60 protein-coding genes and 1 tRNA gene (2 of these 61 only partly in view) are annotated in these 54,200 nt (G+C 67.6%); 40 read left to right on the top strand and 21 right to left on the bottom strand.

The genetic code is table 11. The features are described 5' to 3' along the window. The 10 genes from ACFWUU_RS05130 to ACFWUU_RS05085 all read left to right on the top strand — a co-directional run. On the top strand, positions 1–430 hold the 3' end of the coding sequence (locus ACFWUU_RS05130) for an OFA family MFS transporter (RefSeq protein WP_380172837.1). The gene continues 908 nt to the left of window position 1, outside the view; only the last 430 of its 1,338 coding nucleotides appear in the window; its start codon lies beyond the left edge, outside the window; the stop codon is at positions 428–430. Between the two features lie 113 nt (positions 431–543). Then, the gene (locus ACFWUU_RS05125) at positions 544–963 is read left to right on the top strand and encodes a hypothetical protein (RefSeq protein WP_380172835.1); all 420 of its coding nucleotides are present in this window, start codon (positions 544–546) and stop codon (positions 961–963) included. A 154-nt stretch (positions 964–1,117) separates the two neighbouring features. Beyond that, positions 1,118–2,827, top strand: a complete 1,710-nt coding sequence (locus ACFWUU_RS05120; RefSeq protein ID WP_380172833.1) for a thiamine pyrophosphate-binding protein — start codon at positions 1,118–1,120, stop codon at positions 2,825–2,827. A gap of 12 nt (positions 2,828–2,839) precedes the next feature. Continuing rightward, entirely contained in the window at positions 2,840–4,066 is a 1,227-nt protein-coding gene (frc, locus tag ACFWUU_RS05115; protein ID WP_137253554.1) for a formyl-CoA transferase, read from the top strand. Positions 4,067–4,081: 15 nt separating this feature from the next. After that, positions 4,082–6,229 carry an acetate--CoA ligase family protein gene (locus ACFWUU_RS05110; RefSeq protein ID WP_380172831.1) on the top strand — a complete coding sequence of 716 codons (2,148 nt, stop codon included), beginning with the start codon at positions 4,082–4,084 and terminating at the stop codon, positions 6,227–6,229. A gap of 169 nt (positions 6,230–6,398) precedes the next feature. Then, the gene (locus tag ACFWUU_RS05105) at positions 6,399–7,805 is read left to right on the top strand and encodes an Nramp family divalent metal transporter (protein ID WP_233714601.1); all 1,407 of its coding nucleotides are present in this window, start codon (positions 6,399–6,401) and stop codon (positions 7,803–7,805) included. Between the two features lies 1 nt (position 7,806). Next, positions 7,807–8,340, top strand: a complete 534-nt coding sequence (locus ACFWUU_RS05100; protein ID WP_380172829.1) for a hypothetical protein — start codon at positions 7,807–7,809, stop codon at positions 8,338–8,340. A 123-nt stretch (positions 8,341–8,463) separates the two neighbouring features. Continuing rightward, complete coding sequence (locus tag ACFWUU_RS05095; protein ID WP_137253558.1) at positions 8,464–8,790, top strand: PadR family transcriptional regulator; 327 nt, start codon at positions 8,464–8,466, stop codon at positions 8,788–8,790. Continuing rightward, positions 8,787–9,143, top strand: coding sequence for a DUF1048 domain-containing protein (locus ACFWUU_RS05090; protein ID WP_380172827.1), 357 nt, complete (start codon positions 8,787–8,789; stop codon positions 9,141–9,143). Before ACFWUU_RS05095 ends, ACFWUU_RS05090 begins: the two co-directional genes overlap by 4 nt. Position 9,144: 1 nt before the next feature. Beyond that, positions 9,145–9,462 carry a DUF1048 domain-containing protein gene (locus tag ACFWUU_RS05085; protein WP_137253560.1) on the top strand — a complete coding sequence of 106 codons (318 nt, stop codon included), beginning with the start codon at positions 9,145–9,147 and terminating at the stop codon, positions 9,460–9,462. Here ACFWUU_RS05085 and ACFWUU_RS05080 read toward each other — a convergent pair. The 4 genes from ACFWUU_RS05080 to ACFWUU_RS05065 form a co-directional block, all read right to left on the bottom strand. Continuing rightward, positions 9,459–10,217: a GntR family transcriptional regulator gene (locus ACFWUU_RS05080; RefSeq protein WP_380172825.1), complete on the bottom strand. Its 759-nt coding sequence runs from the start codon at positions 10,215–10,217 to the stop codon at positions 9,459–9,461. The two genes, ACFWUU_RS05085 and ACFWUU_RS05080, sit on opposite strands and share 4 nt — an antisense overlap. Positions 10,218–10,299: 82 nt before the next feature. After that, a complete protein-coding gene (locus ACFWUU_RS05075) occupies positions 10,300–10,476 on the bottom strand; it encodes a hypothetical protein (protein WP_380172823.1) in 177 nt (58 codons plus the stop codon). Positions 10,477–10,560: 84 nt separating this feature from the next. Next, on the bottom strand, positions 10,561–11,721 hold the full coding sequence (locus ACFWUU_RS05070; RefSeq protein WP_380172822.1) for an NAD-dependent formate dehydrogenase: 1,161 nt from the start codon (positions 11,719–11,721) through the stop codon (positions 10,561–10,563). A gap of 44 nt (positions 11,722–11,765) precedes the next feature. Further along, entirely contained in the window at positions 11,766–12,737 is a 972-nt protein-coding gene (locus ACFWUU_RS05065) for a LysR substrate-binding domain-containing protein (protein WP_380172820.1), read from the bottom strand. 167 nt (positions 12,738–12,904) lie between these two features. On the opposite strand from ACFWUU_RS05065, the gene ACFWUU_RS05060 reads away from it, so the two are divergent. Continuing rightward, complete coding sequence (locus tag ACFWUU_RS05060) at positions 12,905–13,672, top strand: alpha/beta fold hydrolase (RefSeq protein WP_380172819.1); 768 nt, start codon at positions 12,905–12,907, stop codon at positions 13,670–13,672. Here ACFWUU_RS05060 and ACFWUU_RS05055 read toward each other — a convergent pair. Further along, complete coding sequence (locus ACFWUU_RS05055) at positions 13,654–13,809, bottom strand: hypothetical protein (protein WP_170989637.1); 156 nt, start codon at positions 13,807–13,809, stop codon at positions 13,654–13,656. The two genes, ACFWUU_RS05060 and ACFWUU_RS05055, sit on opposite strands and share 19 nt — an antisense overlap. Positions 13,810–14,231: 422 nt before the next feature. After that, entirely contained in the window at positions 14,232–15,365 is a 1,134-nt protein-coding gene (gene dnaN, locus ACFWUU_RS05050) for a DNA polymerase III subunit beta (protein ID WP_380172817.1), read from the bottom strand. 201 nt (positions 15,366–15,566) lie between these two features. On the opposite strand from dnaN, the gene ACFWUU_RS05045 reads away from it, so the two are divergent. Further along, the gene (locus ACFWUU_RS05045; RefSeq protein WP_380172815.1) at positions 15,567–16,451 is read left to right on the top strand and encodes a hypothetical protein; all 885 of its coding nucleotides are present in this window, start codon (positions 15,567–15,569) and stop codon (positions 16,449–16,451) included. On the opposite strand, the gene ACFWUU_RS05040 is transcribed toward ACFWUU_RS05045, so the two are convergent. Then, positions 16,444–17,028: an AAA family ATPase gene (locus ACFWUU_RS05040; protein WP_380172813.1), complete on the bottom strand. Its 585-nt coding sequence runs from the start codon at positions 17,026–17,028 to the stop codon at positions 16,444–16,446. The genes ACFWUU_RS05045 and ACFWUU_RS05040 overlap by 8 nt on opposite strands. 171 nt (positions 17,029–17,199) lie before the next feature. On the opposite strand from ACFWUU_RS05040, the gene ACFWUU_RS05035 reads away from it, so the two are divergent. Then, positions 17,200–17,799 (top strand): muconolactone Delta-isomerase family protein, encoded by a 600-nt coding sequence (locus tag ACFWUU_RS05035; RefSeq protein WP_380172811.1) that lies wholly within the window; start codon positions 17,200–17,202, stop codon positions 17,797–17,799. 13 nt (positions 17,800–17,812) lie between these two features. Here ACFWUU_RS05035 and ACFWUU_RS05030 read toward each other — a convergent pair. After that, a tRNA-Arg gene (locus ACFWUU_RS05030) sits at positions 17,813–17,889 on the bottom strand. A 160-nt stretch (positions 17,890–18,049) separates the two neighbouring features. On the opposite strand from ACFWUU_RS05030, the gene ACFWUU_RS05025 reads away from it, so the two are divergent. The 3 genes from ACFWUU_RS05025 (at position 18,050) to ACFWUU_RS05015 (ending at position 25,356) form a co-directional block, all read left to right on the top strand. Next, complete coding sequence (locus ACFWUU_RS05025; RefSeq protein WP_380172809.1) at positions 18,050–19,657, top strand: PrsW family intramembrane metalloprotease; 1,608 nt, start codon at positions 18,050–18,052, stop codon at positions 19,655–19,657. Between the two features lie 366 nt (positions 19,658–20,023). Further along, positions 20,024–23,680, top strand: a complete 3,657-nt coding sequence (locus tag ACFWUU_RS05020) for an AAA family ATPase (protein WP_380172808.1) — start codon at positions 20,024–20,026, stop codon at positions 23,678–23,680. Next, positions 23,677–25,356, top strand: a complete 1,680-nt coding sequence (locus tag ACFWUU_RS05015) for a GTPase (protein ID WP_380172806.1) — start codon at positions 23,677–23,679, stop codon at positions 25,354–25,356. Before ACFWUU_RS05020 ends, ACFWUU_RS05015 begins: the two co-directional genes overlap by 4 nt. A gap of 77 nt (positions 25,357–25,433) precedes the next feature. Here the strand turns inward: ACFWUU_RS05015 and ACFWUU_RS05010 are convergent, their stop codons facing one another. Then, positions 25,434–26,051: an SRPBCC family protein gene (locus tag ACFWUU_RS05010; RefSeq protein ID WP_380172804.1), complete on the bottom strand. Its 618-nt coding sequence runs from the start codon at positions 26,049–26,051 to the stop codon at positions 25,434–25,436. A gap of 81 nt (positions 26,052–26,132) precedes the next feature. Further along, complete coding sequence (locus tag ACFWUU_RS05005; RefSeq protein WP_380172802.1) at positions 26,133–26,627, bottom strand: single-stranded DNA-binding protein; 495 nt, start codon at positions 26,625–26,627, stop codon at positions 26,133–26,135. 113 nt (positions 26,628–26,740) lie between these two features. Here ACFWUU_RS05005 and ettA point away from each other — a divergent pair, with 113 nt between their 5' ends. The 4 genes from ettA to ACFWUU_RS04985 all read left to right on the top strand — a co-directional run bounded on the left by ettA (position 26,741) and on the right by ACFWUU_RS04985 (position 29,956). Then, entirely contained in the window at positions 26,741–28,423 is a 1,683-nt protein-coding gene (gene ettA / locus ACFWUU_RS05000; protein ID WP_137253573.1) for an energy-dependent translational throttle protein EttA, read from the top strand. A 104-nt stretch (positions 28,424–28,527) separates the two neighbouring features. Further along, positions 28,528–28,866, top strand: coding sequence for a helix-turn-helix transcriptional regulator (locus ACFWUU_RS04995; RefSeq protein ID WP_134096904.1), 339 nt, complete (start codon positions 28,528–28,530; stop codon positions 28,864–28,866). Next, on the top strand, positions 28,863–29,339 hold the full coding sequence (locus ACFWUU_RS04990; protein ID WP_380172800.1) for an SRPBCC domain-containing protein: 477 nt from the start codon (positions 28,863–28,865) through the stop codon (positions 29,337–29,339). Before ACFWUU_RS04995 ends, ACFWUU_RS04990 begins: the two co-directional genes overlap by 4 nt. After that, the gene (locus tag ACFWUU_RS04985) at positions 29,336–29,956 is read left to right on the top strand and encodes a dihydrofolate reductase family protein (RefSeq protein WP_380172798.1); all 621 of its coding nucleotides are present in this window, start codon (positions 29,336–29,338) and stop codon (positions 29,954–29,956) included. Before ACFWUU_RS04990 ends, ACFWUU_RS04985 begins: the two co-directional genes overlap by 4 nt. On the opposite strand, the gene ACFWUU_RS04980 is transcribed toward ACFWUU_RS04985, so the two are convergent. Further along, positions 29,940–30,812 (bottom strand): aminoglycoside phosphotransferase family protein, encoded by an 873-nt coding sequence (locus ACFWUU_RS04980; RefSeq protein ID WP_380172796.1) that lies wholly within the window; start codon positions 30,810–30,812, stop codon positions 29,940–29,942. The genes ACFWUU_RS04985 and ACFWUU_RS04980 overlap by 17 nt on opposite strands. 40 nt (positions 30,813–30,852) lie before the next feature. Beyond that, positions 30,853–31,299, bottom strand: a complete 447-nt coding sequence (locus ACFWUU_RS04975; protein ID WP_202877598.1) for a MarR family winged helix-turn-helix transcriptional regulator — start codon at positions 31,297–31,299, stop codon at positions 30,853–30,855. Positions 31,300–31,382: 83 nt separating this feature from the next. Between ACFWUU_RS04975 and ACFWUU_RS04970 the strand changes: the two genes are divergently transcribed. Beyond that, positions 31,383–32,732 (top strand): FAD-dependent oxidoreductase, encoded by a 1,350-nt coding sequence (locus ACFWUU_RS04970; RefSeq protein ID WP_380172794.1) that lies wholly within the window; start codon positions 31,383–31,385, stop codon positions 32,730–32,732. On the opposite strand, the gene ACFWUU_RS04965 is transcribed toward ACFWUU_RS04970, so the two are convergent. After that, entirely contained in the window at positions 32,729–33,187 is a 459-nt protein-coding gene (locus ACFWUU_RS04965) for a MarR family winged helix-turn-helix transcriptional regulator (protein ID WP_380174270.1), read from the bottom strand. The two genes, ACFWUU_RS04970 and ACFWUU_RS04965, sit on opposite strands and share 4 nt — an antisense overlap. A 143-nt stretch (positions 33,188–33,330) precedes the next feature. Between ACFWUU_RS04965 and ACFWUU_RS04960 the strand changes: the two genes are divergently transcribed. Beyond that, positions 33,331–33,900, top strand: coding sequence for a YceI family protein (locus ACFWUU_RS04960; protein WP_137253577.1), 570 nt, complete (start codon positions 33,331–33,333; stop codon positions 33,898–33,900). Between the two features lie 45 nt (positions 33,901–33,945). On the opposite strand, the gene ACFWUU_RS04955 is transcribed toward ACFWUU_RS04960, so the two are convergent. After that, a complete protein-coding gene (locus tag ACFWUU_RS04955; RefSeq protein ID WP_380172792.1) occupies positions 33,946–34,545 on the bottom strand; it encodes a TetR/AcrR family transcriptional regulator in 600 nt (199 codons plus the stop codon). A 73-nt stretch (positions 34,546–34,618) separates the two neighbouring features. Between ACFWUU_RS04955 and ACFWUU_RS04950 the strand changes: the two genes are divergently transcribed. The 3 genes from ACFWUU_RS04950 to ACFWUU_RS04940 are packed head-to-tail and all read left to right on the top strand — an operon-like array spanning position 34,619 to position 37,752. Further along, the gene (locus tag ACFWUU_RS04950) at positions 34,619–35,764 is read left to right on the top strand and encodes an acyl-CoA dehydrogenase family protein (RefSeq protein WP_137253579.1); all 1,146 of its coding nucleotides are present in this window, start codon (positions 34,619–34,621) and stop codon (positions 35,762–35,764) included. Positions 35,765–35,779: 15 nt separating this feature from the next. Beyond that, positions 35,780–37,000, top strand: a complete 1,221-nt coding sequence (locus ACFWUU_RS04945; RefSeq protein WP_380172790.1) for an acetyl-CoA C-acetyltransferase — start codon at positions 35,780–35,782, stop codon at positions 36,998–37,000. Further along, the gene (locus tag ACFWUU_RS04940) at positions 37,000–37,752 is read left to right on the top strand and encodes an SDR family oxidoreductase (protein WP_137253581.1); all 753 of its coding nucleotides are present in this window, start codon (positions 37,000–37,002) and stop codon (positions 37,750–37,752) included. Before ACFWUU_RS04945 ends, ACFWUU_RS04940 begins: the two co-directional genes overlap by 1 nt. Here the strand turns inward: ACFWUU_RS04940 and ACFWUU_RS04935 are convergent. After that, positions 37,749–38,318, bottom strand: a complete 570-nt coding sequence (locus ACFWUU_RS04935) for a TIGR03086 family metal-binding protein (RefSeq protein WP_380172788.1) — start codon at positions 38,316–38,318, stop codon at positions 37,749–37,751. The two genes, ACFWUU_RS04940 and ACFWUU_RS04935, sit on opposite strands and share 4 nt — an antisense overlap. A gap of 53 nt (positions 38,319–38,371) precedes the next feature. On the opposite strand from ACFWUU_RS04935, the gene ACFWUU_RS04930 reads away from it, so the two are divergent. Continuing rightward, positions 38,372–39,343, top strand: a complete 972-nt coding sequence (locus ACFWUU_RS04930; protein ID WP_380172786.1) for a helix-turn-helix transcriptional regulator — start codon at positions 38,372–38,374, stop codon at positions 39,341–39,343. Here the strand turns inward: ACFWUU_RS04930 and ACFWUU_RS04925 are convergent. Continuing rightward, the gene (locus tag ACFWUU_RS04925; RefSeq protein ID WP_380172784.1) at positions 39,334–39,870 is read right to left on the bottom strand and encodes a hypothetical protein; all 537 of its coding nucleotides are present in this window, start codon (positions 39,868–39,870) and stop codon (positions 39,334–39,336) included. The two genes, ACFWUU_RS04930 and ACFWUU_RS04925, sit on opposite strands and share 10 nt — an antisense overlap. A 248-nt stretch (positions 39,871–40,118) precedes the next feature. Here ACFWUU_RS04925 and ACFWUU_RS04920 point away from each other — a divergent pair, with 248 nt between their 5' ends. The 3 genes from ACFWUU_RS04920 to ACFWUU_RS04910 all read left to right on the top strand — a co-directional run bounded on the left by ACFWUU_RS04920 (position 40,119) and on the right by ACFWUU_RS04910 (position 42,801). Continuing rightward, the gene (locus tag ACFWUU_RS04920; protein WP_380172782.1) at positions 40,119–41,027 is read left to right on the top strand and encodes a GNAT family N-acetyltransferase; all 909 of its coding nucleotides are present in this window, start codon (positions 40,119–40,121) and stop codon (positions 41,025–41,027) included. 3 nt (positions 41,028–41,030) lie between these two features. Beyond that, the gene (locus ACFWUU_RS04915) at positions 41,031–41,825 is read left to right on the top strand and encodes a retropepsin-like aspartic protease (protein ID WP_380172780.1); all 795 of its coding nucleotides are present in this window, start codon (positions 41,031–41,033) and stop codon (positions 41,823–41,825) included. 91 nt (positions 41,826–41,916) lie between these two features. Beyond that, positions 41,917–42,801, top strand: a complete 885-nt coding sequence (locus ACFWUU_RS04910) for a GNAT family N-acetyltransferase (protein ID WP_380172778.1) — start codon at positions 41,917–41,919, stop codon at positions 42,799–42,801. Here ACFWUU_RS04910 and ACFWUU_RS04905 read toward each other — a convergent pair. Together ACFWUU_RS04905 and ACFWUU_RS04900 are read right to left on the bottom strand one after the other, a co-directional pair. Further along, positions 42,798–43,253: a MaoC family dehydratase gene (locus tag ACFWUU_RS04905; RefSeq protein WP_137253587.1), complete on the bottom strand. Its 456-nt coding sequence runs from the start codon at positions 43,251–43,253 to the stop codon at positions 42,798–42,800. The two genes, ACFWUU_RS04910 and ACFWUU_RS04905, sit on opposite strands and share 4 nt — an antisense overlap. 12 nt (positions 43,254–43,265) lie before the next feature. After that, positions 43,266–44,021: an SDR family oxidoreductase gene (locus tag ACFWUU_RS04900; protein ID WP_137253588.1), complete on the bottom strand. Its 756-nt coding sequence runs from the start codon at positions 44,019–44,021 to the stop codon at positions 43,266–43,268. A gap of 89 nt (positions 44,022–44,110) precedes the next feature. On the opposite strand from ACFWUU_RS04900, the gene ACFWUU_RS04895 reads away from it, so the two are divergent. The 4 genes from ACFWUU_RS04895 to ACFWUU_RS04880 are packed head-to-tail and all read left to right on the top strand — an operon-like array spanning position 44,111 to position 45,842. Further along, a complete protein-coding gene (locus tag ACFWUU_RS04895) occupies positions 44,111–44,536 on the top strand; it encodes an acyl-CoA thioesterase (protein ID WP_380172776.1) in 426 nt (141 codons plus the stop codon). Next, complete coding sequence (locus ACFWUU_RS04890; RefSeq protein WP_380172774.1) at positions 44,533–44,952, top strand: acyl-CoA thioesterase; 420 nt, start codon at positions 44,533–44,535, stop codon at positions 44,950–44,952. The genes ACFWUU_RS04895 and ACFWUU_RS04890 overlap by 4 nt, the downstream gene beginning before the upstream one ends. 15 nt (positions 44,953–44,967) lie before the next feature. After that, positions 44,968–45,387, top strand: coding sequence for a globin (locus tag ACFWUU_RS04885; RefSeq protein WP_137253590.1), 420 nt, complete (start codon positions 44,968–44,970; stop codon positions 45,385–45,387). Positions 45,388–45,413: 26 nt separating this feature from the next. After that, the gene (locus tag ACFWUU_RS04880) at positions 45,414–45,842 is read left to right on the top strand and encodes an OsmC family protein (protein ID WP_137253591.1); all 429 of its coding nucleotides are present in this window, start codon (positions 45,414–45,416) and stop codon (positions 45,840–45,842) included. Between the two features lie 50 nt (positions 45,843–45,892). Here the strand turns inward: ACFWUU_RS04880 and ACFWUU_RS04875 are convergent, their stop codons facing one another. Then, positions 45,893–46,882 carry a chitinase gene (locus ACFWUU_RS04875; protein ID WP_380172772.1) on the bottom strand — a complete coding sequence of 330 codons (990 nt, stop codon included), beginning with the start codon at positions 46,880–46,882 and terminating at the stop codon, positions 45,893–45,895. An 89-nt stretch (positions 46,883–46,971) separates the two neighbouring features. Next, complete coding sequence (locus ACFWUU_RS04870; protein WP_137253593.1) at positions 46,972–47,757, bottom strand: mechanosensitive ion channel family protein; 786 nt, start codon at positions 47,755–47,757, stop codon at positions 46,972–46,974. Between the two features lie 44 nt (positions 47,758–47,801). On the opposite strand from ACFWUU_RS04870, the gene ACFWUU_RS04865 reads away from it, so the two are divergent. The 7 genes from ACFWUU_RS04865 (at position 47,802) to ACFWUU_RS04835 (ending at position 53,692) form a co-directional block, all read left to right on the top strand. Beyond that, positions 47,802–48,806, top strand: coding sequence for a hypothetical protein (locus ACFWUU_RS04865; protein WP_380172770.1), 1,005 nt, complete (start codon positions 47,802–47,804; stop codon positions 48,804–48,806). A gap of 54 nt (positions 48,807–48,860) precedes the next feature. After that, entirely contained in the window at positions 48,861–50,978 is a 2,118-nt protein-coding gene (gene malQ, locus ACFWUU_RS04860; protein ID WP_137253595.1) for a 4-alpha-glucanotransferase, read from the top strand. A gap of 116 nt (positions 50,979–51,094) precedes the next feature. Then, positions 51,095–51,694: a lytic polysaccharide monooxygenase gene (locus ACFWUU_RS04855; protein ID WP_380172765.1), complete on the top strand. Its 600-nt coding sequence runs from the start codon at positions 51,095–51,097 to the stop codon at positions 51,692–51,694. A gap of 81 nt (positions 51,695–51,775) precedes the next feature. Continuing rightward, the gene (locus tag ACFWUU_RS04850) at positions 51,776–52,279 is read left to right on the top strand and encodes a hypothetical protein (protein WP_137253597.1); all 504 of its coding nucleotides are present in this window, start codon (positions 51,776–51,778) and stop codon (positions 52,277–52,279) included. A gap of 137 nt (positions 52,280–52,416) precedes the next feature. Continuing rightward, the gene (locus tag ACFWUU_RS04845) at positions 52,417–52,707 is read left to right on the top strand and encodes a hypothetical protein (protein ID WP_137253598.1); all 291 of its coding nucleotides are present in this window, start codon (positions 52,417–52,419) and stop codon (positions 52,705–52,707) included. Further along, the gene (locus ACFWUU_RS04840) at positions 52,694–53,095 is read left to right on the top strand and encodes a DUF5130 family protein (protein ID WP_137253599.1); all 402 of its coding nucleotides are present in this window, start codon (positions 52,694–52,696) and stop codon (positions 53,093–53,095) included. The genes ACFWUU_RS04845 and ACFWUU_RS04840 overlap by 14 nt, the downstream gene beginning before the upstream one ends. Before the next feature lie 3 nt (positions 53,096–53,098). Further along, complete coding sequence (locus ACFWUU_RS04835) at positions 53,099–53,692, top strand: GNAT family N-acetyltransferase (protein ID WP_380172763.1); 594 nt, start codon at positions 53,099–53,101, stop codon at positions 53,690–53,692. On the opposite strand, the gene ACFWUU_RS04830 is transcribed toward ACFWUU_RS04835, so the two are convergent. Continuing rightward, positions 53,665–54,200, bottom strand: the 3' portion of a protein-coding gene (locus ACFWUU_RS04830; protein ID WP_380172761.1) for a hypothetical protein. The gene runs 169 nt beyond the window's last position; 536 of the gene's 705 nt are visible here — the last part of the coding sequence; its start codon lies off the right edge, out of view; it ends in the stop codon at positions 53,665–53,667. The genes ACFWUU_RS04835 and ACFWUU_RS04830 overlap by 28 nt on opposite strands.

Below are 54,200 nucleotides of genomic sequence, written 5' to 3'. Positions count from 1 at the left end.
GTCGGCCGGCCATTTGTCCGATCGATTCGGCCGCCGGCGAGTGCTGGCCGCAGTACTCATGATCGAGGGCTTCGCGCACGTCGGTCTCGTGATCGCCGGCAACGGCTGGGCGTTCGTGGTCTGCGCGATGTTCGCCGGCCTCGGGGGTGGTGCCTTCTACGCGATCATGGCCAACCTCGTCCTCGAGTTCTTCGGCGAGAACAGCCTGCTCCAGAATCAGGCCATCCTGTACTCCGCAAAGGCCGTCGGCGGCCTGGTCGGCATCGGCGCCGCTGCGTCGTTGATCGCGGTGGTCGGCTACCGCCCACTCTTCCTGGGGGCCGGTCTGCTCGGCATCGTCACCGCGCTGAGCGTGCGACTACTCAAACAACCCGGACGCCCAGCCCTGTCTGTCCGCCGTCAACTCGGTACGCCGGTGTCAGGCGAGTGAACGGCTACGCGAAGGTCCAGCGCCCCGATCCGTGCGTGATGGAGCTGGTGTCCCGCCTGGCCCGAGAACCCTGGACCGACCGTCCTGCCTGTGTCCACCCAGTGTTGAGTTCGGTGGCGCGCGCCATACATGACCACAGCAGCTCAGCCGGCCGCCGGGACCTGCTGCCGCTCGCGCCTCAGTTCCTCGACACCGCGCGCCCCGGCTTCGAGCCGTCTGCTCGGCTGGTCGCGCTGTGCGTGTCGACCGCGCTGACCACCGGTGAGATCACGGGAGATGAGCAGCGCCGGCTGGCGGCCGCGCATCAGACCGCGATGCACTTGCTCGGCGCGGAGGAGCATGCGGCCGGCGCGGCCCGCTGGTGGTTGCGTGCCCTGGGCCACCGGAGCGAGGCGTTCTATCGCACCTTCGTCGCGACCGAGCAGGCCGCGGAAGCCGTCGCGGTCGCGGCCAGGACGGCGAACGACGTACGACTCAAGAGCCTGCTCAAGCTGTGCCTCGCGGCACAGCTCAAACCCACCTACTCGAGCTGATTCCTCAACGCCATAAGGGCTTTCTCCCAAAGCCAGGCTCCTCGACGCGAACTCTGGACAACCACCGTCGCGTGCGATAAGACTACGACTACACCATACGGTATGCAATCTACAGACCAAGCCGCACGACGGCCTTCCGAGGAGATGACTGCAGATGGCGCAGACAGTGTCGGAGACCCAGCCCGCCGCCCAAGTGAAGGAGCCGGAGACGATCTCCGGTGGTCACCTCGTCGCGAAGGCCTTGAAGGCCGAGGGGATCGACGTGATCTTCACGCTCTGCGGCGGTCACATCATCGACATCTACGACGGCTGCGTGGACGAGGGCATCGCCGTGGTCGACGTCCGGCACGAGCAGGTCGCCGCGCACGCCGCCGACGGCTACGCGCGAGTGACAGGCAAGCCCGGCTGCGCGGTCGTCACCGCCGGCCCGGGTACGACGGACGCCGTCACCGGTGTCGCGAACGCGTTCCGAGCCGAGAGCCCGATGTTGCTGATCGGCGGCCAGGGCGCGCTGAACCAGCACAAGATGGGGTCCCTGCAGGACCTGCCGCACGTCGACATGATGACGCCGATCACCAAGTTCGCCGCGACCGTGCCGCACACCGCGCGCGTCGCCGACATGGTGTCGATGGCGTTCCGCGAGTCCCTGAACGGCGCACCGGGCCCGTCCTTCCTGGAGATCCCGCGCGACATCCTGGACAACTCGGTCCCGGTCGAGTCCGCGACGGTCCCCGAGGCCGGCCACTATCGCGCGTCCACCAAGAGCATCGGCGACCCGGCGAGCATCGAGGCGCTGGCCGACCTGCTGGTGCGGGCCGAGAAGCCCGTCGTACTGCTCGGCACGCAGGTGTGGACCGCCCGTGGGAGCGATGCGGCGACCGAGTTCGTGCGGACCCTCGACGTACCGGCGTTCATGAACGGCGCCGCCCGCGGCACGCTGCCTCCCGGCGACCCGCACCACTTCCACCTCTCCCGGCGGTACGGGTTCAACAACGCCGACCTGATCCTGATCGTCGGGACGCCGTTCGACTTCCGGATGGGGTACGGGCGACGGTTGCCGAAGAGCGCGACCGTCGTACAGATCGACATGGACTACCGCACCGTCGGCAAGAACCGCGATATCGATCTCGGCCTGGTCGGCGACCCGGGCGCGATCCTTGCCGCGGTCACCCAGGCGGCGTCGGGCCGGCTGCAGAAGACGGATCGCAAGGGCTGGTTCGCGGAGCTGCGTGCCGAGGAGGAAGCGGCGTACCAGAAGCGACTGCCTCGGCAGCTGTCCGACGCGAACCCGATCCACCCGCTGCGGCTCGCGCACGAGATCAACGAGTTCCTCACCGAGGACTCGATCTACATCGGCGACGGCGGCGACATCGTCACGTTCTCCGGTGGCGTCGTCCAGCCCAAGTCACCCGGCCACTGGATGGACCCGGGACCGCTCGGCACGCTCGGCGTCGGCATCCCGTTCGTGCTTGCGGCGAAGTACGCGCGACCGGACAAGGAAGTCGTCGCGCTGTTCGGTGACGGCGCTTTCTCCTTGACCGGTTGGGACTTCGAGACGCTGGTGCGCTTCAACCTTCCGTTCGTCGGTGTCGTCGGCAACAACTCCTCGATGAACCAGATCCGCTACGGCCAGGAGGCGAAGTACGGCCACGACCGCGGCCGGATCGGCAACACCCTCGGCGACGTCAAGTACGACGAGTTCGCCCGGATGCTCGGCGGGTACGGCGAAGAGGTCCGCGACCCGAAGGACATCGGGCCGGCCATGCAGCGCGCCCGCGAATCGGGACTGCCCTCGCTGATCAACGTCTGGGTCGACCCGGACGCGTACGCCCCCGGAACCATGAACCAGACCATGTACAAGTAAGGGGACCCCAGCATGACCAAGGCCCTCGATGGTGTCCGTGTCCTCGACATGACCCATGTCCAGTCCGGACCGTCCTGCACCCAGATCCTTGCCTGGCTCGGCGCCGACGTGATCAAGCTCGAGGCACCGACCGGCGATATCACCCGTCAGCAGCTGCGCGACCTCCCGGACGTCGACAGCCTCTACTTCACGATGCTCAACTGCAACAAGCGCAGCATCACGCTGAACATGAAATCCGACCGGGGCAAGGAGATCTTCATCGACCTGGTGAAGAACGCCGACGTCCTGGTGGAGAACTTCGCTCCCGGCGCGATCGACCGGATGGGCTTCACCTGGGAGCGTCTCCAGGAGCTCAACCCCGGCCTGGTGTTCGCATCGATCAAGGGCTTCGGCCCGGGCCGGTACGAGAACTTCAAGGCCTACGAGGTCGTCGCCCAGGCGATGGGCGGCGCGATGAGTACGACGGGGTTCGAGGACGGACCGCCTACCGCGACCGGCGCGCAGATCGGCGACTCCGGCACCGGGATCCACCTCGTCGCCGGCATCCTCGCTGCACTGTTCCAGCGGACGCACACCGGCAAGGGCCAGCGGGTGACCGTGGCCATGCAGGAAGCCGTGCTGAACCTGACGCGAGTGAAGCTTCGTGATCAGCAGCGGCTGACGCACGGCCCGCTGCGCGAGTACCCGAACGACAACTTCGACAGCGAGGTACCGCGATCCGGGAACGCATCCGGCGGCGGGCAGCCCGGCTGGGCGCTTCGCTGCGCGCCCGGTGGGCCGAACGACTACATCTACGTGATCGTCCAGCCGCCGGGGTGGGCGCCGATCGCCAACCTGATCGGCAAGCCCGAGCTCGCCGAGGACCCGGACTGGGCGACGCCGGCCGCGCGGCTGGACAAGCTCGACAAGATGTTCGCGCTGATCGAGCAGTGGACCGAGCAGCACACGAAGTTCGAAGTGATGGACAAGCTCAACGCGCTGAACGTGCCGTGCGGGCCGATCATGTCCACGGCCGAGCTGATCGCGGACGAGACCCTCGCCGACCTCGGCGCGGTGGTCGAGGTGGAGCACCCGCAGCGCGGCGCGTTCAAGACCGTCGGCTGCCCGATCAAGCTGTCCGACTCGCCGGTCGAGGTGCAGACCTCACCGGGTCTCGGTGAGCACAACTCCGCCATCTACGGCTCGCTCGGTATCGACACCGGTGAGCTCGAGGAACTCAAAGCCGCCGGCGTGATCTGAAATGGAGTGCATGGCATGACCTATGACAAGGCAGCAGTCCGGACCATCCTCGACCAGGCTCTGGCGGACGGCCGCACCTCGCTGAGCGCGCCCGAGGCCAAGCAGGTCGCCGACGCGTACGGCATCCCGACCCCGGGCGAGGGACTGGCCACGACTGCCGAGGGCGCCGCCGGTCTCGCCGCCGAGATCGGGTTCCCCGTCGTACTGAAGATCGTCTCGCCGGACATCCTGCACAAGACCGAGGCCGGCGGCGTGGTGGTCGGCGTGGACAGCGCGGACGCGGCGCGCGATGCGTTCGACAAGATCCTCGCCAATGCGCGGGCCTACAAGGCCGACGCGGCGATCACCGGCGTACAGGTCCAGAAGATGCTGGTGACCGGCGGTGATGTGCAGGAGGTCATCGTCGGTGCGGTCACCGATCCGACGTTCGGCAAGGTGGTCGCGTTCGGGCTCGGCGGCGTACTCGTCGAGGTGCTCAAGGACGTCACCTTCCGGCTTGCGCCGCTGACCGCCGACGAGGCGCGGGCGATGGTCGACGGTATCGATGCGCACGAGATGCTCGAAGGCGTCCGGGGCGCGCGGCCGGTCGACAAGGACGCGGTGGGTGATCTGATCAAGCGGTTGTCGGATCTCGTGACTGACTTCCCGCAGTTCGCCGAGGTCGACCTGAACCCGGTGCTCGCCGGGCCGGACGGCGCCACCGCGGTGGACTTCCGGATCATCGTGGACGCCGAGGCCGGGAAGCCGGTCGAGCGGTTCAGCCAGGAGGAGATCCTGACCGCGATGACGCGGATCATGCGGCCGCGCGCGGTAGCCGTGATCGGGGCGTCCAACGAGGACGGCAAGATCGGCAACTCGGTGATGAAGAACCTGGTCAACGGCGGGTACGCCGGAGACATCTACCCGATCAACCCGCGCGGCGGGGAGGTACTCGGGCGGAAGGCCTTCCCCAGCATCTTGGACGTGCCGGGTGACGTCGATGTCGCGGTCTTCGCCGTACCGGCCAAGTTCGTTGCCGGGGCGCTCGAGCAGTGCGGGCAGAAGGGTGTGGCGGGCGCGATCCTGATCCCGTCCGGGTTCGCCGAGACCGGCGAGCAGGAGCTCCAGGACGAGGTCGTCGCGATCGCCCGTGAACACAATGTCCGCATCCTGGGACCGAACATCTACGGCTACTACTACCTGCCGGAGAGCCTGTGCGCGACATTCTGTACGCCGTACGACGTGTGCGGGTCCGTTGCCCTGTCGTCGCAGTCGGGCGGGATCGGGATGGCGATCCTCGGGTTCAGCCGGTCCAGCCGGATGGGGGTCTCCGCGATCGTTGGGGTAGGCAACAAGGCCGACATCGACGAGGATGACCTCCTGACCTTCTTCGAGAGCGATGACAACACCAACCTGATCGCCATGCATCTTGAGGATTTGAAGGACGGCCGGGCGTTCGCCGAGACGGCGGCCCGGGTGTCCAAGAAGAAGCCGGTCGTCGTGCTGAAGGCCGGCCGGACGTCCATGGGCGCGCGGGCGGCCAGCTCGCACACCGGCGCCCTGGCCGGCGACGACAAGGTGTACGACGACATCCTGCGCCAGAGCGGCGTCGTACGGGCGCCGGGGCTGAACGAGATGCTCCAGTACGCCCGCGGCATCCCGCTGCTGCCGACGCCGAAGGGCGAGAACGTCGTCATCATCACCGGCGCGGGCGGTTCCGGCGTACTGCTGTCGGATGCTTGTGTCGACAACGGGCTCACGTTGATGGACATCCCTGCCGATCTGGATGCGGCGTTCCGGAAGTTCATCCCGCCGTTCGGTGCCGCCGGCAACCCGGTGGACATCACGGGTGGCGAGCCGCCGTCGACGTACCGGAACACGGTCGCGCTCGGGCTGTCCGACGAGCGCATCCACGCGCTGATCCTGGGCTACTGGCACACGATCGTGACACCGCCGATGGTGTTCGCTCGCCTGGTCGCCGAGGTGGTCGAGGAGTTCCGGGCCAAGGGCATCGACAAGCCGGTGGTTGCCTCGCTGTCCGGTGACGTCGAGGTCGAGGAAGCGTCGCAGTACCTGTTCGACCACGGCGTGGTCGCGTACCCGTACACCACCGAGACACCTGTGCAGGTGCTCGGTGCGAAGTATCGCTGGGCCCGGAACGCCGGGCCGCTCGGCCAGAGTTGATCTCTTGATTGGAGGAAGCAGTCTGCGGGGGAGTTGGTAGTCAGCTAGTTGGCGTCGAACTTAGGAGTCCGCCTTGGACGTCACGAGCAAGACCTCAGAAGTGCCCGAAGAGCCGGCCGCCGCGGTCCCTGCGACCGAGAAGGTCTGGAAAGCGGGCAGGCTCGAACCGATGCCGATCCGGAAACTTCCGGACGCACCGCCCTCCATCCACATCCTCGGTCCGACCGTCTTCCTGGTCGCACTGGGAGTGGGGATGGGGGAGTCGTACATGTGGCCCCGGCTCGTCCTGGTGTTCGGGCCGGATATCCGCTGGTTGTTCATGGTCGGTGTCACGCTGCAGGCGTTCGTGCTGCTGGAGATGGCGCGGTACGCGATGGCCACCGGGGAGAGCATCTTCTTCGGTGCGGCACGGATCTTCAAACCGATGATGTGGTTCTTCTACGTCGCCGCGATCCTGATCTATATGTGGCCGGGCCATCTGTCGGCCGGCGCGGCCGCGTTCGAAGAGATCACTGGCATACCTTGGCAGGTCACCGCGTGCGTGGCTCTGGTGTTCGTCGGTGTGCTGTTCAGTCTGTTGTCGGTGATCTACAACTTCCTCGAGAAACTCCTGGGTCTGCTGATCGGCTTACTGGTGGTCGGTACGTCGGTCATCGCGGCGATTGTCGGCAACTGGGACGACCTCTCGCAGACGCTGCAGGGGATGTTCGCGTTCGGGTACTTCCCGGACAAGGCGATGACGTCGGCCTGGTTCCCGATCGTGGTCGGCTCGATCGCGTTCGCGGGGCCGTCCGGGATGCAGCAGATGTGGTACACGCTTCAGCTGCGGGACAGCGGTGCGGGTATGGGTGCGCACATTCCCAAGATCCGTGGTCTGCGGTCCGCGGGCGAGGCGGAGTCGATGCCGTCGCGTGGGTTCATGTTCGACACCGAGGACCCGGCGGAGATGGCGAAGTGGAAGGGGTGGCGCAAGTGGGTGACGTTCGACGCGCTGCTGCTCTTCTGGGGTATCACGATGCTGGTGACGATCTCGTTCACCGTGCTGGCCATGTCGGCGGCCCGGGAGAATCCGAACGTCGCCTCGCTGATCGAAGGCGGTGACCGGGAGGCGGCGCTGAAGGCGATGTCGGACGCGTTCGCGGCGGCTGGGTCGCCGGTGCTGGGGACGTTGTTCTTCGCCTTCATCGCGCTGATCGGGTTGAACGCGACGCTCGGGTTGTTCGACTCGTTCTCACGCGGGCAGGCGGACATGACGTACTACTTCGTACCGGGCGCCAAACGGTTCTCGATGTCGCGGTTGTACGCCGGGTTCCTGTGGGGCGTGATCCTGTTCGGCATCCTGATCCTGCTCTTCGGGCCGGCCGACGGACCGGCGGGGATCCTGGACATCCTCGCGTTCTTGTCCACGTTTGCGATGGGTGCCTATTGCATCGTGTTGCTGCTGACCAACAACATGCTGCTGCCGAAGAAGATCCGGCCCGGGCCGGTGCGGAACGTGATCATCGGGTTCGGAGCAGTGTTCTATCTCGGGATGCTGTTCTACTGCCTGGTCCGCTTCGGCGTGGTCGTGGACTGACATGGCCTCGTATAAGCAGTTGGCCGAGTACTCGGTGCCTGCTGCGTCGGTTGGCGCGGCGGCGGGTTTGATTGCCGGAGGGTTGGCCGGGTTCGCCGGCCAGCCCCTCGGCTGGGCGGTGATGACGGGGCTCGGCCTCGGCGTACCGCTGGTTCTGTTCGGTGCGGGGTACGCCGTACTCGCGGCGCTGGGGAAGGTCCCGGCCGGGGTGTTTGCGCCGGCGGCGGTGTATTGGGCTGTTGCCTTTCCGCTGTCGTTGCTGGTGCATGCGGTGGTGACTTCGTGGGTGATCACCGGTACGCCGGGGTTGCCGCCGGAGGTGGGCAAGTTCCTCGCGTTCCGGGCGCTGGTGAGCATGGGGTTCGCGATCGGGTTCCTCTGGATGCACGAGCAGATCGGACGGCTGTGGTGGCCCCGCATCCTGGACCACAACCAGTACGCACGCCGGACCGTCGAGGCCTACTCCCACCTGGCCGCGGCGCTGGAAGCCCGTAAGGCGGCCACCGGGCGAGGCCGGAAGAAACGGGTCGCCTGAGGTTGCCGACGGATTGCGGCGGGAGGACAGGGGCTGTCCTCCCGCCGCGTTTTCTTGGAGTGGTACTCGGTGATACCGTATAGTGGTACTCCGTGATACGGAGTACCGGGAGGCTGGCTCGCGATGGATGACCTGACGGAGATGTTGAAGGGCACGTTGGAGGGTTGTGTGCTCGAGATCATCGGCCGTGAGGAGACCTATGGGTACGTCATCACGCGTCAGCTGAACGAACTCGGCTTCTCCGATGTCATCGAGGGGACGGTTTACACGATCCTGCTGCGGCTGGAGCGGAACGGGTTGGTGCAGGTGGCGAAGCGGCCGTCGGGGATGGGGCCGCCGCGGAAGTTTTATTCGCTCAACGACGCGGGGCGCGCGGAGCTCGGGAAGTTCTGGGCGAAATGGGAGTACTTGTCATCCCGAATCGACAAACTCAAGGAGGGTGGGAGATGAGTTTCTGGGACACCATCACCGGCAACGATCTCACCAGGGAATACAAAGCGTTCGAAGTCCGGGCCGCAGCATTGCCGGCTGACTATCGCGCCGCCTGGGAGCAGATCAAGGCGTACCTGTCGCCGTACTCGGGCTTCACAGGTCGCAACCTGATGCCGATTCTCGACAGCGCCCTTGGCCTGCTCGAGGAAACGGCGGCTGACGGACAAAGCATCGACGACGTACTGGGTGACGACATCCCCGGCTTCTGTACGGCGCTCGCCGGCGGAGAAGGCGCTCGCACCTATCGCGACCGGTGGCGCGAGCAGCTGAATCGCAACGTCGCAAGGAAACTCGGCCGGTTAGGAGACTGACGTGGGCATCCAGGACATCATCGAAGGCAAGAAGCAATGGCGAGCGCACCTGGCCCGGGTCAAGGCGCTTCCGCCGGACTATCAGATCGTCTACAAGGAGATCCAGAAATATCTGTTCAAGGTCGGCCCCACCGACCTGACCGAGGGAAATCTGCTCTCCGGAATCGTCGACTTCTTCGAGGAAGGCGTCGCAGCAGGCAAGGGTGTCATCGAACTCATCGGCACCGACGTGGCTGCATTCTGCGACGACCTGATCAAAGACTCCCGCACCTACGCCGAAATCTACCAGGAATCCATCACCAAGAAGACCAAGAATTAGTTGGTCGTGCGGCGACGGCGGCGGGGAGTGGTGTCCGGTTCGGGGGTTTCGACGGGCTCGGCGCCGGCCTGGAGGTCGTGGTAGGCCTTGCGGGTGTGTTCGGTGTGCTCGCGCATGATCTGGGCGGCCTTGTCCTCGTCGCCTTCGCTGATGGCTTTGACGAGGCGGTTGTGTTCACGCCATGAGGCCGCACCGCGGACCGGGGCGACCGGCGTGTAGTACCAGCGGACCCGACGGTCGACCTGGGCGGCGAAGTCGACCAGGAAACGGTTGCCGGACATTTCGGTGATGAGGCTGTGGAGCTCACCGTTCGTGCGGACGGTGCCGTCGATGTCGCCGGACTCCTGGTACGCCGTACCGACCTTGCAGAGCTCGCGCAGCCGAGCCACATCCTCCTTCGTGGCGTGACGCGCGGCGAGGCGGGCAGATTCGGACTCGAGTGCAGCGCGTGCCGCCAGCAACTGGTCGACCTCGTCCTCGGCCGGCACATGCACCATCGCGCCGAAACCGGGGCGCAGGTCCACCCAGCCCTCGTTGTTCAGGCGCTGCAGGGCCTCGCGCACCGGCTGCCGGGAGACGCCCAGCAGGCCGGCCAGCTCGACCTCGACCAGGTGCCGGCCGCGCTCGAGGGTGCCGTCGATGATCATCTCGGTCAGGGCCTCGTAGACCGACTCCCGCAACGGCGTCGGCCGCTTGACGTGCCGCACCCCGGCCGGTTCCGCGCCCGCCCCTGGCCCTGCGCTGATCGTCGTCATGAGATCCCTTCCGGAAAACAGCACGGCACTTGGTAGACAGTCTACCAAGTGCCGTGCGTGACATATAGCCGCCGCCCCGGCCTCAGGCGGCCGACTCGTCCGCCTGTCGGTGGTCGTCGTGCGCGGCGGGCACCTCGCCGGTGAGCTTGGCGAGCTCGGCGTCCAGATCGAGCGGGTTGGACAGCTCCTGCTGCAGCTCCGGGGCATCCGGGAACTGCGGGCGAGCCGCCAGAGCGCCGAACCTACGTGTGAAGATCATTTCTACCCCTTCTTGAATTCTGGCTTCTGTATACATTCAACCAGGTGTACTCACCGGTTATGCCCGCGTCTCACGTGATCCGGCTTACATCCGGGTCGAGTACGAATGCGCTCCGGCGCCGGCCAGTTGCCCGCCGTCGACGATCAGGTACTCGTCGCGGATCGGCATACCGGCCAGCCACGATTCCAGGATCTCCCGGGTGCCCGCGGCGTACCGGGTCTGCGCGGACAGCGACGAGCCGGAGATGTGCGGCGTCATCCCGTGGTGCGGCATGGTCCGCCACGGATGGTCGGCCGGCGCGGGCTGCGGGTACCAGACATCGCCGGCGTACCCGGCCAGCTGACCGCTCTCCAGCGCCCGGACGATCGCGTCCCGGTCGGCGATCTTGGCCCGCGCCGTGTTGATCAGGTACGTCCCGCGCTTCATTGTCCCGAGCAACTTGTCGCCGAACAGCCCTTCGGTCTCCGGGTGCAGCGGCGCGTTGATCGTCACCACGTCGCAGTGCGGCACCATGTCGGCCGCGCTCGGGTGGAAGGTCAGCCCCAGTTCCCGCTCGACCGACTCCGGCAGGCGATGCCGGTCGGTGTAGTGCAGCTTCACGTCGAACGGCGCCAGCCGACGCAGTACTGCGGTCCCGATCCGGCCGGCCGCGACCGTGCCGACGTGCATGCCCTCGAGGTCGTACGAGCGCGCCACACAGTCGGCGATGTTCCAGCCGCCATCCCATACGGTTTGGTATGCCGGGAGGTAGTTGCGCACCAGCCCGAGGATCATCATCACCACGTGCTCGGCGACGCTGATGCTGTTCGAATAGGTGACCTCGGCAACGGTCATGCCGTGCTTGATCGCCGCGTCCAGGTCGACGTGGTCGGAGCCGATGCCGGCCGTGATCGCGAGCTTCAGCTTCGGCGCCTTCGCGATCCGCTCAGCGGTCAGGTACGCGGGCCAGAACGGTTGCGAGATCACCACATCGGCGTCGGGCAGCTCACGATCGAGCACCGAGTCCACGCCCTCCTTGTCGGACGTGACGACCAGCGTGTGGCCCTGGCTCTCGAGGAATGCACGCAGCCCGAGCTCACCGGACACACTGCCGAGCAGTGTGCCCGGCGTGAAGTCGATGGCCTTCGGCGAGGGCGCCGTCTGGCCGCCGGGATAGCCGTCGATCGTCGGGATGTCGTTCCGGGCGTACGACGTCGGGTAGCCCGCCGCCGGGTCGTCGTACAGGACACAGACAATCTTCGCCATGATGGGAATCTCCTTGTTCTGAAGGGATTTCCACCATCGCGGTGTCATGGTCCGACGGTCAAAGACTTGCTCGCTATGTCGAGATAGCCGGAATCCATCAAATGCACGTCGAGTAGATCGTCGAGAGCTTTGTGTACGCCGGCCTGCCGCGCCACGTCGAGCAGCGCCCGCGCGAGAACGGGCTCGGGACTGCGCGCCGCGATCACCAGCCCGACCCGCGGCCCGTGCGCCGGACCCTTGAGCGGTACGACGCGCATCCCGTCCGGTACGCCGAACATGTGCAACCAGGCGTGCGAGATCACGGTGGACCAGTGGCTGCCGTGCAGGTGGCTGTACAACCCGGAGACGGTGTCGCTCTCGATCGCCGGCGTCGCGGTCACGCCGTCGTCGGTGAAGTACCCGTTCATGATCCGCCGGTTGCGCATCTCAGGGGAGAGCAGGCAGAGCGGAAGCTCGGCGACCTCCGCCCACGTGGCGACAGGCTGGTCGGCAAGCTTGGTGTGGGTCGGCGTCAGCAACAGGTAGCGCTCTTCGTACAGCGGCGTCTTGCGTACCTGGCCGAGCGTGTCGTCGTCGAGATACGTCATCGCGACATCCAGATCGAATTCCGCGAGCTTCTGCGTGATGTCCCGCGACGAGAGCGATTCAAGTGTCACTCGAGCATTGGTATGCCGCGCGCAGAAAGGTGTCGTGAGCAACGAAACCACGGGCATCGCAGTCGGGATCGCGCCGAGCCGGAGCGTGCCGTTGAGCCCGCCGCGCATCACCGACAACTCGTGTCGGAGCGCGTCCTGCTCGGACAGGATGCGCTGTGCCCAGAGCAGCACCCGCTCGCCCTCGGGCGTCAGGCCCTCGAACCGCCGGCCGCGCCGCACGATCGGTACGTCGAGCTCCTGCTCGAGCTTACGGATCGCGGCCGACAGGGACGGCTGGGAGACGTAACAGGCTTCCGCCGCCCGGGCGAAATGCTTCTCGCGGGCGAGGGCGACGAGGTACTCCAGCTGGCGGAGCAGCATCAGCGAACCCGGAATGGTGTGCAGTCGCCTGTATACATAATCCAACTGTAGTGAGGTGCGCCGTCGCCCGGAAGATCTCGGCGTGTTGTGATGTGGATCACAGAGTGTCTTTCCGGCGCGGATCCGTTCGACGGATGGGCAGAGATCTCTCTGGCAAAGGAGCTGTGATGCAGAAGGTGGTTTCCAAGGACGGCACCGAGCTGGCGTACGACGTGTACGGCAGTGGGCCGGTCCTGGTGCTGGTCGCGGGCGGGTTCACCGAGCGCTCGCGGTACGTCGACGACGCCAAGGCGCTGTCGTCGGCATTCACCGTGGTGAACTACGACCGGCGTGGTCGCGGCGACTCCGGCGACACTCTGCCGTACGCCGTGGAGCGTGAATGGGAGGACCTGGAGGCGATCCGCTCGGCGACGGGTGCGCAGTACGCCTGTGCGTACTCGTCCGGGTCGATGGTGCTGCTGCAGGCCGGGCTGCCGTTCGAGAAGCAGGCGGTGCTGGAGCCGCCGTTCCGGGTCGAAGGCGCCCCGCCGGTGCCGGAGCGGTACGTCGAGCGGCTGCAGGAGTTCGTCGACGCCGGGAACCCTGGTGGGGCGGCTGAGCTGTTCATGGTCGAGGCAGTCGGCCAGCCGAAGGAGGCGGTCGACCAGATCCGGCAGACGCCGATGTGGGCCGGCATGGAGGCGATCGCGCACACCCTCGTGTACGACGGCCTGCAGATGGGCGACAGCGCCGTACCGCATGAGCTGTTGGCGTCGGTCGACGTACCGACGCTGGCGATGTTCAGCAACGCTAGTCCGGACTGGTTGAAGGAGGCGGCACGGCAGGCGGCTGAGACGCTCCCGCATGGATCGCTGGAGGGGCAGGACGGAACGTTCCACACGCTGCCGCCGGAGACCATGGCCCGGGTGCTGACGGGCTACTTCCTGAGCGCGTGAACTGGTCGGCCGGGGGTTGCCCGGTCCAGTAGGCGTTTGAGGCGTGGTGCGAGCGGCCGCTCGACGCCGTAGTGCAATGCGGCCGCAAGGCCGATCATCAGCAGCATCGTGGCGGCGACCAGGAGGACGTGGTTCACCTGGTCGCCGAGGCGCTCGAAGATGATGAAGCCGATATGTGGGCCAGCATGATCGCGAAGATCGCGATGATGATCGCGTTGCGCCGTACCGATGGATCAGGCAGAGGGCCGTGCCGGCGATGAAGCAGTGCGAGAACTGGGTGTTGAGTACCAGATCAGTTGCGTGCGGCAACAGTCCGATCTCGAAGACGAAGGTCGAGCCGAGCCAGGCCCAGAGGAAGATCGTCAGATTCGCCAGGTACTCCGGAAGCGAGACCGGGAATCGCCCTTGGCTGAAGGCAACGGACACAGATCGACGCCGAGATACCCGTAGCGCGCGACGACAGCAACCTGTGGGAAGCGCATCGCCGACGTGCCATCGCGGCAGGTGCTTGCGATCGTCAGTCCACGGCACGATTCGGTCGTGCGACCTGCGGATGACGTCAGGTCGGCAGGCGCATCGGCATCAGGATGTAGGCGGAATCTGGTGTGGGTGCGTCGTCGGGGGAGCGGAGGCCGGTCAGGTTGGCCGGCTTGGTCGTCTGGGTGAAGGCGAAGTGTGCGATCGGCGTACCGAGTGAGGCGAGTCCGTCGAGCAGGTAGCCGGCGTTGAAGCCGGTCACCACCGGCTCGCCGGTCAGCGTGACCTCGACGGACTCCGACGCCTGAGCCTCCTCACCGTTGCCTGCGTCAAGCGTCGCCAGACCGTCCGCGAACGTGAGCCGCACCGGCGCCGACCGCTCTGCCACCAGCGCGACTCGCTTGACCGCCTCGACGAGCGCGGCGGTGTCCACGGTGACTGTGCTGGTGATCGCGTTCTCCGACGGGATCAGGCTGCGCACCCTGGGGAACTCGCCGTCGATCAGCCGGCTGGTCGCATGCCGGCCGCCGCCTTCGAACCCGATCAACCCGTCCCCTGTGCGGGTCGAACCGAGCGCAAGCGTGAGCTCATGATCTGCCATCGCCTTCGCCACGTCGGCGAGCAGCCTCGCCGGGACCAGCGCGTTGGCCTCGACGCCGGCATCGATCGGCTGCCACGGGAACGACCGCAGCGCCAACCGGTATCGGTCGGTGGCGAGCAAGGAGATCGTCGATCCACGGATCTCCAGCCGGATCCCCGTGAACACCGGCAGCGTGTCATCCCGACCAGCTGCGCTCACCACCTGCGAGACGGCCCGCGAGAACACCTCTCCGTCGACCACTCCGCTTGCCTGCGGAATCACCGGCAGCGGCGGATACTCATCGAGCGGCAGCGTGTGCAACATGAACCGGGCCGCGCCGCTACTCACCTGGACCCGAGCCGCCTCACCGCTCAGATCCACGGAGTCCCGCGGCATGCTCTTGCAGATGTCCGAGAGCAGCCGACCGGAGACCAGCACCCGTCCCTCGTCGGCCACCTCCGCCGGCACACTCACCCGTGCCGAACTCTCGTAATCGAACCCGGACAACGTCACCTGCCCGTCGGCCGCCTCCACCACCATCCCGGCCAGGATCGGCACACTCGGCCGGCTGGGCAACCCGCGCGCCACCCATCCAACCGCCTCGGCCAGCACCTCACGCCCGACTCGCACCTTCATGCCGCACTCCTCCCCATCTCGAAGTACGACTCAATCAGCAGCCACCGACAATTCCTGTTCAGGCACGACGTCCGGGTCCATGCTGGTGCCATGGGCGCTGCATTCCGGGTGTCCTCTCTGGGGTGGGGGCTTCTTCTTCTGGTCGTTGGCGGATGTTCGGGCGGGGCCGACCCGGCACCTGCCGGACCGGCCACTGTCTCGGTGAGCCCGACGCGTACGGCGAGTTATTCCGCGCGGACTCAGACCGTCATCGCGATCGAGAACGCGGACGGGCTGACCGCGGCGGGTGGAGCGCTCTGGGTGAAGACCGACGACGGGCGTGTCGTACGGATCGATCCGGCGACCAACCGGACCACCGGGGAGCTCAAGCTCGATACGAACTCCGACCCGAGCGACTACTGCCAGGGCATCGGGACGGACCAGGCGGCCGTCTGGGCGTGCGCAACGACCGACCAGGGGACGGATGTCGTCAAGATCGATCCGGCGAGCAGGCGGATCGTACGGCGGGTTGCCGTGGGGAAGGTGTTCGACCAGCTGGCCTTGCCGTCGACGGCGCGCGGGTTGTGGGTGCTGAGCGGGTCCGACGTGAACCTTGTCGACCAGGTGACCGGGCGAGTGACGAAGTACCCGCTCGGCGTGCGCTGTCTTCAGTTGGCTGCTGCCGGGGAGGTGGTCGTCGCAACCTCGTCGACCGAGAATGCCGTGATCGCGCTCGATGCCGGCAACGGGTCTGTGATCGCGCGTACGACGTTGCCGGCGCCGCGGCTCGCGGCCGTCAGTGGGTCCGACATCTGGGTCGACACCAGCGACGGCCTGGTCCGGCTGTCGCGGGGGTTGAGCGTCAAGGCGAAGTACCCCAGCCTCGGCGCCGGAGTGGGAGGCGATCTGGTCGCCACGCCAGACGCTGTCTGGCTGCGGGCCGGCAACGGCATCATCACCCGGCTGGATCCGTCGACCGGCCAGGCTGTCGAGCAGGTCGCCCCGGACGGCCAGCAGATCACCGCAGGCAGCATGCTGATCGCGTACGACAGCATCTGGACGACGTCCGGCGACGAGGGGACTCTGACCCGGCTGCGGCTCAACTGAAGCAGATGCGTGCCACGTTGTTTGCCTGAGCCCGCGTGAGCACCTCAGCGGACAGAGCCCCGGGTACGACGTACCCCGGGTCCTCAGCGGCCTTTGCGACCAGGTCGGGCCATCTCTGGCAGTGCGTTGCCATGCTGCCTGTCCGTACGACGCGACCGCGGGCCCATTGGCCGGAGCGCGCCACATCGCCGGGGACGTCGAGCAGGATGAGGTGCAAGGGCAGTCCGGCCCGACGCGCCCGCCAGCCGAGCAGTCGGCGTACCCAAGGCCTGGTCGCGCAGTCGTGCACGACCAGCGGGCCCCGACCCGGGCGCATGGCCGTCAGCACACGCACGTAGTAGGCGAGGTGCAGGAGAGGGCGCCACCACGCATATGGCACCCGACCCAGAACGCGCATCCAGCGAGCCCGCAAGCGCTCCGAGTCGAACACGCGTACGCCGCCGTGATCCGCGCCGACCGGGTAGAGCCGCCGGAGCAGAGTGGTCTTCCCGGCGCCGGGGATGCCCGCCAGGATCACGAGGGCGTCCGCGGCGTACCGCAGGTCCCGTAGACCGTTCGTCGTATGAAGGACGCTCACAACTCCTGAAGCCACCACACCGGCCTTTCCGTCACCTGGCAGTACAGATAAGACGAACCAGCCCACACCACCGCTCCGTGAGAACACTGAGAAGTGCTTAGGAAGTCGCTGAGGGAATCTCTGCCGGTGCGATCCTGTTGTCCGCAGCAGGCCGAGCGTCGGGAGGACGAGATGCAGTTCCTGGTCACGATGACCACGCAGGTTCCGGAGGGCGTGACGGAGGCGGAGGTCGACGAGGTGCGTGGCCGAGAGGCGGCTCACTCGCGTGAGCTCGCCGCAGCGGGCCAGCTGCTTCGGCTGTGGCGGCCGCCGCTGGAACCTGGCGAGTGGCGCACCTTTGGTCTGTTCGAGGCTGAGGACGCCGAGCAGTTGGAGGAGGTGCTGGCTTCGATGCCCCTCCGCATCTGGCGCCATGACGACGTCATGCCGCTCACCGCGCATCCGAATGACCCCAAGACGCCGACTCCGTTGCGCGCCGATGCAACGGAGTACTTCACCATCTTCAAATTGACGATCCCGGAAGGTACTCCGTCCGAGCTGGCCGACGAGAAGGTTGCCGGCGAGGCCCGGCGCACCCGTGAACTCGCCGCCGAGGGCAAGCTCGTCCGTCTCTGGAGGCGCGGTGACGGCCCCGCTCTGGGACTGTGGCAAGCCGGTAGCGACGAGGAGTTGGCGACGCTCCTCGAGTCGCTTCCGCTGTCGGACTGGCTCGAGACCGAGGTCGTCCCGCTGACCGTCCACCCGAGTGATCCGGCGCACGCAGCAGCCTGATCTGCGGCGGAAATGGCGCGCCCGGCAGGATTCGAACCTGCGACCCACAGATTAGAAGTCTGTCGCTCTATCCAGCTGAGCTACGGGCGCGTGGCAGGGAAGAGTCTCTCAGATCGGCGGGTGATCCCGCCTCTGGGTTCCTGATCGGCGCGGTTCGAGCGGGGACGAAGTACAGGGTTGTCGTTCCATCCCGGTAACGCTGAGTGGGTGGTCCTGCCGGTTGATCGGCACCCCAACTAGGCTTCGGGGCATGAGTCACCCCTCACCAGGCCCGGCAGGCACGCCGCAACCCGCGGCGGGGTCGGCGTACTCGCCCGGCGGACCGTACCCGCAGCCGAACATGCTCGGCAGCCATCCGGTCCCCGGCCAGCGCCGCAACCAGGGCGTCCTGATCGGCATCGTGATCGCGGTGGTGTTCGCGATCGCGGGTCTGGTGATCTTCGGCATCGTGGCCAAGTCGACCGGTGCGGGCGGCTTCACCTGGGGTCTGATCTTCGCGTTCGTCCCGGTCATCCCGGTCATCGCGCTCTATCTCTGGCTGGACCGGTACGAGCCGGAGCCGACGAGGTACATCGTCTTCGCGCTCTGCTGGGGCGCCTTCATCGCCACGCTGGCCGCCATCTTCATCAACACCGAGGTGTCGCACCGGCTGGCCGAGACCGGCGTCGGCGGCGACCGGTCCGCGGTCTTCGTCGCCCCGCCGGTGGAGGAGTTCGCCAAGGGCTCCGTGATCCTGCTGCTGGCGCTGGTACGCCGCAAGGAGTTCGACGGCATCATCGACGGCCTCGTGTACGCCGGGATGGTGGGCGTCGGCTTCGCCTTCACCGAGAACATCCTGTACTACGGCCGCGTGTTCAACACGCTGTCCGAGGAGGCCGGCAGCGATGCCGGTCTGCGCGGTGCGTTCGCACTGTTCATCATCCGCGGCGTGATCTCGCCGTTCGCGCATCCACTCTTCACGTCGTTCACCGCGATCGGGATCGGCGTCGCGATACGCCACCGAAGTACCGTGGTCCGTTTTCTCGCGCCGGTCGTCGGGTACCTGGCTGCGGTACTGGCGCACGCCTCCTGGAACGCATCCGCGAGCTGGGCCGGTGGCGGGGGCTTCATCGTCGCTTACCTGTGTCTGATGGTGCCGCTGTTCATCTGCCTGGTCGTCTTCGCGCTCGTGATGCGATCACGGGAGGGACAGATGATCGCGTCCCGGTTGTACGACTATGTGCGGTTCGGATGGCTGGTTCCACAAGACGTTCCACTGATAGCCACGCTGCGAGGGCGCAAGGCGCTGCGGCAGAACGCGCGGCGGTACGGGCCCCAGGCGGAAGCGGCCGCGAAGGCGTTCCAGCACAACGCGACCGAGCTGGCGTACCTGCGGGACAAGATCGTGCGCCAGGTGATCGGGCCGGATGCACTACAAACGGAGAAGCAGCTGCTGGACGAGCTGCGGGAGCGGAGGCCGAGCGTGCCGTTCCCTCCGATGCCTGCGTTCGCACAGGCGGCTCCGCAGTACGCCGGGGGCGCCTTCCCGCCTGGTGCTCCGGGGATGCCGATGGGGCAGATGGGTCCGGGAGCTCCGATGGGTCCGGGTGGTCCGATGGGGCAGGCTCCGATCGGGCCGGGTGGTCAAATGGGGCCTGGCGGGGCCGGGCAGGTGTCCGGTGGTCCGGGTCCTGGGGTGCCGGGGGGTGGCGCCGGGGAAGGCGCATACCCGCGGCCGCAGGACGGTTATCCGCCCGCTCAGCCGGGGTATCCGTCGGGGCAACCCGGTTACCCAGCCGGTCAGTCCGGTTACCCACCGGGACCCCCCGGTCAGCAAGGACCGCCGGGAGGATACGGTCCGTATCCACCACCGCAGTGACTGCCACCCGTCCACGCCGCCAAACGGGGATGACGATGACTTTGCTTCTGCGCTGTCCGACCGGGCACTCTGTGCTCGTGGGCGGACGACGTGGCTGACACCAGGTCAGCAGCTGGTGAAGGTTCGGAACCGCGGGTTCCGAACCAGGATCAGCCTGCCCAGGAGCTGGCGAACCTCATCGCCCAGTCCACCCCCAAGTCCCGAGGCTTCTGGCGCCGCCGCTTCAGGAAAACGACCGACGAGCCCGCCAAACAGCCTGAGCCGGCCGACGGTTCAGTCACACCTGCCTCCAAGGACCGTGCGACGGAGGACGGTGCGGCCAAGCCTGACCAGCCGTCAGCAGCCCCTGAGTCGACCGAGTCAGCGGTGAGCACCTCCGGGGACCCCAAGCCCGCAGAAACAGCAGACAAGGCGACTGAGCCCCCCGCCAAGGACTCTGAGCAGCCGGCGACAACTGACGCGCCTTCCGAGGACGACTCCGCGTCGACAACCGCGGAGACCGCGTCCACCGCCGACGGGTCGAACGCCAGTGACCCGTCTACCTCGACCGACCCGTCGCACGCCGAGCACCCCGAGGCACAGCCTGGTGACGGCGCCGCGCAGGCAGCTGAGCACGCCGGTGACGGCGCGGGACAGGCATCCGAGGACGGCGCACCAGCTGGCGAAGACAACGCACAGGTTGCCGAAGGCGCCGCACAGGCTGAGGTCACCGCACAGGCCGGTGGGGGCACCGCGCTGGCTGGTGAGCGCGCCGACCAGGACGGTGAGGGCACCGCGCAGGCGCGTGAGCACGCCGCGCGGGCCGGTGAGGACACCGCAGAAGGCGGCGAGGGGCCGGCAGAGGGCGGCGAGGGTGCCTTGCGGGCCGGTGGAGGTGGCGCGGACGGCGTTGATGGCAGCGCGGGGCGGGACGGTGGCGCGGCGGGATCGCGTCCGGAAGGTGCCGACGTACCTGATGTGACTGCGGAGGAGCGGCCGCGGGTGGGTGTCGTGTACGAGCCGGACGAGTCGCCTGACGGCTTTCCGCTCGAGTACGGCAACATCATCATTGGGCTCCCCAAGCAGGCGGAGAACGCCACTCAAGAAGCCGCAGGCACCCAATCTGATGGTGCTGCAGAAGGCCCAGCGGAGCATGCGGACTCTGGAGCGGCGTACGCCGGGTCCGCCGACGAGACCGCAGATGAGTCCGCGAACGACGCGTCCGACGCCACGGGCGAGGCGGACGGCACCGGAGAATTGGGCGACGGGGCCGGCGAGGCGGACGGCGGCGAGGGTGAGCTGGCGAATGCGGCGGCAGACGAGTCTGGCGGTCAGTCGGCAGATGGCGTCCAGTCGGCGGATGACGTCGCGGACGAGGACGCGGAGGAAGCTGCGCCGAGTTCGGCAGATAACACCAACGACGGCGTGCATGCGGCGGAGACCGGCGGCGCCGACGAGGCGACGGGCGACGTCCTGGGCGAGTCCGTGAACGACGGCGCAGATGAGCTGACGGGCGACACCGGACCTGAGCCGGCGGACGAAGGCTCGGACGGGTCGGCGGACGAGGGCTCGGACGGGTCGACTGACGACGCTGTGGGCGAGTCGGTGGACGGCGGCTCGGGCGAGGCTGGTGCTGCGGAGGACGCGGGTGCTGGGGACGGCGCGGCGGACGAGACGGTCGGTGAGGCTGAAGAGTCCGCGGATGATGGTGCTGCTGGTGCGAGCGGGCGGCACTCTGCTGGCGGGGCGGCGGCCGATGTGGTTGACGGGGCGGTTGCTGGTGCGGATGGCACACCTGATGACTTGGGTGATGAAGCTGCAGACCAGGCCGCGGTGGGCGGTACGTCTGATGAGGCGGCTGAGCAGGCAGTCGATGGGGCTGTCGACGCGGCGCCAGATGGTGGCGAGGACGCGGCGGCTAATAGTGGCGGGGGCGCGGCGGCTGATGGTGGCGGGGGCGCGGCGGCTGATGGTGGCGGGGATGCGGCGGCTGACTCTGCCGATGAGTCCTCGGATGATGTTGCGGATGGATCCGCTGGTGACGCTGGGGCGGTAGATGGTGGTGCCGCGGGTGAGTTGGCGGATGGGGCTGACGGTGCGGGGGATGGGGCTGCTGACTCGGCGGGTGAGGGTGATGCCGGCTCGGGTGATGGTGGCGGTGATGAGTCGGCTGGTGCATCTGAGGACCCAGCGGCTGGCGATGGAGTAGCTGGCGGGGATGCCGGTGATGAGTCGGCTGGGGATTCTGATGCTGCGGGTGAGGGGGAAGAGGAGCTGACGGCGGCGCAGTTGGCGGAGCGGTTGGCGGCTGAGCAGGCTGCTATGGCTTTGATTACTGCGTTGATGAAGTTGCGGGGTGTTTTGGCGGGGAGTCGGTTGCCGCTGGAGGTTGTGGGGGCTGACGAGGCTCGGCAGCAGCAGAAGGCGATGTTGGACCAGCTGGATGACTACCTGTTGCCTCGGCTGGTGCAGCTTGAGGCGCCCGTGCTGGCGGTCGTTGGTGGATCGACCGGGGCCGGGAAGTCCACGCTGGTCAACACCGTCATCGGCAAGGTTGTCAGCGAGCCTGGTGTGTTGCGGCCTACTACTCGCTCGCCGGTGCTGATTCATCACCCGGCGGATGCGGACTGGTTCGTGGGTGACCGGGTGCTGCCGGGGATGGCGCGGACGAGTTCGGACGAGCCGGGTGGCATGGAGGATGCGGGGCAGCTGCGGTTGGTTGCCGCTGACACCGTTCCGCGCGGGCTCGCGATCCTGGACGCGCCGGACATCGACTCCGTGGTCGAGGCGAACCGTGACCTGGCGACCCAGCTGCTCGCGGCCGCCGACCTCTGGCTGTTCGTCACGACGGCGGCGCGGTACTCCGACGCTGTCCCGTGGGAGTTCCTGCAGACCGCATCGGATCGCAGTACTGCGGTAGCGGTCGTGCTCGACCGGGCTCCGAGCGAGACGATCGACGACATCACCGGGCACCTCGCGCAGATGCTGCTCGAGCGCGGACTCGGCGATTCGCCGCTGTTCTCCATCCAGGAGACCGTTGTCGATGGCAACGGAATGTTGCCGCAGTCTTCGGTTGCCTCGATCAAGGACTGGCTGGTCGACCTGGCCGCCGACGCCGAGGCGCGCGCAGGCGTGGTTCGCCGTACCCTGCAGGGTGCCGTCAGTGCGATGGTGAAGACGACGCCACCGTTCGCGGAGGCTGTCAAGGCACAGTCGGACACCGCGATCGAGCTGCGGTCGTCGGTCGAGTCGGCGTACGACCAGGGCGTGAAGGACATCGCCAAGGCGAGCCAGGACGGAACGCTGCTGCGAGGCGAGGTCCTCGCCCGCTGGCAGGAGTTCGTCGGCACTGGCGAGCTTCTGAAGGGGCTGCAGTCCAACGCGGGTCGGCTGCGCGATCGTCTGAAGACGTCGCTCGGCAACAAGCCGGCGGAAACGCGCGATGTGAGCGACGCGATCCAGTCCGGGCTGGAGTCGTTGTTGCGCGAGCACGCGACAGCCGCCGCGGAACGTGCCGAGAAGGCCTGGCAGGCAACCGCCCCCGGTCGCCAACTGCTTGCTGCCGGCGACGCTCAGCTCGCCGAGGACGACCCGGAGAGCTCGCTCGGCGCGTTGTCGCCGGAGTTCCCGGATGCTGCGGCGCGCGCGGTCCGGGAGTGGCAGGAGTTCGTGCTCGACGTGATTCGTAAGGAAGGCGGCGCCAAGAAGTCGACGGCACGCATCCTCGAGTACGGCATGAATGGGCTCGGCCTCTCCCTGATGGTGGTGGTTTTCGCCCGCGAAACCGGGATCCCGAAGGGGGCCGAGGCGAGCGCCGGCGCGGGCAGCGCGGTTGTCGGGCAGCGGCTGCTGGAAGCAGTTTTCGGCGACAAGGCAGTTCAGGGCATGGTCGATAAGGCACGCGAGGACCTTGACGGTAAGGTTCATGCACTGATGGATGCCGAATTCGCCCGCTATCTGGCTGTCCTTGACCAGCATCCGGTCGACGCCGAGACGGCCAGGCTACTGACGGAGGCCGCGCGCGCGGTGGAGGACTGCACGTGACGGAAACAGTGGATACGGTCGAGACCCCGGTCCGGGGCGAAACCGATGTCCTGAAGAAGATCGATGCCATCGAGGTGGCCGCGAAGGCCGGCGACGGCCGGCTCGACCCGGTGGTGCTCACCGAGGCGACGCAGATCGTCGACCGGGCCGGACAACGCCTGCGCATGTCCGGCGACCTCACGGTCGTCGCGCTCGCAGGTGCGACCGGCTCCGGCAAGTCGTCGTTGTTCAACGCGCTGACCGGGCTCGACCTGGCCGCGATCGGAACGCGTCGGCCGACGAGCTCGATGCCGCTTGCCTGTGTCTGGGGTGACGAGCCGGCCGGTGAGGTGCTGAGCTGGCTGGGGATCCCGCGCCGGCACCAGGTGCAGCATCGCAGCTCGCTCGAGGAGGCCCACTCCGAGGACCTGGACGGGCTGGTCCTGCTGGACCTTCCCGACCACGACTCGACCGAGGTCGAGCACCGCCTGATCGTCGACCGGCTCGTGGAGCTGGTCGACCTGCTCGTGTGGGTGGTGGATCCGCAGAAGTACGCCGATGCGGCGCTGCACAACCGGTACATCAAACCGTTCGCCTCGCATTCCGGGGTGATGGTGTTTGCGCTGAACCACATCGACAAGCTGACGCCGGAGCAGCGGAAGAGCTGCCTCGACGACCTGGATCGGCTGCTCAAGGCGGACGGTCTCAAGTCGCCGACGGTCGTCGCAACGTCGGCTGTCAGTGGCGACGGACTCGAAGAGGTGCGCGGCCTGCTGGTGAAGCGGGTCAGCAACAAGCGTTCCGCGCGCGAGCGCCTCTCCGCGGATGTCGACCGCGTCGCGGACCGGATGGCAAGCCAGTGCGGGAACGCGAAGACGCCGGAGATCGCCGAGGCCGACGTCACCGAACTCGTCGACGCGTTGTCTGACGCGAGCGGCCTGTCGGTGGTTGCGGACGCAGTGCGTCGCTCGTACCTGCAGCGTGCCCGTGCTGCTACGGGATGGCCGTTGACCAAGTGGCTCGGGCGTTTCCGTCCGGATCCGTTGCGGCGGCTGCATGGCGACCAGGTGTCGCGCGAGCAGGGGAAGGCGTTGCGCAAGTCGGCATCGAGCGAGGTCGCGATCGCGCGCTCTTCGTTGCCTGCGGCAACTCCTGTGCAGCGGGCGCGGATGGATGCCGCCGTCCGCACGATCACGAACAAGGCCGCGGAAGGTCTGTCGCGTCCGTGGGCAGACTCGGTGCGTTCGGCGATCCGTCGGCGCGAGGAGTCGCTGGGCGACGAGCTCGACCAGGCGGTTGCTCGGACGGACCTTGGTGTCACCAACAATCCGGGCTGGTGGAGCTTCGCGCGGATCGTGCAGTGGGTGCTGTTCCTGGTGACGCTCGGCGGTGCCGCGTGGCTGATCGCCTTGCTGGTGGCGCGGATCGCTGATCTGAACGACCCGCCGCTGCCGGAGTGGAACGGCATCCCGTACGCCTGGATCATGCTGGTCGGTGGTGCCGTCCTGGGGCTCGCGCTCTCCTTCGTCTGTCGGGTGTTCGCGACCAACGGAGCGCTGCGGCGGTCCCGTCAGGTGGCGAAGGCGCTGCGGACCGAGCTCGAGAAAGTTGCCGACAGCCACGTAGTTGCGCCGGCCCGCGACGAGCTCACGGCGTACACGACCTGCCGCGACAGCCTCGCCGCCGCCCGCGGCTAGGCGTCTGCCGGACCGATAGTCGAGCTGCCGCCGGGGCACGCGCAAGAGTTTGCGCGCGCCACGGCGGACAGCAGCGGTCAGAGCTCTGCGTCGGGGGCGTACTGGGACATCGAGATCTTGGCCGCGGAGGTCAGGTCTTCCTCCGTCGTCGTGCCGGAGGCGCGGATCGCTTCGATCCAGGCCCGGACCGACTGCTCGTTGTAGCTGATCACCTCGGCGGAGTTGGCCATCTCGGCCGGATCGGTGTCCTCCGGGAGCTCGCCTGTGACGTAGAGCCCGAGGCCGAGCAGACCGCCGTCCCAGCCCGGACCGACCCAGAGCGCGCCCGCGCCGCCGGGCGCCGGAGCTTCGCTCATCGAGTGCTCGAGCTCCAGCTCGGTCGAGGCGTCCGCTCCGGGCAGCAACCGGAGCTCGAGGAGACTGTTGGGACCACCAAAGGTCACCTTGAATCGCTTGGGCGGCTCGCACTCCAGGATCTCGCCGCCGGCGTTGCCCTCCAGCTGGAAGGTGCCACCGACCTCGAGGTTGCCGGAGACGGGCATGAACCAGCGCTTCATCCGGTCGGGGTCCGTGAGGGCGTCCCACACCTCCGCCGGCTCGGCCTGGTACGAGCGGCGCATCAGCACCGTCACGGTCTCGCCGGTGCGGCTGACCTCGCGTTGGACCGCATTGATGTGCTCGAGGATGTCGATCACAGGTGATTCCCTCTCCTGCTCGGCTGCTGGGATGGACCTCAGAATGCCGGGCGGCGCTTATATAAGTCAAGGGTGAGATAATCATGCCGCCTCCGCCGACAAGGGGAGCGGTGTGACCGGGTACTCGTCGGCGGGGTAGGGCGTCGCGGTGGTCTCGGTCGGCGTGGGGTGTGGAGCGAGCGCGGGGCTGTCGAACGCGGCCTCGGCGCGAGGGGCGTTCTTGGTGAAGGTCGCGGTACCTCGGCTGAGGTCGTGGCCGACGGAGAACGCTTCGAGGATCACCTTGCTGACCTGCTCGCCCGTGTCGTTGGTCCACTCGTGCGTGCGAAGCCGGCCGGTGACGATGACGGGCTGGCCGGTGCGGATCGATTCGAATGCGTTCTGCGCCAGGATTCGCCAGCAGTCCACTGTGAACCAGGTCGTCGGTTTGTCGACGAACCGCTGGCTGGTCCGGTCGAACTGGCGTGGGGTCGAGCCGACCCGGAAGGTGGCGTGCGGTTGCTGCCCGACCTCCTTGAAGTCGGGGTCGCTGCCGACCCAGCCCTGAACTGTCACGTATGTGTCGCCGACGCTCATCGCGTTGCCGTCCCTTCGGTGCGGGTTGCCTTGTCGGCAGAGAAGATGCACTGTTCGCGGCTTGGTGAGACGCCCGAATTCGTGCCTGTGGAGAAAGCACATAGGCTCTACGTATGGCGGAATTCATCTACACGCTTCGCAACGTCCGGAAGGCGCACGGTGACAAGGTCGTTCTCGACAACGTCACCTTGAACTTCCTCACCGGCGCGAAGATCGGCGTGGTCGGGCCCAACGGCACCGGTAAGTCCTCGCTGTTCAAGATCATGGCGGGGCTCGACCAGCCCTCCAACGGCGAGGCGCGGCTGGCGGAAGGGGCGACGGTCGGGATCCTGCTGCAGGAGCCGCCGTTGACCGAGGGCAAGACCGTGCTGGAGAACGTGCAGGAAGGGGTCGGCGACACCAAGCAGAAACTCGATCGTTTCAACGAGATCTCTGCCGAGCTGGCCGACCCGGACGCCGACTACGACACGCTGCTGGCCGAGATGGGTGACCTGCAGACCGAGCTCGACCACCGCAACGCCTGGGACATCGACGCCCAGCTGGAGCAGGCGATGGACGCACTGCGTTGCCCGCCGCCGGACGCGATCGTCGACAAGCTCTCCGGTGGCGAGCGTCGCCGGGTCGCGCTCTGCAAGCTCCTGCTGCAGCAGCCCGATCTCCTCCTGCTTGACGAGCCCACCAACCACCTGGACGCCGAGTCCGTGCAGTGGCTGGAGCAGCACCTGCAGAAGTACCCGGGCGCCGTCATGGCGATCACCCACGACCGGTACTTCCTGGACAACGTCGCCGAGTGGATCCTCGAGCTCGACCGCGGCCGGACGTACGGCTACGAGGGCAACTACTCGAAGTACCTGGAGACCAAGAAGGCGCGGCTGGTCGTCGAGGGGCAGAAGGACGCGAAGCGGCAGAAGATCCTGGAGCGCGAGCTCGACTGGGTCCGGTCCAACGCGAAGGGCCGGCAGTCCAAGAGCAAGGCGCGTCTGCAGCGGTACGAGGAGCTGGCGGCCGAGGCCGAGCGCGCCAAGAAGCTGGACATCGACGAGATCAACATCCCGCCGGGTCCGCGCCTGGGCAGCACGGTGCTCGAGGTCAGCAAGCTGGAGAAGGGCTTCGGCGACCGCAAGCTGATCGACGGCCTGAGCTTCAGCCTCCCGCGCGCCGGCATCGTCGGCATCGTCGGTCCGAACGGCGTCGGCAAGTCGACGCTGTTCCGGATGATCGTCGGCGAGGAGCAGCCGGACGCCGGCAGTCTGAAGCTGGGCGAAACGGTCAAGATCTCGTACGTCGACCAGTCGCGCGGCGGTCTGGATCCGAAGAAGACCGTCTGGCAGCAGGTGTCCGACGAGCTCGACTTCATCAAGGTCGCGCACTTCGAGATGCCGAGCCGCGCGTACGTCGCGTCGTTCGGCTTCAAGGGCCCGGACCAGCAGAAGCCCACCGGCGTACTGTCCGGCGGTGAGCGCAACCGGCTGAACCTGGCGCTGACGCTGAAGATGGGCGGCAACCTGCTGCTGCTCGACGAGCCGACCAACGACCTGGACGTCGAGACCCTGCAGTCGCTGGAGGATGCGCTGCTGGAGTTCCCGGGCTGTGCGGTGGTCGTGTCCCACGACCGTTGGTTCCTGGACCGTGTGGCGACCCACATCCTCGCCTGGGAAGGCACCGACGAGGACCCGGCCAAGTGGTTCTGGTTCGAGGGCAACTTCGCGTCGTACGAGGCGAACAAGGTCGAGCGGCTCGGCCCGGAGGCGGCTCGTCCGCACCGCGTCACCCACCGCAAGCTCACCCGCGACTGAGCAAGCTGTCGAAGGACCCCGCTTCCGGATCGGAGGCGGGGTCCTTCGTGCTTCCTGATAGTTAGCCCTTGCGCTAAGTATCGGCAGGAGCAATACTTAGCCTCATGGCACAGTATTCGGCTGACGTGGACGGTGTGTTCGTCGCGCTCGCTGATCCGACCCGGCGCAGTGTGATCCGGCGGCTCGGGCGCGGGCCGACCAGCGTGGGCGAGCTCGCGGCCGACTTCCCGATCACGCTGCCGTCGTTCATGAAGCACGTCCGGACGCTCGAGTCGAACGGGCTGATCCGCACGGTCAAGGTCGGCCGGGTGCGCACCTGCGTGCTGAATCGCGAGCGGCTGGCGCTGGTCGACGACTGGCTCGCCGAACAGCGCCGGATCTGGACGGACCGCACCGATCGGCTGGAACGCCTCGTCACCGAATCCCAGGAGGAAGAGTCATGATTGATCCCGAGCTTGATCTCACCGTCGAGCGCGTGATCCGGGCGCCGCGGGCGACCGTCTGGAACGCCTGGACCGATCCGGCGAAGTTCGCGCGCTGGTGGGTGCCGGAGCCGGCGGTGTGCCGGGTCGAGCGGCTCGAGGTTCGTCCTGGCGGCGCGATGGTGACGCAGCTCAGCGAGGACGGGGCGCAGTTCGTACCGCATCTCGACGCGAGTTTCCTGGTGGTCGAGGAGATCGAGCGGCTGGTGTTCACGAATGCCATCGACAGCAGGTGGCGTCCGGCCAGCCCTGAACCGTTCCTGATGACGGCCGAGGTGACGCTCGCGGAGCATCCGGAGGGCACGGACTACCGGATCATCGTGCGCCACGGTACGTCGGCTGCCCGCGCTCAGCATGAGGCGCTGGGATTCGCCGACGGGTGGGGCACGGTCACGAAGCAGCTGGCAGCGCTGGCCGAGAGGGAGAACCGATGAAGCTCGTACTGACGGAGTTCGTGACGCTCGACGGGGTGAGCCAGGGGCCGGGTTCGCCGACCGAGGACACGAGCGACGGGTTCACGCGTGGCGGATGGTTGGTGCCGTTCATCGACGAGGCGTTCGTGAAGCAGACGTCCGACTGGCTGCAGCGAGCCGACGGGTTGTTGCTGGGCCGCCGAACCTATGAGGCGTTTGCCCGGGACTGGCCGCAGATCACCGACCCCGACGATCCGTTCACCGAGCGGATGAACTCGCTGCCGAAGTACGTCGTCAGCCGGACGATCAGTGAAGGTGATTGGCAGCCGACGACTGTGCTGAGTTCTTTCGAAGGTGTTGAAGAGCTGAAGGCGCGGCCCGGTGGTGAGTTGCAGATGCACGGGAGTGCCCGGCTGGGGAGTGCGCTACTGGGGGCCGGGCTGGTGGATCTCGTACGACTGGTGGTTGCGCCGACGGTCATCGGAGACGGCAGACGGCTGTTCGAGCAGCCGGGCGGCACTGCGGGTCTGAAGTTGGCGAAGCACGAGGCGACGCCGAGCGGACTCATGTTGCTCGAGTACGAGACCGTCGGCGTCGCGCCGGTGGGGGAGTACGAAGGCGTCAGCGCGTTTGTGTGACGTAGTCGTCCAGGACGGTCTGCACGACCGGGAGGTCTGAGGTGATCAGCGCCTTCCACAGCGCCCAGCCGCGGGCTCGTGCCCACATTCCCGCGTCCTGGGCGACCGCCGACCGGAAGGCCTCGCGGGACGGGCCGGAGAAGAACGTGTAGGCGATCACCAGATCACAGGCCGGATCGCCGACGCCCGATGTACCGAAGTCGATGACGGCGGTCAGCCGGCCCTCCTGCACCAACAGGTTTCCGTAAGCGATATCGCCGTGGAACCACACCGGCGGCCGGTCCCAGGTGGACGCCAGGGCGGCATCCCACACCTCACCCGCGAGGTCTGCGTCGATGCGATCCTTCAGTACGGCGAGCGCCTCGACCGTCTCGTCGTGGTAGTGCTGCAGGGAGGCGCCGCGATAGAAGCTGTGCTCGCCGGCGAGCGGTCCGCCGGTCGCATCGATGCCCTGCAGTGCGTGGATGAACTCCGCGATCGCCTCCGCGAAGGCCGGCAGATCGGTCACCGTCTCAGCCGACGCCGTCCGCCCGTCGATCCAGCGCCGGATCGCCCACGGATGCGGATACCCCTCACCCGGAGCTCCCTTGGCGATCGCGGTCGGGATCTCCACAGGCAGGTACGGCGCGAGCACCGGCAACCACTGATGCTCCTTGTCGACGGCCGGCACGTACGCCGGACCCGTTGGCAGGCGCGCGGTCAGATCGGTGCCCAGCCGGTACGTCCGGTTGTCCCAGCCGTCGACCTTGACCGGCGTCACCGGCAGGTCGGCCCATTGCGGGAACTGCTGCGCGATCAGTCGCCGTACCAGGTTCGCGTCGATGCCGGCCCGGCCGTCTTCGTGAATATCCGTCACGGCGCAAGCGTCCCGAAACGCGCGAGCGGTCTCAAAGTCTTTAGCTCGGGGCTACAGCGTTGTCGATCGAGTCGGCGAGGAACCGCGAGATCACCTCGAGTTCGTCGACGGTCCGGGTCGCCAGGACCTCCTGCATGCGCGCGCCCTGTTCGGCGTACAGCGGGACGAGTTTCTCCTGGATCGTCTCCAGCTTCGGCGTGACGACGACCTTGCGCCGGTCGCCCGGATCGGCCTGGCGGGTGACGAAGCCGTGCGACTCGAGCCGGTCGATGACGCCGGTGATCGTCCCGGACGTCAGACCGGTGTGTTCGGCGAGTTGGCGTGGCGTGAGCGGTCCGTACGTCTGCAGCAGCGTCATGAACTGCGAGTCGCTGGCGCCCAGGCCCACCTTCGCCGACACCGCGTGGTTGTACAGAACCGCGCCGGCGATGAAACGGATCATCCGCTCCTGGATCTGGCCGGCGAGCTCTTCACGAGTACTGGTCATGGTCCGCCTCAGCATAGGGCTTGCATTTCTCTCGGATCTCCAAGATACTCGTATCATCAAGATACTTGAAGGGACGAGAGAAAATGAAGGTATTGGTGATCGGCGGCGGGACCGGCGGCCTGGCGCTGGCGCACGGCCTGAAGCGGGCCGGGATCGGCGTGACCGTGTTCGAGCGGGACGCGCTCCGGACCGACGGCCTGCACGGGTACCGGGTCGGGATCGACCCGGACGGCAGTCGCGCGCTGCATGCGCTGCTGCCGAAGGAGCTGTACGACACCTTCGTGGCCACGAAGGCGCGCGACCCGAAGTACTTCAACATGCTCACCGAGGACCTCAAGGAGGTCCTGTCGATGGAGATCCCGGCGTCGACGGACCCGGTCGAGAGCGAGAAGTCGATCAGCCGGATGACGCTGCGCCAGGTGCTGCTGACTGGGCTGGACGATGTCGTCGAGTTCGGCAAGGAGTTCACCCGCTTCGAGCAGCACGGCGACCAGGTCACGGCGTACTTCGCCGACGGCACGAGCGCCACCGGCGACCTGCTCGTTGCCGCTGACGGTTCAGGATCGCGGGTACGGCGTCAGTACCTGCCGCAGGCGAAGACCGAGGAGACCGGGATCATCGCGATCGCGGGCAAGCTGCCGATCACCGCGGAGAGCGCCAAGCTGGTGTCGCCGAAGGTCTTCGAGGGCATCTCGATCGTCACCGCGCCGCGCGGCTTCGCCTGCATCCTGCACGTGATGGAGTTCCAGTGGGACCGCGACGGTCACGTGAAGAGCGGGATCGGCGGCAACACCGAGGAGCTCATCCGGAAGTGGCCGGGACTGCAGTTCGACAACACCCGCGACTACATCAACTGGGGCCTGTCCGCGACCAAGGACAAGCTGCCCGCGAACATCATGGAGCTGAGCGGCGAGGAGCTCGTCAAGGTCGCGCTGGATGTCACCCCGGGCTGGCATCCGAACCTGCGCCGGCTGTTCGAGCTGACCGATCCGGGCACGTGCTTCCCGGTGAACATCTGGACGTCGGTCCCGCTCGAGCCGTGGAAGACCACGAACGTGACGCTGCTGGGTGATGCGATTCACACCATGACGCCGGGCCGCGGCGTCGGTGCGAACACCGCGCTCCGCGACGCCGTGAACCTCTGCCGCGCGCTGATCGACGTACGCGATGGTCGCCGGGAGTTGATCCCGGCGGTGCAGGACTACGAGGCGAAGATGATCGAGTACGGCTTCGACGCCGTGATCAAGTCGCGTGGGCAGATGACGTCGTCCGACCCGGTGCACAAGCCCGTGATCGGCCGGGTTGCGCTGGCCGGCATGCGTACGGCGATGCGTACCGTCAACCACCTGCCGCCGGTCAAGCGCCGGATGCGCGACTCGATGCTCGCGTACCGCGGCGCCGACCGGGACGAGCTCTCCCTGGAGATCGGCTAGCGCTGGCCGATGTGCTCCGACACCGAGTCGAACACCCGGCCGACCGCGGCGAAGTCCTCGGGGCTGGCGAGGTCGACCAGGTTCTCCCGGACGCCCTCGACGTGGTACGGCGCGGCCTGCTCCAGCAGCGAGAATCCGGCCTCGGTCAGCTCGGCCCAGACGCCGCGCTTGTCGCTGGTGCACGACGTACGGCGGACCAGGTCGGCTGCCTCGAGGCGGCCGACCGTGTGGGTCAGGCGCGACCGGCTCTGGTGCAGCCGGTCGGCCAGGTCCGCCATCCGGAGCCGCCGGTCGGGGGACTCCGACAGCCGGACCAGGATCTCGTAGTCGTTGATGCCGAGACCGAATCGGCGCAGGTCGTCGTCCAGTTTGGCCATCAGGCGTGCGGTGCCCAGCAGGTACGCACGCCACGCCACCTGCTGCTCGGGGCTGAGCCACCGAGTCCCAGTCTCCATCGTCGTCACGGGAACAGTGTACCGGGAATGTAGTTGACTTTTAAACCGTTACTGCCTACTGTCGTAGCCATCGGTTGAAGTTTTAACTATAGACCCGGCTGCGTCGCCCCCGACCAGTACGTACACCTTCCCGAGAGGACCCCATGAGCGACACCACCACCGGCACCCTGACCAGCACCATCCCCGGCCTGGTCGCCGGTACGTACGCCCTCGACACCGCGCACACCGAGATCGGCTTCACCGTCCGGCACCTGATGACCAAGGTCCGTGGCACCTTCCAGGAGTTCAGTGGCGAGATCACCGTCAAGGACACCATCGAGGAGTCCGGCGCGAACGTCTCCATCGAGCTCGGTTCCGTGCACACCCGGAACGAGCAGCGCGACGGGCACCTGAAGTCCGGCGACTTCTTCGACGCCGAGAACAGCCCGAAGATGACCTTCGTCAGCACCGCGATCAAGCCCGAGGGTGACGACTACATCCTCGCCGGCGAGCTGACCATCAAGAACGTCACCAAGCCGGTCGAGCTCGGCGTCGAGTTCCTCGGCGTCGACCAGAACGCCTACGGCCAGACCATCATCGGCTTCGAGGCCTCCACCTCGATCAGCCGCAAGGAGTGGGGCATCGACTTCAACGTCCCGCTCGAGGGTGGCAAGCTGCTGATCGGCGACAAGGTGGACATCCACCTCGACGTCCAGGCTGCTCTGCAGGCCTGACGCACCACGACTCAAGCCCCGCATCCAGGTGGATGCGGGGCTTCGTCATGCCTGGACCATCCGGTGGGCGAGGTCGGCGTACAGCTTGCCGAGCGCCTCGGGGTCACCGCGGTGCGGTGTGTACCAGCGAGCCACGTCGATGGAGAGCGACAGTACGGCGAGGGTCGTGCCGGGTACGTCGCTCACGGCGAAGTCGCCGGCTGCCATGCCGTCGGTGAGGACCTGTTCGATCTGCTGGGAGATGGCGCGGCGGATCGTCGCGACCTCGGCGAGGTGTTCGGGGGAGAGAGCGGCCAGTTCGTACTGGACCACGCGGGCGATCGTGTGGTGCTCGGCGTGCCAGGCCGTGAAGGCGGAGACCAGAGAGCGGAGCCGGTCCGCGGGGGTCGGGCCGGCGTCGGCGGAGCGCAGTACCTCCAGCGCCGCGTTGTGGCCGTACAGGCTGATCTCGAACAGCAGGCGTTCCTTGGATGGGTAGTGCACGTACAGCGCGGCCGGACTCATCCCGGCGCGGGACGCGATGTCGCGGGTCGTCGTGGCCTGGTAGCCGCGCTCGGCGAAGGCATCGACGGCGCCGGTCAGCAGCCGGCGCGCGGCGGCCGGCTGGACATGCTCCCAGACCAGGGGACTCGTGACTGCGGACACGTTGACACCTTGCACCAAACGCGTGAAGCTAAGCAAGCGCTTAGCCACTGATCTCAGATTTCGGGGAGGCCGCATGGATCGCGTCATCTTCAACGAGGACCACCACGCATTCCGGGCCAGTGCGAAGGAGTACTGCGACCGCTCGCTGGTGCCGCGGATGGAGCAGTTCCTCGAAGAGAAGACGATCGATCGCGCCGCCTGGCTGGAGGCCGGTAAGCAGGGCTTCCTCGGGCTCGACGTGCCGGAGGAGTACGGCGGTTCGAGCGTCGGCGACTACCGCTTCAACCAGGTCTTCGCCGAGGAGGTCTCGAAGGTCTCCGCGTCGCTGTCGAGCTGCTTCGGCATCCACTACGACTGCGCCGCGCCGTACTTCGTCGACCTCGGCACCGAGGAGCAGAAGCAGCGCTGGCTGCCCAAGTTCTGCTCCGGTGAGTACGTCGCCGCGATCGGCATGACCGAGCCGTCGGGCGGCTCCGACCTCGCCGCGCTGAAGACGACCGCGAAGAAGGCCGACGGCGGCTGGGTGCTGAATGGCTCGAAGACCTTCATCACGAACGGCGACATGGCCGACCTGGTGATCGTCGCGGCCCGCACCAACCCGGAGAAGGGCGCGAAGGGCATCACGCTGTTCGTGGTCGAGGAGGGCATGGAGGGCTTCGCCCGCGGCCGTAAGCTCGACAAGGTCGGCCAGACCGAGTCGGGTACGTCGGAACTGTTCTTCGAGGACCTGTTCATCAGCGACGACAACGTACTCGGCGAACTCGACCGCGGCTTCATCCACATGATGGAGCGGCTGGCCCAGGAGCGGATCGGCGCCGCGGTGTCGAACATCGCGCACGCGACCCAGATCCTCGACGAGACGATCGAGTACGTGAAGCAGCGCAAGGCCTTCGGCCAGTCCGTCGGCTCGTTCCAGTACAACAAGTTCCTGATCGCCGAGCTGGTCACCAAGGTCGAGGTCACGCAGGCGTACGTCGACAACGGCGTGGTCGCGCACGACGAAGACCGGCTGACCGCGGTGGACGCCGCGAAGACCAAGTGGTGGAGCGCCCACGTGCAGAACGAGGTACTGGATGCGTGCGTCCAGCTGCACGGCGGCTACGGGTACATGAACGAGTACCGGGTGGCCCGTGCCTGGCGGGACGCGCGCGTCACCAAGATCTGGGCCGGGTCGAACGAGATCATGAAGGAACTCATCGGCCGCGACCTCGGCCTGTAGGAAGGACGACCGGAAATGCCTGAAGCAGTCATCGTGTCGACGGCGCGCTCGCCGATCGGTCGCGCGTACAAGGGGTCGCTGACCACGATCCGGCCGGATGATCTCGCCGTACAGATGATCAAGGCGGCGGTCGACAAGGTCGGGCTGACCGGGGACCAGATCGAGGATCTCGCGCTCGGTTGCGCGGAGCCGCACGACGAGCACGGCGGCAACATGGCCCGCCGGGTCGCGGTGCAGCTCGGCTGGGACAACACGCCGGCGACCACGGTGAACCGATTCTGCGCGTCGTCGACGCAGACCGCGCGGATGGCCTTCCACGCGATCAAGTCCGGTGAGGGCGACATCTTCGTCAGCGCCGGCGTCGAGTGCGTGTCGCGGTACAAGAACTTCGGCTCGGCCGGGGTCGGCGACCCGAGCTCGTTCGACCAGGTCTTCACCGACGCGGTCGCGCGGACCGAGAAGTACGCCGAGACCAACGACACCTGGCACGACCCGCGCGAGGACGGGCAGATCCCGGACATCTACATCGCGATGGGGCAGACCGCGGAGAACGTCGCGACGCTGCGCGGGATCACCCGGGCCGAGCAGGACGTGTTCGGCGTACGGTCACAGAACCTGGCCGAGAAGGCGATCGGCAACGGGTTCTTCGAACGCGAGATCGTCCCGGTGACGCTGCCGGACGGGACTGTCGTGAGCAAGGACGACGGCCCGCGGGCGGGGACCACGCTCGAGGGTGTGAGTGGGCTGAAGCCGGTGTTCCGTCCCGACGGCACGGTCACGGCCGGCAACTGCTGCCCGTTGAACGACGGCGCCGCGGCGGTCGTGATCATGAGCGACACCAAGGCCCGCGAGCTCGGCCTGACTCCGTTGGCGCGGATCGTGTCGACCGGGGTGAGCGGTCTGTCGCCGGAGATCATGGGCCTGGGTCCGGTCGAGGCGTCGAAGCAGGCGCTGGCCCGGGCCGGGATGAGCATCAACGACATCGACCTGGTCGAGATCAACGAGGCGTTCGCGGTCCAGGTGATCGGTTCGGCGCGCGAGCTCGGGATCGACGAGGACAAGCTGAACGTGCACGGCGGTGCGATCGCGCTCGGCCACCCGTTCGGGTCGACCGGTGCGCGGATCATGACCACGCTGGTGAACGGTCTGCAGTTCGAGGACAAGCAGTTCGGTCTCGAGGCCATGTGCGTCGGCGGCGGTCAGGGTATGGCGGTCGTGCTCGAGCGTCTCAGCTGATGACGCTGGAGAACCGTACGGCGATCGTCACCGGAGCCTCTCGTGGGATCGGGCTGGCGGTCGCGCAGCGGCTGGTGGCCGACGGCGCGCGGGTAGTCATCACCGGCCGCACCCAGGAGACGCTCGACGAGGCCGTGAAGTTGCTTGGCGGTCGTCAGCACGCACTGGCGATCGCGGGCAACGCGGCCGATCCCGCACATCGCGGCGCGGTGGTTGCCGCGGCGGTGGCGACGTACGGGTCGGTGGATCTGCTGGTGAACAACGCCGGCATCAATCCGATCTACGGGAAGCTGCTCGACGTCGATCAGGGCGTCGCGGCCAAGATGGTCGACACCAATGTGCTGGCCGCGATCTCGTGGGTGAAGGCCTGCCGGGACGCGTGGATGCGCGCCCACGGCGGGGCCGTGGTCAACCTGTCCTCGGTGGCCGGTCTAGGCCCGTCGCCGGGCATCGGGTGGTACGGCGCGACCAAGGCGATGCTGTCCCGGATCACCCAGGAGCTGGCCGTCGAGCTGGCTCCGGAGATCCGGGTCAACGCCGTGGCTCCGGCGGTGGTCAAGACCAAGTTCGCCGGAGCGCTCTACGAAGGGCGTGAGGAGAAGGTCGCGTCGACGTACCCGCTGGGCCGGCTGGGCCAGCCGGAGGACGTCGCCTCGCTGGTGTGGTTCCTGCTGTCCGACGAGGCGTCGTGGATCACCGGCCAGACCATCACGATCGATGGCGGCCTGACGCTGAACGGCGGGATCGCCTAGGGCCGACGACCCTGCCAGCCGGCCAGCTGGTCGTACGGCGAGGCGTCGTCAGCCACTGGTACGACGGGACCGAACGGCACATGCCCGCCACGCACATCGGCCGGGACGAACTGGCGGACCATCGGCAGCACGTGTGCCGCAATGTCCTGGTCCAGCTGGTCGAGCCGACCGGTTGCCTTCGCCAGATCCCATGCGTGCGTGGCGAGTTCACCGGTGTAGGCGGCGATGGCGGCCGCGCCGGGCAACGTCCCCCACGGCAGCGTGCAGACCCGTCCTAGTACGGCGTTGTCCGCCAGAGTCTCGTCGAGCGACACCCGGCGTTCCTTCCAAGCGGCCGGTACGTCGTCGACGCCGGTCGTGACGACTGGAATCGTCAACGGATCGCCGCCGTTCAGGGCGAGGTCGATCCGCGCGCTGACGGTCAGCAGGTGCCCGAGCAGCGTGCGGACGTCGTACTCGTCGCACGGCGTCGGCAGGTCGAGGGTGTCGGGCCCGGTGGTGTCGACGAGCTGCTGCGTCTGGTCGAGGGCTCGGACGAAGAGTGGACGAGGATCGGTGTTGTTCATGGCAACAGCTTCGCGGGGTATATAAGACATCTTCTGTCGCATATTCTGAATTCGTGCGAGCAGACCGGTTGTTGCAGATCATCCTGTTGCTGCAGCGGCATGAGCGGCTGAGTGCGCGCGACCTGGCCGAGCGGCTCGAGGTGTCGACGCGCACGGTCATGCGCGACATGGAGGCGTTGTCCGCGGCCGGTGTGCCGGTGTACTCCGAGCGTGGGCGCAACGGGGGCTGTGTGCTGCTGCCGGGGTACCGGGCCGACGTCAGTGAGCTGACACCGCGGGAGGCGCAGGCGTTGTTCGCGTGGTCCGGGCGGGCCGCTCTGTCGGAGGAGCTGGGGCTGCAGGACGCATTGCACTCGGCGATGGGGAAGCTGTCCGCGACGTTGCCTGTCGAGCTGCAAGGGGACGCGGACGCGCTATCCGGTGCGATCGTGGTTGACCGGCGACGGTGGTTCGCGGACGCCGAGGACACCGGTGCATTGCCGGTACTGCGACAAGCCGTGGTCAAGCGCCGACGGGTCCGCCTGCGCTACGCATCGGCCAGTGAGGGCGTGCAACGCCGTACGGTCGATCCGTGGGGGCTCGTCGAACAGGCGGGCCGCTGGTACCTCGTGGCGGCGCATCGCGGGGCGGCGCGGATGTACCGGGTGTCGCGCGTGGAGCAGGCGGACATCCTGGAGGAGTTGGCGGATCGGCCGGAGGGGCTCGACGTACGGGCGGAGTGGGAGCGGCTGCGGTCGGGGCTGGAACGCCAGACGCCTGTCGGGGTCGACGTACTGGTCCGGGTGCGACCGGAGCGGGTCGAGATGATCCGGCGGATCGCCAGTCCGATGCTTGCGAAGGGCGAGGTGGCGCGGGACGTGCCGACGGATGACGAGTGGCCACATCTGCGGATGCACTTCCGGGTGCAGGAGGCGGCGTGTGGCGTGCTGCTCGGATTCGCCGGCGATCTGGAGGTGCTGGAGCCGGCGGACCTGCGGGCGCGGATGTTGGAGCTGGCCGAGGCGGCGGTCGCGACCTACCGCTGACGGGTCGCGACGAAGGTCTGCCGGAGGATGATGTTGCCGTCGGCATCTTCATCCTCGTTGCGCCAGTGGAAGCCAGTCTCGGTGATGCCGGTGAACTCCCACCGGGTCTTCGCGCTCTGCGACTCGAGCGTGATGGTGTCCGCGGTCGCGCGTGCGATGAACGGCATCACGAACGCTGCCTTCGGACCCATCCAGGTCGAGCGGAACGCCCGCAGTTCGGGATCGTAGATGCGCATCGATAGGCCCCACTCGCCGTCGCCGTCGCCGTCAGCGGCGCGGGCTGCGCGGCTCGGAGTGATCCAGATGTCCGCGACCGCACGCCCGTCGAGCACCCAGGCGAAATGCCATTCGCCCTTTGTCTGCCGGGTGATTGCGCCGGTCTCGTCGTACCAGGCGACGTCGAGATCCCAGCTGCCGATCAGCGGGGCGAACGGCTCGAAGGCTTCGGCGTACTCCGGCCGAGGTCCGTCGGAGACCATCAGTTCGGCGAAGGTCCGGGCCGCCGCGGCGCCATCGGTAATCTGCATGCTTGTTGTTTACGCCTGACATCTGAAAGTGGTCAAGGCGTAGATGCGGACGCCCCGCCGCCGGTGACCCCGTCGCGTGCAACCACGATGGCACTTCCGGCGGTCGGGGCGATCAGTCCGACAGCACCGCGTCACTCTAGTACGACTCCGCTACACAGCCGAATCACGAGACTCTCGCCGCTGTTGCGATCGCGTTGCTGGTTGTTAATGCATGGCGTGGGTACGGCGTGCTGGCTAGGGTCCGGGTCATGACGACGCGGGTGGTGGTCCGGCAGGCAGTAGGCGACGACGCCGAGGCGGTGGCCGCGGTACGCCGGGTGGTGTACCCCTACAAGGCGATGTCGGCGGCGGCGACCCGGCACATCATCACCGTCCAATCGCCCGGCCAGCGGTACCTGCCGCTGGTCGCGGAACGCGACGGCGAGATCATCGCCTGGGGATCGGCCGGGCTGACCGTCTGGACGAGTGAGCCGGGTGAGAGCGAGCTGACGGTGTTCGTGCATCCCGATCACCGCAAGCAGGGCATCGGTAGTCAGCTGGCCGAACGGTTGCATCAGCACCTGACCGAGGTCGGCGCCGTTCGGGTGCGGTCTTTCGTCCACCCGGACGGCCTCGAGTTCGCCCGCAACCTCGGGTACGACGGCACCCGGCAGATGCACTTCGCCGGCGTCGAGCTGACGTCGTTGCCGGAGCAGCCGGAGACGCCGGACGGGATCGAGCTGCGGTCGTTCGACGAGGTGGATCCGCGCGCGGCGTACACGGCCGACACGATCACGGCGCTGGACGAGCCGACCGATGCGCCGATGGACTCGATCGAGTACGACCGGTGGCTCGAGGAGATCTGGGACAGCCCGTCGATGGACAAGTCGCTCAGCGTCGCGGCGATGGCCGGTGACGAGGTGGCGGCGTTCACGATCGTCGAGACCGACGGCGATCGGATGTGGTCGGGTATGACCGGCACGATTCCGGCGTACCGCGGTCGGGGGTTGGCGAAGCTGGTGAAGTCCGTGGCGCTGCGGCGGGCGGCCGCGGCCGGGATCACGTCGGCGTACACGTCGAACGACGACGCGAACGGGCCGATGCTTGCCATCAACAACTGGCTCGGATACCGCCGCGTCCAGACCGAGCTGGGCCTGCTGCGCATGCTGGACAACTGACCGATGACGACGATCGCCTTCGATCGCCTCCAGCATCTGGTCCAGGTCCCGGTCATCGTTGGCACGACGGAGTACCGGTTCCTCGTCGACACCGGCATCGGGACCACGGTGATCTCGTCCGCGCTCGCCGATCGCCTCGACGGGGCAACGACCGGTGAGACGTTCACCGGACGGCGGATGTCCGGGCAGGCGATCGAGGTGCCGCTGGTCCGGGTGCCGCGGATCGCGCTCGGTGACTACGTCGTCGAGGGACACGTCGCCGGTGTGGCTGATCTCGGTGATGCCTTCGCGGGGATCCTCGGGCCGACCTTCTTCGAGAACCACACGGTGACGACGGATCCCGACGCGAAGACGTTGAGTATCCGACCGCGGGAGGAGTTCCTTGCCGACGGCCCCGAGATTCCGCTCGACGTACGGCGTGAGTCGGTGTCGGCCGACCCGTTCGCGCAGCTCGTGCTCCCGAGCGGCCGGGAGATCACCGTCGAGGTGGACACCGGCTCGGACAGCCTGATCCTGGACACCCGCTTCGCTACGGACTGCGGGATCGATCTGGAAGGCCCGGACGTGACGACGCGGACCGGGACCGACGAGACCGGTTACGTATGGCAACGACAGTGGGCAACGATCGCCGGGAGTGTTCACCTGGCTGCTGCGCCGCAGACCGCGCAGGCGTCGCCGCGGATTCTGTTCCAGGACATCATTCATGACGGCCTGGTGGGTACCGGGTACCTCGAGCGGTACAGGATGACCTTCGACATCACGGGGGCCCGGCTCGTGCTCGGCGCGCGAACCCTCTGAAACAGAGCTGTAATCGGTTTACTTCCGGTATGCACCTGAAAGGGCGTTACTTTCCAGGGGACTTGGTCGTTGGAGTTCCCGAGGAGTTGGGATGGAGATCAGGGCGGCTGGACCGCGGGACGTGGACGCGGCGCTCGCGCTGCACGACGCGCTCGTGCCGTATCTGGTGGTCACCCGGAGTTCGCTGACCCGGCGGCTGACCGGCCCCGCCGTTCCTGGACGCGGCGCGTTCGCGGCGCTGGACGACGGCGAACTGGTGGGCTGGGCATCGAGCGGTCTGATCGGCGGCTCGGACCCGCTGGACGGGGAGCTGCGCCTGCTGGTGCGGCCGGAGTACCGCGGTCGCGGTATCGGCACGAGCTTGCTGGAGGCAACGCACGGGGATCTGCGGGCGGCCGGGGCGACCTCGGCCCGCGTGTTCGCGGACCCGAGCAGCGTCGACTGGGCAGCGCGGTTCGGCTACCGGCAGACGCGGCAGGTGCACTACGCGGGCATCGACCCGCGCAAGGTCCAGGACAGTCCCGAGGTCCCGAGCCAGGTGAGCCTGGTGCCCTTCACCGAGGTCGATCCGCGGATGCTGCACGCCGCCGACGAAGTTGCCCAGCGCACCAAGCCGGGCGACGCGAAGATCTCTTCCCACCCGTACGACGCGTGGCTCGCCGACATCTGGAACTCCCCGGACCTGGTCCGCGAGGTGAGCGTGGCCGCGATGTACGACGGCCAGATCATCGCCTTCACCCGCAACCACGGTGATCGGGCCAAGATGTGGTCGAGGATGACGTCGACCATGCCGGAGTACCGCGGGCGTGGTCTGGCGAAGCTGGTGAAGAGCGCCGCCCTGCACCGGGCCGCCGATGCCGGCGTCCAGGGGGCATACACCGCCAACTACGACGGCAATGCGCCGATGCTCGCGGTCAACGAATGGCTCGGCTACGACCGGATCGCTACGCACGCGGTCCTGATCTGCCCACTTTAGGGGACCAGCAGTACGACGGTCTCCGCGACGCACGCGGGCTTGGTGGAGCCTTCGAGCTCGATGACCCAGTTCAGCGAGACCTGTACGCCGGCCGGGGTCTCGACCGCGTTCGAGATCGAGGCGCCGGCGCGGACGCGGGTGCCGACCGGGACCGGTGCGGGGAAGCGGACTTTGTTCACGCCGTAGTTGAGCTTGGCGGTGACGCCCTCGACCTTGAACAGCTCGTCGCCGAAGCGGGCGATCAGGCTCAGCGTCAGGTAGCCGTGGGCGATCGTCCCGCCGTACGGGCCCTTCTTGGCGCGCTCGACGTCGACGTGGATCCACTGGTGGTCACCGGTCGCCTCGGCGAACTGGTTCACCTGCTCCTGGGTGATCTCCAGCCACTCGGTCTCGCCGAGCTGGGTGCCGACCGCGTGTGCGACCTCGTCGACACCGTTGAAGGTCTGGGGCATCTCAGGCTCCCTTTAGTTGCGCGGTCCGCCGGCGACGTACAGGACCTGGCCGGAGACGAAACCGGCCTCCTCGCTGCAGAAGAACGACGCCGCGGCGGCGATGTCCTCCGGCTTGCCGGTCCGCTGCACCGGGATGGTGGCGGCGGTCGCCTTCTTGAACTCCTCGAAGTCGACACCGACCCGGGCCGCGGTGGCCGCGGTCATGTCGGTCTCGATGAAGCCCGGGGCGATCGCGTTCGCGGTCACGCCGAACTTGCCCAGCTCGATCGCCAGCGTCTTGGCCAGACCTTGCAGACCCGCCTTCGCGGAGGCGTAGTTGGCCTGACCGCGGTTGCCCAGCGCGGAGGTCGAGGAGAGGAACACCAGACGCCCGTAGCCGGCGTCGACCATGTGCGACTGGACCGCCTTGGACATCAGGAAGCTGCCCTTGAGGTGGACGGACATGACCGTGTCCCAGTCGTCCTCGGACATCTTGAAGAGCAGGTTGTCCCGCAGTACGCCGGCGTTGTTGACCAGGATCGTCGGGGCGCCGAGCTCGGCCACCACCCGCTCGACCGCGGCGGCGACCTGGTCGGACTTGCTGACGTCGGCGCCGACGCCGATCGCCTTACCGCCGGCCTCGGTGATCGCCTTCACCGTGGCGTCGCAGGCACCCTCGTCGAGGTCGATGACCGCGACGGCGTTCCCGTCCTGGGCGAGCCGCTGCGCGACGGCCGCGCCGATTCCCCGGGCCGCCCCGGTCACGATCGCCACCCGCTGCGTGCTCATCCACCACTCCCATCGATGACTGGTCTGCCGGGGATGACATTACCCACGCGTTGTCATCGGGGTAGTACCCCGGATGCGATGATCGCCGTGTGGATCATCACAACCGCCACGTCTACCACTGTCCGCTCCGCTGGGGAGACATGGACGCGCTCGGTCACGTCAACAACGGCCGGTACGTCGACTACCTCCAGGACGCCCGGGTCGATTTCCTGTTCCGTACGGCGGCCGAGCTGGGCGCCGACGCGCTGGAGACCGGCCTGCTCGTGGCCCGGCACGAGGTCCAGTACCGGGCGCCGCTCGTGTTCCGCCCGGAGCCGGTCCGGATCGAGCTGTGGATCAGCGAGATTCGCGCGGCGTCGTTCACGGTGGACTACGAGATCCTGGACGCCGAGCCGGAGCGACGTACCTATGTCGAGGCGCGGACCAAGCTCGTGCCGTTCGACTTCACGGCCAACCGGCTCCGGCGGATCACACCGGTCGAGAAGGCCGCTCTGACCAAGTTGGTGGGTGCATGACGTTCTTGTACCAGGTCCTGGTCCGCTGGTCGGACATCGACTCGTACGACCACGTGAACAACGTGCGGTACTTCGACTACCTGCAGGAGGCCCGGATCGCGTTCCTCGCCCAGGTGATGGGGACGACGGGGGACTACTTTGCGCAGTACCCGGTCGTGCTGGTCAGTCAGACGGTCGACTACCTGCGGCCGATCCTGCTGCGGCACCCGCCGTACGACGTGGACGTGTGGGTCGCCTCCGTCGGTACGACGTCGTACACGCTCGGGTCGCGGATCGTGGATCGCAGTGGCGAGTCGGAGGACGTGTACGCCAAGGCCGAGTCCGTACTGGTCGTCGTGGACGGTGAGACGCACGCCAAGCGGCAGCTGGGAGAGGCGGAAAGGGCAGCCCTCCTCGAGCACGTTGTGACCACTTGAGAGACTAGATCCGACATGAGTGAGCAGCAGAGCTTCTATGACGCCGTCGGTGGGGCGGATACCTTCCACCGGTTGGTGGCCGCCTTCTACCGCGGTGTTGCCGCCGACCCGGAACTGCGAGCGCTGTACCCGGAGGAGGATCTCGGTCCGGCCGAGGTGCGCTTCCGGATGTTCCTGGAGCAGTACTGGGGCGGCCCGAAGACGTACTCCGAGCAGCGCGGGCACCCCCGGCTGCGGATGCGGCACGCCCCGTTCGCCGTCACCCCGAGCGCCCGGGACCTGTGGCTGGGCCACATGCGCGCCGCGCTGGACGAGATCGCCCTGACACCGGAACAGGACGAGCAGATCTGGACCTACATGGTGATGGCCGCGCAGAGCATGGTGAACACCGACGAACCGCAGTACCCGGGCGCGATCGACGTGTCCGGCCGCTGAACCTCTTCTAAGGAGACACAACGAGCATGGCTACCACTCGTACGGCCAAGGCCCACTGGGAAGGCTCGCTGATGGAGGGCGCCGGCCAGGTCGCTCTCGAGTCGTCCGGTGTCGGCACCTACGACGTCACCTGGGCCTCCCGCGCGAACGACGCCAACGGCAAGACCAGCCCGGAAGAGCTGATCGCGGCCGCGCACTCCACCTGCTTCTCGATGGCGCTGTCGCACGCACTGGCCGGTGCGGGGCACGCGCCGACGTCGATCGACACCCAGGCCGACGTCACCTTCCAGCCGGGTGAGGGCATCACCGGCATCAAGCTGTCGGTCAACGGCAACGTCCCCGGCATCACCGCCGACGAGTTCGCGGAGTACGCCGAGGGTGCGAAGAAGAACTGCCCGGTCTCGCAGGCGCTGTCCGCCGTCCCGATCACGCTGGACGTCACCTTTACCGCCTGAGTCTTACGGAACGGCGTCCGGCACGAGTGTGCCGGACGCCGTTTGCTGTTTCAGCCGTGGAACTGCGCGACGACCTTGGTGAAGTCGTACTGGCTCTGTGAGATGCCGCTGCACGAGTCACCGTCGTTGTTGCTACCGCCACAGGCCCTGTCCCGGTTCACCGACCAGAACGTGAAGCGGGCCAGGTGGTGCTGCTGTGCGTAGGCCAGCATGGTCTTGAAGTCCTGCAGGCGGACCGTCTCGCCGTCGTCGGTCTTGCCGTTCATCGACGAGATCCCCATGTGCCGGTACGCCGTGTCGTCGGAGTACCCGTACGCCGTCTTCAGGCGGCCCTTCAGACCCTCCTCGGCCTTCTGGGTCAGTGTCGCCATGTTGGTCGACCCGCCGCCGAAGTCGAACGGCATCAGCACCCAGCCGTCGTTGGCCAGCCCGGCCTTCGCGGCCCGGTTGATCAGGTCGACACCGGACGAGTCCGGGCCGGTCTGGTCGGTGCCCATCGTGATGTAGGTCTTGATCCCGGAGTTCTTGCTCTTCACGGTCTTCAGCGCGTCGACGACCCGCTGCCGCGCGGCCGAGCTGTGGAACTCGGTGTCCTCGATGTCGATGTCGATCGCCTTCAGCTTGTAGGCGTCGATCACCTTCTGGTACGCCCCGGCGAGCGCGGAGGCGGACGTGCACTTCTCGCCGAGCTTGTTGCCCGACCAGCCGCCGAACGACGGGATGACGTCGCCGCCCGCGGCCCGGATGTTGTTGATCGCGGTCTGGTCCGAGCCGCCGGTCAGCGCGCGGTCGCCGTCCCACTTCGGGTTACAGCCGCCGTCGGACAGGATGAAGGCGAGCGTGAACCACTTGTTGCCGGCTGCCTTCATCACGTCGGCCGGCTTCTGCGGGTTACCCCAGCCGAGGTACTCGTACGGCGCGGCGCCGATGCTGGCCGGGTCCGCCTGGACCTGCTGGGTGGATGCCTGGGCGGCGACGGCCGCGCCGACCAGCAACGTACCGACGGCTGCCGTCACGACGGCGGCCTTGAACATACGCATCGCGAAACTCCGATCTTTGGGGGCGGGCAAAGAGTTAGGAAAGTTTCCTATCAATTGCGGGGGCCCGTCAATATCGGAGCGGCTCCAGCTCAGGCTCGGGTTTCGTCGTGGTTCTCGGTCGGCGCAGTTTCGTCGGTCTTGGCTTCTTCCTTCTCGGTGACCGAGCCGACGCCGGAGGAGGCCCCGCTGTCCGGGTCGCGGTTGGTGAGGTTGCCGATCCGGACGACCTCGCCGTTGCGGACGTACCAGGTGGTGCCGTCCTCACCGCGCAGAGTGGTGATCCGCAGGCCGACCGCCACCACGGTCCCGGTCGCCTTCTCCATGTCGATCAGGTCGCCCACGCCGTACTGGTCCTCGAAGATCATGAACACGCCGGCCAGGAAGTCCTTCACCAGCGTCTGCGCGCCGAAGCCGAGCGCCACGCCGATGATGCTCGCGGAGGCGATCACCGGCAGGATGTTGAAGCCGAGCTCGGCCAGCACCATCACCACGAGTACGGCGGTCAGCACGATCGTGACCGTGCTGGTCAGCAGCGACGCGATCGTCTCCGCGCGCTGGGCCCGGCGCTCGTTCGCCAGCGTGTTCTCGACGAACTCCTGGCCGCGCTTCGATTTCGCCAGCACACCCGCGACCGCGCCGTTGCCGGTCCGGCGGGCGAACCGCCGGATCACCTTGTGCAGGAGCCAGCGGAGCACGAAGAAGCCGATGATCAGTCCCGCGATCCGGGCCGGGACGACCACGACCTGGTCGGTCACCTCGAGTTTGCCGTCGTTGCCGGTGCGGAAGAACGTCGGAAACGCGTCCGGAGGCGACAACAACCGGGAAAACAGGGGGTGACTGAACGAGGACAGAAGGTAGCTGGTCAGAATAGGCATCTCGCCGCCTGATCTTAGTAAGGCTGACAAGGAGACGGAAAAGCATGTCGAGCCGGCTGGATGACGAGCTGTCCAGGCTCGTGAGCGCTGGTGTGCTGCGCCAGTACCAGGCCGACTCGATCCGTGACGCCGCCGACGCCGAGGTCGACGCGGCCCTGGCGGACCCCGGTCGCCCCCATCCCCAGGAGGCAGCCCAGCAGGCCGAACCGCCCAAGCCGAAGCCGCCACCCGTCGAGGGCCATCCGAACGCGCTGGTCGAGGTGCTCGGGTACATCGGCGGCGCACTGCTGCTCGGGGCGGTCGCGCTCCTGACCTTGGCGAACTGGGGCGAAATGGGCCGCGCGGCCCGGGTCAGCACAGGTACGACGGCAGCCGTCGTGCTGATCGGTGCGGCCGTCGTGCTCGCGCTGCTGCGACGCCAGGAGCAGCTGAGCTCGGCGCTCGCGTCGCTCGGGTGTTGTGTGGCCGGCTTCGCGACGTTCGTGGCGATCGAGGGGGAGACCGGGAGGGTCGCCGGGGTGGCGGTCGCGCTCGCGCTGGCGGCGGTCGGGTTGTGGTGGCTCGAAGGGTCATCGTTGCTGGTGGCAACGTTCGGGATCCTGGCCGTCGGTGTGTTGGTGATCACGGCAGACGTCCTCACTCCGGACACCGGATCGGCGGCGAACAGCGCGGGCATCGCCGGCACCGGTTTCATCATCGTCGCGTTCGTGTTCGCGATGCTCGGCCTCGTGAGGGACCAGGTGACGTCGTGGTCACTGGCCGGAGCGGCGATGTTCAGCTCGTCGATCTGCTGGCTGGTGCAGGAGCGCGGCGAGATCATGGCGCTGGCCGTCGGTACGGCGGGGCCTGCCGCGCTGCTGGTCGCGTACGGTCGCACCCGGCGTTCGCCGTACGCCGTGGTGGCCTGCGCGATCCTCCTGGTGATCTGGCCGACGTCGCTGTACCAGCTGACCGACAACATGGCCGGTGTCGCGGTCGGACTCGTCGTAGCCAGCGGAGTCCTGCTGCTGGCCGTGCTGATGCTGAGTAGACGGCACTCGAACGAGTAACGGCGGCGCGCGCCGTTTAGCCGTTGGTGCGGTTGATACGGCAGACTCGCTGAGGTGACAGCTCCTACTGCAGCCCTTGTCGAGCTAGCGGTTGCCCATGGCGTGGCGACGGAGTACTGGAACTGGCAGGGCGAGCATGTGATCGTCTCGAGCGAGGTCGTGGCCGACGTGCTCGCTGCGCTCGGTGTGGATGCGTCCACACCGGACAAGGCCGCACTCGCGCTGGCCGAGCACCAAGAGGCGCGCTGGCGCCGGACTCTGCCCGCCACTGTGGTGATGCGTGAGGGGTGGACGCCCTGGTTCGCCGTACACCTGCCGCACGGGTCGACGGCTGAGGTGTGGGTCGACCTCGAGGACGGCGGTCAGCGACGGGACATCCCGCAGCAGGAGCACTGGGTCGAGCCGGAGTGGGTCGACGGCGTACAGGTCGGCGAGGCGACGTTCCAGTTGCCCGGGGATCTGCCGCTCGGGTACCACCGGCTGTGTGCGCGGATCGGTACCAATCCGGAGATCTCGGTCAGCACGCTGATCGTCACGCCGCGGAAGCTCGAGCCGGAGAAGCTGCATCGCACCTGGGGTTGGGTGTTGCAGCTGTACTCCGTTCGCTCCCGCCGCTCGTGGGGGATCGGCGACCTGCACGACCTGGGTGACCTTGCCGCATGGTCCGCGCATGATCTGGGCGCCGGGTTCGTGCTGGTGAACCCGTTGCACGCAGCGGAGCTGGCCGGGCGGATGGAGCCCTCGCCGTACCTGCCGGCGTCGCGACGCTTCAGCAACCCGATATACCTCCGGATCGAGGACATCGACGAGTACGGCGACCTCGCGCCGGCCGAGCGGGATCGTGTGCGGACGCTGGCGCTCCAGGCGCGGGCCCTCAGCGAGGACGTGACCGCGCTGGACCGGGACACGGTCTGGGCGGCGAAACGCGAGGCGCTGCAGTTGCTGTTCCGCGTGCAGCCGTCGGTCGGACGGATCGCGGAGTACGGCGCGTACTGCGACCGCGAGAGCCAGGGGCTGATCGACTTCGCCACGTGGGCCGCGATCGCGGACGTGCACGGGCCGGAGTGGAGCAAGTGGCCCGAGGAGCTGCAGGAGCCGGTGTCGCCGGCGGTTGTTGCCTTCCGCAACGAGAACCCGGACGAGGTCGAGTTCCACTGCTGGCTGCAGTGGCAGCTGGACGAGCAGCTCGCGCGGACGCAGGCCCGGGCGAAGGCGGCCGGCATGTCGCTGGGCGTCGTACACGATCTTGCGGTTGGTGTGCATCCGGACGGTGCGGACGCGTGGGCGCTGCAGAACGTGCTGGCGCGGAATATCCACGTCGGTGCGCCGCCGGACGCGTTCAACCAGCAGGGACAAGACTGGTCGCAGCCGCCGTGGCGGCCCAACGCGCTGGCCGAGACCGGGTACGCCGCTTGGCGGGATCTGGTGCGAGCCGTGATGCGCCATGGTGGCGGGCTGCGGATCGACCACATCCTCGGCATGTTCCGGCTGTGGTGGGTCACGTCGCCGGAGCGGCCGACCGAGGGGACGTACGTCCGGTACGACCACGAGGCGCTGATCGGGATCCTGGTGCTGGAGGCCCAGCGCGCAGGGGTCACCGTGATCGGCGAGGACCTCGGCACGGTCGAGCCGTGGGTGCGTGACTACCTCACCGAGCGCGGGATCCTCGGTACGTCGGTGCTGTGGTTCGAGCGGGATGCCAACGGGAAGCCGCTGGCGCCGGAGCGGTGGCGGGAGCTGTGCCTGGCCACTGTCACCACGCACGACCTGCCGCCGACGGCTGGGTACCTGGCCGGCGATCACGTCGAGCTGCGGAACCGGCTCGGTCTGCTGACGCGTCCGGTCGCGGAGGAGCTTGCCGTCGACGAGGCGGACCGTGACGCGTGGCTGGCGGCATTGCGCGAGCGTCACCTGCTGAGCGACACCGACGGTGACGTCGAGCGGATCGTAGAGGCGTTGCATCAGTACGTCGCGCACACGCCGTCGAAGCTGGTCGGGGTCGCGTTGACGGATGCGGTCGGGGAACGGCGTACGCAGAATCAGCCGGGGACCACGGACGAGTACCCGAACTGGCGGATCCCGCTGGGCGGGCCTGACGGCGAGCCCGTCCTGGTCGAGGACCTGCCCAACAACCACCGGCTCCGTCGGCTGATCGGTGCGCTGAACATATAGCTTTCCGTATCCAGCTGCTCACCAACCGTTGACAATAGATTTGAACGGTTGTTTTCTATTGAGCAGGAGGCGCCTTCCTTCGCTGTTCCACCGCCCCAGCAGTTGAAGGAGCTCGCATGCTGCGCAAAAGGAAACTCGGTATCGCCGGAATTGCCGTCGGCGCGCTCGCGCTGACGGTGTGTACGTCGGTGCCGCTCGCCTACGGACACGGATACACGACCGGGCCGATCAGCCGGGCCAAGAATTGTCAGGACGGAGTCGTGCAGGACTGCGGTCAGATCCAGTGGGAGCCGCAGAGTGTGGAAGGACCCAAGGGGTTCCCGCAGGCCGGTCCGGCGGACGGAAGCCTCTGCTCGGCCGGGCTGCCGCAGTTCGCCGAGCTGGACGATCAGCGCGGCGGCACCTGGCCGGCCACCCAGCTCCAAGGTGGTCAGGGGTTCACGTTCTCGTGGCATCTGACCGCGGCGCACGCGACCACCGACTTCAAGTACTACCTGACCAAGCAGGGCTGGGATCCGACCCAGCCGCTGACGCGGTCCGCGCTGGAGCTCGAACCGTTCCTCACCGTCCCGATGAACGGCGCGCGTCCGGCGACCGACGTGTCCCACCCCGGAACCATCCCGACCGGGCGGACCGGACGGCACATGATCCTCGCGGTCTGGACCATCGCCGACACCGCGAACGCCTTCTACCAGTGCTCGGATGTTAATTTCTAATTCAATCTGACGTTTCGCCAATATCTTTCCTGGGCAGTGCACTCCTTGAAATAACCGCCCCATATTTCAAGGAGTGTCCCCATGAAGTCAGTGCTCCGTCGCGTCGTCGTCCCGATCGTCGCCGTCCTCGTCGGCCTGCTGCCCGGTGTGGTGGCAGTCGAGCAGGCGTCGGCGCTGACCAAGATGACGCACGCCCAGGCGACCGCGATCTTCTCGGCCGCCGGCATCACCTGGTCGTCCAGCGGTGGCTGCTCGAACCGCAACAACCCGACCTGTACGTCGTTCGACCAGATCAACGACAGCACGGTGTACGGCGTTCGCACGCTCAAGCAGGCGAGCGGGTGCGCGATCCGGATCACCGGCGGCACCGAGACGGGCCACGCCAGCGGCACGTACAGCCACTGGAACGGCTACAAGGTGGACGTCGCGATCACCACGTGTGTGACCAACTACGTCCACAACAACTTCACCCGCATCGCCGACCGCGGCGACGGCTACCCCCAGTGGCGCTCCGGCGCCGGCAACATCTACGCCAACGAGGGCAGCCACTGGGACATCACGTACTACAACTGCGGCGGCTGCTGAACAACAAGGGCTGCCGCGCTCCGCGCGGGTTGTGGAGAGGGAACTGCGGAGGTTGTTGATCCGCTTGCGGACCTGTGGCCGCTCCAGGGTGAGGCCCTGGGGCGGCTGCGGGTCTTGTGGGTACTAGGCTTCGGGGCGTGATACCTCAATTGTCGGGGCACTCCCTGTTGGTGTTCGTGGGGATCCCTCTGCTGGTTGTCGCGGTGCTGGCGTTGCTGGTGTTCGCGTCGTCGATCGCTGACGGGCCGCGGTACCGCCCAGGGCTGTCCTGGTGGGCTCCGCCGGTCTGGATCAACGGACCGACGGCCACCAAGCCGGACCCGGCCAACCTGCCCGAGCTGCCTCAGCTGAGCGCCGCGCCGGGTACCACCGCGACTGCTGCCACCGGCGTCGCCCGCACGACCGGAGGCGCAAGTGCCAGCTGGTGACGCATTCACCCCGGACCAGCTCTACGACATCGAGCGAGCGGTCCGGTACGCCGAGGAAACCTCCGGCCTGCACTTCTCCGTGTACGTCGGCGGCGCGGACTCCGAGACCCGTCCGTTCGCGCTCGAGCTGTTCAACGAGCTCGACGACCCGGACAGCAGCGTCCTGGTGTACGTCGACCCGGCCGGTCGCCGGCTCGAGATCGTGACCGGTCCGCTGGCCAAGCGGCAGCTGTCGGACACCGCCGCCGGTCTGGCCGCGCTGACCATGCAGACGTCGTTCGCCACCGGCGACCTCACCGGCGGTCTCGTCACCGGCGTACAGCAGCTCGGGACGCACGCTCACCAGCCGCCGTTGCTGCACGCCAGCGACGAGCAGCACAAGCTGTAGCACGTGGCACCGGCCCTGCAGCCCCGCCGCATCGAGCTGGGCGACGTCGTACTGCGTCCTTTCGTCGCATCTGACGAGGCTGCAGTGGCCGAGGCGTTGCGTGACCCCGGCATCCTCCGCTGGACCGCTGGTACGGCGGTCATCCGCGCACCTGCCGAGCAGCGCGCCCGCCGGTGGCTGGAGCCCCGCATCGACGGCTGGAACCGCGGTAACGCCATCTTCGCGATCGCGGACGCCGGTACGGACCAGGTGCTCGGCAACGTGTCGCTCCGGGACGTTCACCGCGTCCCGGACCAGGCCGTCGCGGCGTACTGGGTCAGCCCGCTCGCCCGCGGCCGCCGGCTCGGTGCGCGCGCACTCGACGCGGCAGCGACCTGGGGCTTCGCAGCCGACGGTCTCGGCCTGCACCGCATCTCACTCGACCACTCGCTGATCAACGAGGGTTCGTGCCACGTCGCGATCCACGCCGGCTTCCAGCTGGAGGGCGTGATGCGCGACTACTACGTCGAACCGACCGGGAAGCGGCACGACTCGCACCTGCACGCCCGGCTGGCCACTGACGTGGTCCCTCAGCCCGCGGACGCCGCCGGCTCGTAGGTCGGGCAGGCCGGGCTGGGGTACGCCGCCTGGGTGCGTGGATCCAGACACAGGTTGAGCACCTGCGCCGACGACGACCCCGGACCGAGGTAGACGACCCAGGTGTTGATGACCGGGGTCATCGAGCTGCTGTTCGTGAGCCCTGGGTACTGCCCGTTGACCAGCATCGCCTTCGCCGGGATCCCGGCGCGGGTGAGCGCGGCCGCTGTGTTCTTCGCGGTCTCGTCCGCGGGCATGCCGACATCGGTCGGGTACTTGTCGATCACGACGATCCACTGGCCGCGCTTGAACTTCGGCGAGACCGGTCCGGTGTTCACCTGTGGCGTCGTCTTCTGAGCCTTGGCCTTCGGGGCGGCTGTGGAGGCCGGCGGCTGCCGGTCTGCCTTCGTGGCGCTCCCGCTCGCGCCGGCGGTCGGAGCTGCCGGTGCCGCGGCGCCGCTGTCCGTACCCGATCCCATCCGCAGTCCGTCGGCCGGCGGGTCGTCGGAGGTTCCCCGGGTCAGGATGA

The organism is Kribbella sp. NPDC058693, assembly GCF_042715335.1.
Taxonomy (GTDB): Bacteria; Actinomycetota; Actinomycetes; order Propionibacteriales; family Kribbellaceae; genus Kribbella; species Kribbella jiaozuonensis.
The sequence above is the reverse complement of the archived record's forward strand: the minus strand, read 5'-3'. Positions and strand labels throughout refer to the sequence as shown.

Excerpts from the sequence above, each read along its gene's own strand:
- ACFWUU_RS04925 (WP_380172784.1), bottom strand. The coding sequence starts at position 39,870 with ATGCAGATTACCGATGGCGCCGCGGCGGCCCGGACCTTCGCCGAACTG.
- ACFWUU_RS04940 (WP_137253581.1), top strand. The coding sequence starts at position 37,000 with ATGACGCTGGAGAACCGTACGGCGATCGTCACCGGAGCCTCTCGTGGG.
- ACFWUU_RS04960 (WP_137253577.1), top strand. The coding sequence starts at position 33,331 with ATGAGCGACACCACCACCGGCACCCTGACCAGCACCATCCCCGGCCTG.
- ACFWUU_RS05110 (WP_380172831.1), top strand. The coding sequence starts at position 4,082 with ATGACCTATGACAAGGCAGCAGTCCGGACCATCCTCGACCAGGCTCTG.
- ACFWUU_RS05075 (WP_380172823.1), bottom strand. The coding sequence starts at position 10,476 with ATGATCTTCACACGTAGGTTCGGCGCTCTGGCGGCTCGCCCGCAGTTC.
- ettA (WP_137253573.1), top strand. The coding sequence starts at position 26,741 with ATGGCGGAATTCATCTACACGCTTCGCAACGTCCGGAAGGCGCACGGT.
- ACFWUU_RS05065 (WP_380172820.1), bottom strand. The coding sequence starts at position 12,737 with ATGCTGCTCCGCCAGCTGGAGTACCTCGTCGCCCTCGCCCGCGAGAAG.
- ACFWUU_RS04885 (WP_137253590.1), top strand. The coding sequence starts at position 44,968 with ATGAGTGAGCAGCAGAGCTTCTATGACGCCGTCGGTGGGGCGGATACC.
- ACFWUU_RS05005 (WP_380172802.1), bottom strand. The coding sequence starts at position 26,627 with ATGAGCGTCGGCGACACATACGTGACAGTTCAGGGCTGGGTCGGCAGC.
- ACFWUU_RS05060 (WP_380172819.1), top strand. The coding sequence starts at position 12,905 with ATGCAGAAGGTGGTTTCCAAGGACGGCACCGAGCTGGCGTACGACGTG.
- ACFWUU_RS05105 (WP_233714601.1), top strand. The coding sequence starts at position 6,399 with ATGCCGATCCGGAAACTTCCGGACGCACCGCCCTCCATCCACATCCTC.
- ACFWUU_RS04945 (WP_380172790.1), top strand. The coding sequence starts at position 35,780 with ATGCCTGAAGCAGTCATCGTGTCGACGGCGCGCTCGCCGATCGGTCGC.
- ACFWUU_RS04970 (WP_380172794.1), top strand. The coding sequence starts at position 31,383 with ATGAAGGTATTGGTGATCGGCGGCGGGACCGGCGGCCTGGCGCTGGCG.
- ACFWUU_RS05100 (WP_380172829.1), top strand. The coding sequence starts at position 7,807 with ATGGCCTCGTATAAGCAGTTGGCCGAGTACTCGGTGCCTGCTGCGTCG.
- ACFWUU_RS05070 (WP_380172822.1), bottom strand. The coding sequence starts at position 11,721 with ATGGCGAAGATTGTCTGTGTCCTGTACGACGACCCGGCGGCGGGCTAC.
- frc (WP_137253554.1), top strand. The coding sequence starts at position 2,840 with ATGACCAAGGCCCTCGATGGTGTCCGTGTCCTCGACATGACCCATGTC.
- ACFWUU_RS04910 (WP_380172778.1), top strand. The coding sequence starts at position 41,917 with ATGGAGATCAGGGCGGCTGGACCGCGGGACGTGGACGCGGCGCTCGCG.
- dnaN (WP_380172817.1), bottom strand. The coding sequence starts at position 15,365 with ATGAAGGTGCGAGTCGGGCGTGAGGTGCTGGCCGAGGCGGTTGGATGG.
- ACFWUU_RS04905 (WP_137253587.1), bottom strand. The coding sequence starts at position 43,253 with ATGCCCCAGACCTTCAACGGTGTCGACGAGGTCGCACACGCGGTCGGC.
- ACFWUU_RS05090 (WP_380172827.1), top strand. The coding sequence starts at position 8,787 with ATGAGTTTCTGGGACACCATCACCGGCAACGATCTCACCAGGGAATAC.
- ACFWUU_RS04990 (WP_380172800.1), top strand. The coding sequence starts at position 28,863 with ATGATTGATCCCGAGCTTGATCTCACCGTCGAGCGCGTGATCCGGGCG.
- ACFWUU_RS04950 (WP_137253579.1), top strand. The coding sequence starts at position 34,619 with ATGGATCGCGTCATCTTCAACGAGGACCACCACGCATTCCGGGCCAGT.
- ACFWUU_RS05120 (WP_380172833.1), top strand. The coding sequence starts at position 1,118 with ATGGCGCAGACAGTGTCGGAGACCCAGCCCGCCGCCCAAGTGAAGGAG.
- ACFWUU_RS04880 (WP_137253591.1), top strand. The coding sequence starts at position 45,414 with ATGGCTACCACTCGTACGGCCAAGGCCCACTGGGAAGGCTCGCTGATG.
- ACFWUU_RS05025 (WP_380172809.1), top strand. The coding sequence starts at position 18,050 with ATGAGTCACCCCTCACCAGGCCCGGCAGGCACGCCGCAACCCGCGGCG.
- ACFWUU_RS04850 (WP_137253597.1), top strand. The coding sequence starts at position 51,776 with ATGAAGTCAGTGCTCCGTCGCGTCGTCGTCCCGATCGTCGCCGTCCTC.
- ACFWUU_RS04985 (WP_380172798.1), top strand. The coding sequence starts at position 29,336 with ATGAAGCTCGTACTGACGGAGTTCGTGACGCTCGACGGGGTGAGCCAG.
- ACFWUU_RS04875 (WP_380172772.1), bottom strand. The coding sequence starts at position 46,882 with ATGCGTATGTTCAAGGCCGCCGTCGTGACGGCAGCCGTCGGTACGTTG.
- ACFWUU_RS04915 (WP_380172780.1), top strand. The coding sequence starts at position 41,031 with ATGACGACGATCGCCTTCGATCGCCTCCAGCATCTGGTCCAGGTCCCG.
- ACFWUU_RS04890 (WP_380172774.1), top strand. The coding sequence starts at position 44,533 with ATGACGTTCTTGTACCAGGTCCTGGTCCGCTGGTCGGACATCGACTCG.
- ACFWUU_RS04975 (WP_202877598.1), bottom strand. The coding sequence starts at position 31,299 with ATGACCAGTACTCGTGAAGAGCTCGCCGGCCAGATCCAGGAGCGGATG.
- ACFWUU_RS05080 (WP_380172825.1), bottom strand. The coding sequence starts at position 10,217 with ATGACGACGATCAGCGCAGGGCCAGGGGCGGGCGCGGAACCGGCCGGG.
- ACFWUU_RS04995 (WP_134096904.1), top strand. The coding sequence starts at position 28,528 with ATGGCACAGTATTCGGCTGACGTGGACGGTGTGTTCGTCGCGCTCGCT.
- ACFWUU_RS05095 (WP_137253558.1), top strand. The coding sequence starts at position 8,464 with ATGGATGACCTGACGGAGATGTTGAAGGGCACGTTGGAGGGTTGTGTG.
- ACFWUU_RS04865 (WP_380172770.1), top strand. The coding sequence starts at position 47,802 with ATGTCGAGCCGGCTGGATGACGAGCTGTCCAGGCTCGTGAGCGCTGGT.
- ACFWUU_RS04870 (WP_137253593.1), bottom strand. The coding sequence starts at position 47,757 with ATGCCTATTCTGACCAGCTACCTTCTGTCCTCGTTCAGTCACCCCCTG.
- ACFWUU_RS04855 (WP_380172765.1), top strand. The coding sequence starts at position 51,095 with ATGCTGCGCAAAAGGAAACTCGGTATCGCCGGAATTGCCGTCGGCGCG.
- ACFWUU_RS04900 (WP_137253588.1), bottom strand. The coding sequence starts at position 44,021 with ATGAGCACGCAGCGGGTGGCGATCGTGACCGGGGCGGCCCGGGGAATC.
- ACFWUU_RS05035 (WP_380172811.1), top strand. The coding sequence starts at position 17,200 with ATGCAGTTCCTGGTCACGATGACCACGCAGGTTCCGGAGGGCGTGACG.
- ACFWUU_RS04920 (WP_380172782.1), top strand. The coding sequence starts at position 40,119 with ATGACGACGCGGGTGGTGGTCCGGCAGGCAGTAGGCGACGACGCCGAG.
- ACFWUU_RS04935 (WP_380172788.1), bottom strand. The coding sequence starts at position 38,318 with ATGAACAACACCGATCCTCGTCCACTCTTCGTCCGAGCCCTCGACCAG.
- ACFWUU_RS04965 (WP_380174270.1), bottom strand. The coding sequence starts at position 33,187 with ATGGAGACTGGGACTCGGTGGCTCAGCCCCGAGCAGCAGGTGGCGTGG.